Source organism: Prodigiosinella aquatilis (assembly GCA_030388725.1).
Classification (GTDB): Bacteria; Pseudomonadota; Gammaproteobacteria; order Enterobacterales; family Enterobacteriaceae; genus Prodigiosinella; species Prodigiosinella aquatilis.
The window spans coordinates 634388-689321 of sequence record CP128857.1 but is presented as its reverse complement, the minus strand read 5'-3'; the positions used below and the strand labels follow the sequence as shown (position 1 = coordinate 689321).

68 protein-coding genes, 1 tRNA gene and 5 pseudogenes (2 of these 74 cut by a window edge) are annotated in these 54934 nt (G+C 49.3%); 18 read left to right on the top strand and 56 right to left on the bottom strand.

Annotation, left to right across the window (positions count from 1 at the left end; all coding sequences use genetic code 11):
* Positions 1-442 carry the 5' end (the start) of an ATP-dependent zinc metalloprotease FtsH gene (gene ftsH, locus PCO85_03345; GenBank protein ID WJV55981.1) on the bottom strand. It extends 1496 nt beyond the left edge of the window, so the window shows 442 of its 1938 coding nt (coding positions 1-442); it begins with the start codon at positions 440-442; its stop codon lies off the left edge, out of view.
* Positions 443-498: 56 nt separating this feature from the next.
* Positions 499-1128: a 23S rRNA (uridine(2552)-2'-O)-methyltransferase RlmE gene (gene rlmE / locus PCO85_03340; GenBank protein ID WJV54506.1), complete on the bottom strand. Its 630-nt coding sequence runs from the start codon at positions 1126-1128 to the stop codon at positions 499-501.
* 143 nt (positions 1129-1271) lie between these two features.
* On the opposite strand from rlmE, the gene yhbY reads away from it, so the two are divergent.
* Positions 1272-1565, top strand: coding sequence for a ribosome assembly RNA-binding protein YhbY (yhbY, locus tag PCO85_03335; GenBank protein ID WJV55980.1), 294 nt, complete (start codon positions 1272-1274; stop codon positions 1563-1565).
* Between the two features lie 128 nt (positions 1566-1693).
* Here the strand turns inward: yhbY and greA are convergent, their stop codons facing one another.
* Complete coding sequence (greA, locus tag PCO85_03330; GenBank protein ID WJV54505.1) at positions 1694-2173, bottom strand: transcription elongation factor GreA; 480 nt, start codon at positions 2171-2173, stop codon at positions 1694-1696.
* 267 nt (positions 2174-2440) lie between these two features.
* On the opposite strand from greA, the gene dacB reads away from it, so the two are divergent.
* Positions 2441-3874: a serine-type D-Ala-D-Ala carboxypeptidase gene (dacB, locus tag PCO85_03325; GenBank protein WJV54504.1), complete on the top strand. Its 1434-nt coding sequence runs from the start codon at positions 2441-2443 to the stop codon at positions 3872-3874.
* A 99-nt stretch (positions 3875-3973) separates the two neighbouring features.
* Here the strand turns inward: dacB and cgtA are convergent, their stop codons facing one another.
* The 4 genes from cgtA to rplU form a co-directional block, all read right to left on the bottom strand.
* On the bottom strand, positions 3974-5149 hold the full coding sequence (gene cgtA, locus PCO85_03320; protein ID WJV54503.1) for an Obg family GTPase CgtA: 1176 nt from the start codon (positions 5147-5149) through the stop codon (positions 3974-3976).
* 237 nt (positions 5150-5386) lie between these two features.
* Complete coding sequence (locus PCO85_03315) at positions 5387-6337, bottom strand: DMT family transporter (protein WJV54502.1); 951 nt, start codon at positions 6335-6337, stop codon at positions 5387-5389.
* 92 nt (positions 6338-6429) lie between these two features.
* A complete protein-coding gene (rpmA, locus tag PCO85_03310; GenBank protein ID WJV54501.1) occupies positions 6430-6687 on the bottom strand; it encodes a 50S ribosomal protein L27 in 258 nt (85 codons plus the stop codon).
* Positions 6688-6706: 19 nt separating this feature from the next.
* Positions 6707-7018: a 50S ribosomal protein L21 gene (gene rplU / locus PCO85_03305; GenBank protein ID WJV54500.1), complete on the bottom strand. Its 312-nt coding sequence runs from the start codon at positions 7016-7018 to the stop codon at positions 6707-6709.
* 256 nt (positions 7019-7274) lie between these two features.
* Here rplU and ispB point away from each other — a divergent pair, with 256 nt between their 5' ends.
* Positions 7275-8246, top strand: a complete 972-nt coding sequence (gene ispB / locus PCO85_03300) for an octaprenyl diphosphate synthase (protein WJV54499.1) — start codon at positions 7275-7277, stop codon at positions 8244-8246.
* 23 nt (positions 8247-8269) lie between these two features.
* On the opposite strand, the gene PCO85_03295 is transcribed toward ispB, so the two are convergent.
* Both PCO85_03295 and PCO85_03290 read right to left on the bottom strand, forming a co-directional pair.
* The gene (locus PCO85_03295; GenBank protein ID WJV55979.1) at positions 8270-8635 is read right to left on the bottom strand and encodes a DNA-binding protein; all 366 of its coding nucleotides are present in this window, start codon (positions 8633-8635) and stop codon (positions 8270-8272) included.
* Positions 8636-8878: 243 nt separating this feature from the next.
* Positions 8879-9271 carry a DNA-binding protein gene (locus PCO85_03290; GenBank protein WJV54498.1) on the bottom strand — a complete coding sequence of 131 codons (393 nt, stop codon included), beginning with the start codon at positions 9269-9271 and terminating at the stop codon, positions 8879-8881.
* A gap of 185 nt (positions 9272-9456) precedes the next feature.
* On the opposite strand from PCO85_03290, the gene PCO85_03285 reads away from it, so the two are divergent.
* Entirely contained in the window at positions 9457-9720 is a 264-nt protein-coding gene (locus PCO85_03285) for a helix-turn-helix transcriptional regulator (protein WJV54497.1), read from the top strand.
* A gap of 66 nt (positions 9721-9786) precedes the next feature.
* On the opposite strand, the gene mdh is transcribed toward PCO85_03285, so the two are convergent.
* A complete protein-coding gene (mdh, locus tag PCO85_03280) occupies positions 9787-10725 on the bottom strand; it encodes a malate dehydrogenase (protein WJV54496.1) in 939 nt (312 codons plus the stop codon).
* Positions 10726-11194: 469 nt separating this feature from the next.
* Between mdh and argR the strand changes: the two genes are divergently transcribed.
* Positions 11195-11665, top strand: coding sequence for a transcriptional regulator ArgR (gene argR / locus PCO85_03275; GenBank protein ID WJV54495.1), 471 nt, complete (start codon positions 11195-11197; stop codon positions 11663-11665).
* A 57-nt stretch (positions 11666-11722) separates the two neighbouring features.
* On the opposite strand, the gene tsaD is transcribed toward argR, so the two are convergent.
* A complete protein-coding gene (tsaD, locus tag PCO85_03270; GenBank protein ID WJV55978.1) occupies positions 11723-12739 on the bottom strand; it encodes a tRNA (adenosine(37)-N6)-threonylcarbamoyltransferase complex transferase subunit TsaD in 1017 nt (338 codons plus the stop codon).
* Between the two features lie 232 nt (positions 12740-12971).
* Here tsaD and rpsU point away from each other — a divergent pair, with 232 nt between their 5' ends.
* The 3 genes from rpsU (at position 12972) to rpoD (ending at position 17048) form a co-directional block, all read left to right on the top strand.
* Entirely contained in the window at positions 12972-13187 is a 216-nt protein-coding gene (gene rpsU / locus PCO85_03265) for a 30S ribosomal protein S21 (GenBank protein ID WJV54494.1), read from the top strand.
* A gap of 126 nt (positions 13188-13313) precedes the next feature.
* Entirely contained in the window at positions 13314-15065 is a 1752-nt protein-coding gene (gene dnaG / locus PCO85_03260) for a DNA primase (GenBank protein ID WJV54493.1), read from the top strand.
* 156 nt (positions 15066-15221) lie between these two features.
* Positions 15222-17048 (top strand): RNA polymerase sigma factor RpoD, encoded by a 1827-nt coding sequence (gene rpoD / locus PCO85_03255; protein ID WJV54492.1) that lies wholly within the window; start codon positions 15222-15224, stop codon positions 17046-17048.
* Positions 17049-17089: 41 nt separating this feature from the next.
* Here rpoD and mug read toward each other — a convergent pair whose 3' ends face one another.
* Entirely contained in the window at positions 17090-17596 is a 507-nt protein-coding gene (mug, locus tag PCO85_03250; GenBank protein WJV54491.1) for a G/U mismatch-specific DNA glycosylase, read from the bottom strand.
* A gap of 141 nt (positions 17597-17737) precedes the next feature.
* Here mug and PCO85_03245 point away from each other — a divergent pair.
* Both PCO85_03245 and PCO85_03240 read left to right on the top strand, forming a co-directional pair.
* Positions 17738-17813, top strand: a tRNA-Ile gene (locus PCO85_03245).
* A 179-nt stretch (positions 17814-17992) separates the two neighbouring features.
* A complete protein-coding gene (locus tag PCO85_03240) occupies positions 17993-18472 on the top strand; it encodes a hypothetical protein (protein ID WJV54490.1) in 480 nt (159 codons plus the stop codon).
* Positions 18473-18538: 66 nt separating this feature from the next.
* On the opposite strand, the gene PCO85_03235 is transcribed toward PCO85_03240, so the two are convergent.
* The 26 genes and pseudogenes from PCO85_03235 to PCO85_03110 all read right to left on the bottom strand — a co-directional run bounded on the left by PCO85_03235 (position 18539) and on the right by PCO85_03110 (position 35026).
* Entirely contained in the window at positions 18539-18754 is a 216-nt protein-coding gene (locus PCO85_03235; GenBank protein WJV54489.1) for an ogr/Delta-like zinc finger family protein, read from the bottom strand.
* A gap of 81 nt (positions 18755-18835) precedes the next feature.
* Positions 18836-19924 (bottom strand): phage late control D family protein, encoded by a 1089-nt coding sequence (locus tag PCO85_03230; protein WJV54488.1) that lies wholly within the window; start codon positions 19922-19924, stop codon positions 18836-18838.
* Entirely contained in the window at positions 19924-20442 is a 519-nt protein-coding gene (locus PCO85_03225; protein WJV54487.1) for a phage tail protein, read from the bottom strand. The genes PCO85_03230 and PCO85_03225 overlap by 1 nt, the downstream gene beginning before the upstream one ends.
* Entirely contained in the window at positions 20439-23183 is a 2745-nt protein-coding gene (locus tag PCO85_03220; GenBank protein ID WJV54486.1) for a phage tail tape measure protein, read from the bottom strand. Before PCO85_03220 ends, PCO85_03225 begins: the two co-directional genes overlap by 4 nt.
* Positions 23180-23308, bottom strand: coding sequence for a hypothetical protein (locus PCO85_03215; protein ID WJV54485.1), 129 nt, complete (start codon positions 23306-23308; stop codon positions 23180-23182). Before PCO85_03215 ends, PCO85_03220 begins: the two co-directional genes overlap by 4 nt.
* Complete coding sequence (locus tag PCO85_03210) at positions 23301-23420, bottom strand: GpE family phage tail protein (GenBank protein ID WJV55977.1); 120 nt, start codon at positions 23418-23420, stop codon at positions 23301-23303. The genes PCO85_03215 and PCO85_03210 overlap by 8 nt, the downstream gene beginning before the upstream one ends.
* A 14-nt stretch (positions 23421-23434) precedes the next feature.
* On the bottom strand, positions 23435-23746 hold the full coding sequence (locus PCO85_03205; protein WJV54484.1) for a phage tail assembly protein: 312 nt from the start codon (positions 23744-23746) through the stop codon (positions 23435-23437).
* Between the two features lie 64 nt (positions 23747-23810).
* Positions 23811-24326: a phage major tail tube protein gene (locus tag PCO85_03200; GenBank protein WJV54483.1), complete on the bottom strand. Its 516-nt coding sequence runs from the start codon at positions 24324-24326 to the stop codon at positions 23811-23813.
* Positions 24327-24334: 8 nt separating this feature from the next.
* Positions 24335-25507 carry a phage tail sheath protein gene (locus PCO85_03195; GenBank protein ID WJV54482.1) on the bottom strand — a complete coding sequence of 391 codons (1173 nt, stop codon included), beginning with the start codon at positions 25505-25507 and terminating at the stop codon, positions 24335-24337.
* 127 nt (positions 25508-25634) lie between these two features.
* Positions 25635-26057: a tail fiber assembly protein gene (locus tag PCO85_03190; protein ID WJV54481.1), complete on the bottom strand. Its 423-nt coding sequence runs from the start codon at positions 26055-26057 to the stop codon at positions 25635-25637.
* A 329-nt stretch (positions 26058-26386) separates the two neighbouring features.
* Positions 26387-27028, bottom strand: a pseudogene (locus PCO85_03185) (phage tail protein).
* The gene (locus PCO85_03180) at positions 27025-27633 is read right to left on the bottom strand and encodes a phage tail protein I (protein ID WJV54480.1); all 609 of its coding nucleotides are present in this window, start codon (positions 27631-27633) and stop codon (positions 27025-27027) included. Before PCO85_03180 ends, PCO85_03185 begins: the two are co-directional and overlap by 4 nt.
* Positions 27626-28534, bottom strand: coding sequence for a baseplate assembly protein (locus tag PCO85_03175; protein WJV54479.1), 909 nt, complete (start codon positions 28532-28534; stop codon positions 27626-27628). Before PCO85_03175 ends, PCO85_03180 begins: the two co-directional genes overlap by 8 nt.
* Positions 28534-28878 (bottom strand): GPW/gp25 family protein, encoded by a 345-nt coding sequence (locus PCO85_03170; protein WJV54478.1) that lies wholly within the window; start codon positions 28876-28878, stop codon positions 28534-28536. The genes PCO85_03175 and PCO85_03170 overlap by 1 nt, the downstream gene beginning before the upstream one ends.
* On the bottom strand, positions 28878-29411 hold the full coding sequence (locus PCO85_03165; GenBank protein WJV54477.1) for a phage baseplate assembly protein V: 534 nt from the start codon (positions 29409-29411) through the stop codon (positions 28878-28880). The genes PCO85_03170 and PCO85_03165 overlap by 1 nt, the downstream gene beginning before the upstream one ends.
* A 67-nt stretch (positions 29412-29478) precedes the next feature.
* On the bottom strand, positions 29479-29925 hold the full coding sequence (locus PCO85_03160; protein WJV54476.1) for a phage virion morphogenesis protein: 447 nt from the start codon (positions 29923-29925) through the stop codon (positions 29479-29481).
* A complete protein-coding gene (locus tag PCO85_03155; protein WJV54475.1) occupies positions 29918-30349 on the bottom strand; it encodes a phage tail protein in 432 nt (143 codons plus the stop codon). Before PCO85_03155 ends, PCO85_03160 begins: the two co-directional genes overlap by 8 nt.
* The gene (gene lysC / locus PCO85_03150; protein WJV54474.1) at positions 30312-30596 is read right to left on the bottom strand and encodes an Rz1-like lysis system protein LysC; all 285 of its coding nucleotides are present in this window, start codon (positions 30594-30596) and stop codon (positions 30312-30314) included. Before lysC ends, PCO85_03155 begins: the two co-directional genes overlap by 38 nt.
* Positions 30523-30888: pseudogene (gene lysB / locus PCO85_03145) on the bottom strand (Rz-like lysis system protein LysB). Before lysB ends, lysC begins: the two are co-directional and overlap by 74 nt.
* Complete coding sequence (locus PCO85_03140) at positions 30885-31373, bottom strand: glycoside hydrolase family 104 protein (protein WJV54473.1); 489 nt, start codon at positions 31371-31373, stop codon at positions 30885-30887. Before PCO85_03140 ends, lysB begins: the two are co-directional and overlap by 4 nt.
* Positions 31366-31677 (bottom strand): phage holin family protein, encoded by a 312-nt coding sequence (locus PCO85_03135; protein WJV54472.1) that lies wholly within the window; start codon positions 31675-31677, stop codon positions 31366-31368. The genes PCO85_03140 and PCO85_03135 overlap by 8 nt, the downstream gene beginning before the upstream one ends.
* A 3-nt stretch (positions 31678-31680) precedes the next feature.
* On the bottom strand, positions 31681-31884 hold the full coding sequence (locus PCO85_03130) for a tail protein X (GenBank protein ID WJV54471.1): 204 nt from the start codon (positions 31882-31884) through the stop codon (positions 31681-31683).
* A complete protein-coding gene (locus tag PCO85_03125) occupies positions 31884-32348 on the bottom strand; it encodes a head completion/stabilization protein (protein WJV54470.1) in 465 nt (154 codons plus the stop codon). Before PCO85_03125 ends, PCO85_03130 begins: the two co-directional genes overlap by 1 nt.
* Before the next feature lie 93 nt (positions 32349-32441).
* Complete coding sequence (gpM, locus tag PCO85_03120; GenBank protein WJV54469.1) at positions 32442-33101, bottom strand: phage terminase small subunit; 660 nt, start codon at positions 33099-33101, stop codon at positions 32442-32444.
* A 2-nt stretch (positions 33102-33103) separates the two neighbouring features.
* Positions 33104-34180, bottom strand: a complete 1077-nt coding sequence (locus PCO85_03115; protein WJV54468.1) for a phage major capsid protein, P2 family — start codon at positions 34178-34180, stop codon at positions 33104-33106.
* A 15-nt stretch (positions 34181-34195) separates the two neighbouring features.
* Positions 34196-35026 (bottom strand): GPO family capsid scaffolding protein, encoded by an 831-nt coding sequence (locus PCO85_03110; protein ID WJV54467.1) that lies wholly within the window; start codon positions 35024-35026, stop codon positions 34196-34198.
* Positions 35027-35172: 146 nt separating this feature from the next.
* Between PCO85_03110 and PCO85_03105 the strand changes: the two genes are divergently transcribed.
* Both PCO85_03105 and PCO85_03100 read left to right on the top strand, forming a co-directional pair.
* Entirely contained in the window at positions 35173-36939 is a 1767-nt protein-coding gene (locus PCO85_03105; protein ID WJV54466.1) for a terminase ATPase subunit family protein, read from the top strand.
* On the top strand, positions 36939-38003 hold the full coding sequence (locus PCO85_03100) for a phage portal protein (protein WJV54465.1): 1065 nt from the start codon (positions 36939-36941) through the stop codon (positions 38001-38003). The genes PCO85_03105 and PCO85_03100 overlap by 1 nt, the downstream gene beginning before the upstream one ends.
* Before the next feature lie 532 nt (positions 38004-38535).
* On the opposite strand, the gene PCO85_03095 is transcribed toward PCO85_03100, so the two are convergent.
* A complete protein-coding gene (locus tag PCO85_03095) occupies positions 38536-38724 on the bottom strand; it encodes a hypothetical protein (protein ID WJV54464.1) in 189 nt (62 codons plus the stop codon).
* Positions 38725-39032: 308 nt separating this feature from the next.
* On the opposite strand from PCO85_03095, the gene PCO85_03090 reads away from it, so the two are divergent.
* Both PCO85_03090 and PCO85_03085 read left to right on the top strand, forming a co-directional pair.
* Positions 39033-40178, top strand: coding sequence for a DUF262 domain-containing protein (locus PCO85_03090; GenBank protein WJV54463.1), 1146 nt, complete (start codon positions 39033-39035; stop codon positions 40176-40178).
* A gap of 10 nt (positions 40179-40188) precedes the next feature.
* Complete coding sequence (locus PCO85_03085; protein WJV54462.1) at positions 40189-40908, top strand: MAE_28990/MAE_18760 family HEPN-like nuclease; 720 nt, start codon at positions 40189-40191, stop codon at positions 40906-40908.
* Here the strand turns inward: PCO85_03085 and PCO85_03080 are convergent.
* The 13 genes and pseudogenes from PCO85_03080 to PCO85_03020 all read right to left on the bottom strand — a co-directional run bounded on the left by PCO85_03080 (position 40887) and on the right by PCO85_03020 (position 48975).
* Complete coding sequence (locus PCO85_03080) at positions 40887-41933, bottom strand: DNA cytosine methyltransferase (GenBank protein WJV54461.1); 1047 nt, start codon at positions 41931-41933, stop codon at positions 40887-40889. The two genes, PCO85_03085 and PCO85_03080, sit on opposite strands and share 22 nt — an antisense overlap.
* Before the next feature lie 130 nt (positions 41934-42063).
* A pseudogene (locus tag PCO85_03075) lies at positions 42064-42237 on the bottom strand (DinI family protein).
* 145 nt (positions 42238-42382) lie between these two features.
* A complete protein-coding gene (locus tag PCO85_03070; protein WJV54460.1) occupies positions 42383-42793 on the bottom strand; it encodes a type II toxin-antitoxin system HicB family antitoxin in 411 nt (136 codons plus the stop codon).
* 26 nt (positions 42794-42819) lie between these two features.
* The gene (locus PCO85_03065; GenBank protein ID WJV54459.1) at positions 42820-42999 is read right to left on the bottom strand and encodes a type II toxin-antitoxin system HicA family toxin; all 180 of its coding nucleotides are present in this window, start codon (positions 42997-42999) and stop codon (positions 42820-42822) included.
* Between the two features lie 97 nt (positions 43000-43096).
* Entirely contained in the window at positions 43097-45358 is a 2262-nt protein-coding gene (locus tag PCO85_03060; protein ID WJV54458.1) for a replication endonuclease, read from the bottom strand.
* Positions 45359-45458: 100 nt separating this feature from the next.
* Positions 45459-46394, bottom strand: a complete 936-nt coding sequence (locus PCO85_03055) for a Dam family site-specific DNA-(adenine-N6)-methyltransferase (GenBank protein ID WJV54457.1) — start codon at positions 46392-46394, stop codon at positions 45459-45461.
* On the bottom strand, positions 46391-46909 hold the full coding sequence (locus tag PCO85_03050) for a DUF3850 domain-containing protein (GenBank protein ID WJV54456.1): 519 nt from the start codon (positions 46907-46909) through the stop codon (positions 46391-46393). The genes PCO85_03055 and PCO85_03050 overlap by 4 nt, the downstream gene beginning before the upstream one ends.
* Complete coding sequence (locus PCO85_03045) at positions 46906-47130, bottom strand: TraR/DksA family transcriptional regulator (GenBank protein ID WJV54455.1); 225 nt, start codon at positions 47128-47130, stop codon at positions 46906-46908. The genes PCO85_03050 and PCO85_03045 overlap by 4 nt, the downstream gene beginning before the upstream one ends.
* The gene (locus PCO85_03040; GenBank protein ID WJV54454.1) at positions 47130-47372 is read right to left on the bottom strand and encodes a DUF2732 family protein; all 243 of its coding nucleotides are present in this window, start codon (positions 47370-47372) and stop codon (positions 47130-47132) included. The genes PCO85_03045 and PCO85_03040 overlap by 1 nt, the downstream gene beginning before the upstream one ends.
* 68 nt (positions 47373-47440) lie before the next feature.
* Positions 47441-47950 carry a replication protein B gene (locus PCO85_03035; GenBank protein ID WJV54453.1) on the bottom strand — a complete coding sequence of 170 codons (510 nt, stop codon included), beginning with the start codon at positions 47948-47950 and terminating at the stop codon, positions 47441-47443.
* Positions 47947-48120, bottom strand: a complete 174-nt coding sequence (locus tag PCO85_03030; GenBank protein WJV54452.1) for a hypothetical protein — start codon at positions 48118-48120, stop codon at positions 47947-47949. Before PCO85_03030 ends, PCO85_03035 begins: the two co-directional genes overlap by 4 nt.
* Positions 48121-48219: 99 nt before the next feature.
* Positions 48220-48723 (bottom strand): phage regulatory CII family protein, encoded by a 504-nt coding sequence (locus PCO85_03025; GenBank protein WJV54451.1) that lies wholly within the window; start codon positions 48721-48723, stop codon positions 48220-48222.
* 27 nt (positions 48724-48750) lie between these two features.
* A complete protein-coding gene (locus PCO85_03020) occupies positions 48751-48975 on the bottom strand; it encodes a regulator (protein ID WJV54450.1) in 225 nt (74 codons plus the stop codon).
* 131 nt (positions 48976-49106) lie between these two features.
* On the opposite strand from PCO85_03020, the gene PCO85_03015 reads away from it, so the two are divergent.
* Together PCO85_03015 and PCO85_03010 are read left to right on the top strand one after the other, a co-directional pair.
* Positions 49107-49688, top strand: coding sequence for a phage repressor protein CI (locus PCO85_03015; protein WJV54449.1), 582 nt, complete (start codon positions 49107-49109; stop codon positions 49686-49688).
* 1 nt (position 49689) lies between these two features.
* Positions 49690-50729: pseudogene (locus tag PCO85_03010) on the top strand (tyrosine-type recombinase/integrase).
* A gap of 280 nt (positions 50730-51009) precedes the next feature.
* Here the strand turns inward: PCO85_03010 and PCO85_03005 are convergent.
* The gene (locus PCO85_03005) at positions 51010-51699 is read right to left on the bottom strand and encodes a hypothetical protein (GenBank protein ID WJV54448.1); all 690 of its coding nucleotides are present in this window, start codon (positions 51697-51699) and stop codon (positions 51010-51012) included.
* Positions 51700-51987: 288 nt separating this feature from the next.
* Between PCO85_03005 and PCO85_03000 the strand changes: the two genes are divergently transcribed.
* Entirely contained in the window at positions 51988-52227 is a 240-nt protein-coding gene (locus PCO85_03000; GenBank protein ID WJV54447.1) for an excisionase, read from the top strand.
* A 94-nt stretch (positions 52228-52321) separates the two neighbouring features.
* Here the strand turns inward: PCO85_03000 and PCO85_02995 are convergent, their stop codons facing one another.
* The 3 genes from PCO85_02995 to PCO85_02985 all read right to left on the bottom strand — a co-directional run bounded on the left by PCO85_02995 (position 52322) and on the right by PCO85_02985 (position 54270).
* Positions 52322-52630, bottom strand: a complete 309-nt coding sequence (locus tag PCO85_02995) for a DUF3892 domain-containing protein (protein ID WJV54446.1) — start codon at positions 52628-52630, stop codon at positions 52322-52324.
* 226 nt (positions 52631-52856) lie between these two features.
* Complete coding sequence (locus PCO85_02990) at positions 52857-53177, bottom strand: hypothetical protein (protein ID WJV54445.1); 321 nt, start codon at positions 53175-53177, stop codon at positions 52857-52859.
* A protein-coding gene (locus PCO85_02985; GenBank protein WJV54444.1) for an IS3 family transposase occupies positions 53162-54270 on the bottom strand; the annotation gives its coding sequence in 2 pieces (ribosomal slippage) (positions 53162-54018 and positions 54018-54270; 1110 coding nt in all). Before PCO85_02985 ends, PCO85_02990 begins: the two co-directional genes overlap by 16 nt.
* A gap of 221 nt (positions 54271-54491) precedes the next feature.
* Between PCO85_02985 and PCO85_02980 the strand changes: the two are divergent.
* Positions 54492-54934: pseudogene (locus PCO85_02980) on the top strand (transposase) (it continues 695 nt past the right edge of the window).

Genomic DNA, 54934 nt, shown 5'->3' with positions numbered 1-54934 from the left:
TGATCTGATCTTCAGTCAGCATCCGCGCCTTGCTTTTACCAAAGGACATGGCACCTTTGCCACCCCCTCCCTGCATTTGACGCATGAAGAAAATCCAAACGCCAATCAGCAACAGCATCGGGAACCAGGAAATGAAGATAGAAGCCAGCAGGCTCGGTTCTTCAGGTGGCTCACCAACAACTTTCACATTCTTAGTCAGAAGGTTATCCAACAGCTTGGGATCGTTGACAGGGATATAAGTCGTATATTGCGTGCTGTCTTTTTTGACGACACTGATCTTACGTCCATTAATGTGTACTTCACGAACCTGATCCTGATTCACTTCAGTTAAAAAGGTTGAATAATCCACCCTACGGCCATTCGACTCGCTGGGCCCAAAGCTCTGGAATACCGACATCAGCACAACCGCGATGACTAACCAGAGGATCAGGTTTTTCGCCATGTCACTCAAGGGATTAACCTCATATTACAACTGTGTTAAAAAATAACGTTAGGGTACTACACTTTGCGCCCTGTCGCTACGATGTACACCTCACGGGACCGGGCACGCGAGGCATCTGGCTTACGAATCTTTACCGTTGTAAACAGGGAGCGAATTTCTCGCAGATATTCATCAAACCCTTCTCCCTGAAATACTTTCACCAGGAAACTTCCGCCTGGCGCTAATATATCCCGGCACATATCCAATGCTAATTCCACAAGATACATCGCTTTGGGTATATCCACTGCCGGTGTACCACTCATGTTCGGGGCCATGTCAGACATCACCACCTGAACCTTATCACTGCCGACTCTTTCCAAAAGAGCCTTCAGAACTAATTCATCACAAAAATCCCCTTGAAGAAAATCGACTCCGACAATAGGATCCATAGACAGAATATCACAAGCGATAATACGCCCTTTTTCGCCGATTTGGCTGACAACGTACTGTGACCATCCACCAGGCGCTGCCCCTAAATCCACAACAGTCATTCCCTGTCTGAATAGCTTATCGGTATGCTGTATTTCATCAAGTTTAAACCAAGCGCGCGAGCGGAGCCCTTTTTTCTGCGCCTGCAGCACATATTTATCGCTAAAGTGTTCCTGCAACCAGCGGCTGGAACTTGCAGAACGCTTTTTGTTAGCCATCAATTTTCCAACTATTATTAAAAAAGCGCGTTCGGTGAATAAAACGTCTCAATGACAACCAAATGACACAGTCCAATTGGTGATAATCATCAGATGGCGGTAGAATGGCCCGTTTTCAATCCCAACCTAAGCAAAAAAAGACAATGAATCTAAGTAATAAACAAAAACAGCACCTAAAAGGTCTGGCACATCCGTTAAAGCCAGTCGTAATGTTAGGCAATAATGGCCTTACTGAAGGTGTCCTGGCTGAGATCGAACAAGCTTTAGAACACCACGAACTGATCAAAGTAAAAATTGCTACGGAGGATCGTGAAACCAAAGGTTTGATCGTCGATGCCATCCTGAGAGAAACCCGCGCCAGTAATGTACAGGTTATTGGTCACACTTTAGTACTCTATCGTGCTGCAAAAGAACGCAGAATAGTGTTGCCACGATAACACTTTTAGGTTCAGGTCACCTTGTTTTCACAGCAAAGTGCCATGACCATGGGTGCGAGAAAAGGCCGTAAACGGCCTTTTTCTTTTCTTTACAAACTTTGTCGATTTAACCATCAGATCTGCAAGAATTAAATATATTTAACATTCAGAATTTCAAATTCCACATCCCCACCCGGGGTACGGATTGTGACAATATCGTCCTTTTCCTTACCAATGAGGCCTCGAGCAATAGGAGAATTCACAGAAATGAGGTTTTGTCTAAAATCGGCCTCATCATCACCCACAATGCGATAGGTCTGTTCCTCCTCACTGTCCAGGTTCATTACGCTCACTGTTGCACCAAAAATCACACGGCCATTATTGGCAGCCATTTTAGTGATATCAATCACCTGTGCGTTGGAAAGCTTGGCTTCAATTTCCTGAATACGACCTTCACAGAAACCTTGCTGTTCACGTGCCGCATGATATTCAGCGTTTTCCTTCAAATCACCGTGTGCACGAGCTTCCGCAATCGCTGAAATAATTTCAGGACGACGAACACTTTTCAAATATTCCAGTTCTTCGCGTAATTTTTCGGCACCACGCAACGTCATCGGAAATTGTTTCATATTGTCAATACCTCTAAAAAATCCGTACAAATCAAATAGCCATCATCCTGGCGCTATACAATCAACTGCGACGGAGTGTCTGTAGCCAGTGTTCCCTGACAATTAAGGCAAGCAAAAGCGCCCTAGCCCAGAACAAAACTTCCAGGTTAGACACCATGTTGCATTTTGATACGTATTTTACCCTAGAGTTCCACAAGGGTCATCGTTTACTTTAACCCTTATTGCGCCGTAGTATGACCACACGTTACCCTGTTCTTAGCTGAGATTATGCGTTTTTCATCGATTGTTGCTGGACTTACCTGTGCTTTTATTCTGCATGCCAACGCTGCTCCCATAGAGAATCATATACAATATTTGCCTAGTGGCGCCAATCTGGCGCTGATTGTGCAAAAAATCGGGGCATCGACACCAGTGATTAACTACCACAGTCAGCAGATGTCATTACCGGCCAGTACACAAAAAATCATTACCGCACTGGCGGCATTGCTTCAGTTAGGTCCCGATTATCGGTTTATTACCACGATGGAAAGTCACGGCGCAGTAACCAACGGTGTTCTAAGGGGTAATCTGATTATCCGTTTCAGTGGAGATCCTACGTTAACTCGCCAGGAAATACGCGATATGGTGCAAAATCTGAAAAAACGTGGAATCCACGAAATTTCTGGTGATGTGCTGATTGATACTTCCATTTTTGCCAGTCATGACAAAGCACCAGGTTGGCCCTGGAATGATATGACGCAATGCTTCAGTGCACCGCCTGGCGCTGCCATTGTTGATCGTAACTGCTTTTCTGTTTCGCTTTACAGTGCCCCCCGACCAGGTGACAACGCTTTTATTCGCGTAGCCTCATATTATCCGGTACACATATTCAGTGAAGTCAGAACGCTGGCTAAAGGCTCTCCTGATGCGAAATATTGCGAACTGGATGTCGTGCCCGGTGAATTAAATCGTTTTACGCTGACCGGATGTCTGACACAGCGAGCGGAACCGCTACCGCTGGCGTTTGCCATTCAGGATGGCGCAAGCTATGCAGGGGCCATTGTGAAAGATGAGTTGCTGCAGGCAGGCATCCGCATGGACGGTAACCTACGTCGCCAAACTCAACCCAACCCCGCAGGAACCATTCTGGCCCAAACACAATCAGAACCCCTACATGAATTACTGACAACTATGCTCAAGAAGTCAGACAATATGATCGCGGATACTGTCTTTCGGACTATTGGTCATGAGCGTTTTAAAGTACCGGGCACCTGGCGAGCTGGGGCTGATGCAGTACGTCAGATCCTGCTGCAAAAAGCCGGAATCGATTTAAATAACAGTATTATTGTGGATGGTTCCGGATTATCACGACATGACCTAATAGCACCAGTCACGATGATGCAGGTACTGCAATATATCGCTCAGCATGATAGCGAGCTGAATTATATCAAGATGCTGCCACTGGCGGGATACGATGGCACATTACGCTATCGCGCTGGTTTACATGAGGCTGGAGTTGACGGAAAAGTTTCCGCGAAAACCGGGTCATTACAAGGCGTCTATAATCTGGCTGGGTTTATTACTACCGCCAGCGGACAGCACATGGCCTTTGTGCAATACATTTCCGGTTATGCTGTTCCGCCGAAAGATCAGAAATCCCGACGCATTCCTCTCGTTCGTTTTGAAAGCCATCTGTATAAAGATATCTATCAAAACAACTAACCATTTATCTTACTTAAAAAATTCCCTTATCTACCTGCGCAGATAAGGGAAAAATCAACAAATCACAAGCAAATTCATTAACGAGAATGTCGTCGGCAATCATTTGTGATAAATGATTTCAACGCCCTCGTCGTCACCTTCATCCCAATCATCATCCCAATCATCTTCAGCTTCCGCTTTGGCCGCCTCGAGCTGTTCACGATGATAGTCATCCCACATGAACTCTACTTTTTCAGAAGCCGCTTCTTCTGTAGCAGCCAATGCTTTAGGCTGTGTATTGAGAAAATTCATCACATCCCAGCACAGTGCATTAACACCTTCACGGCTAGCTGCAGAAATTAGATAATACTTCCCTTCCCAGCCCATAGATTCAGCAATTTCTTTAGCTAGCCTTTCAGCCTCAACCTTATCCAGAAGATCAACCTTATTGAAAACCAACCAACGCGGTTTTTCTGCCAGTGCAGCACTGTACTGCTGAAGTTCATTCACGATAATCCGGGCATTTTCAATCGGATCAGATTCATCTATCGGTGCCAGATCGATCAAATGCAACAGAACACGGCAACGCTCCAGATGCTTAAGGAAACGGATCCCCAGGCCAGCACCATCCGAAGCGCCTTCGATCAGACCCGGAATGTCCGCCACCACAAAACTTTGTTCGCTATCCATACGCACCACACCCAGGCTCGGGACCAACGTAGTGAATGGATAATCAGCGACTTTAGGTTTTGCTGCAGAAACAGCACGGATAAATGTAGACTTACCGGCATTGGGTAGCCCCAACATACCAACATCCGCCAGCAAAAGTAGTTCCAGCATCAATTCACGTTCTTCACCCAGAGTACCGCTGGTTTTTTGACGGGGCGCCCGATTAACTGATGATTTGAAACGAGTATTACCCAGCCCGTGCCACCCCCCCTTCGCTACCATCAGACGCTGCTGGTGACGGGTCATATCACCCAGCACCTCCCCCGTTCCTTTATCCTGGATACGAGTTCCGACAGGAACTTTCACGGTAATATCTTTGCCACGCTTGCCAGTACAGTCCCGGCTCTGACCATTCTGTCCACGTTCAGCCCGAAATGATTTTTCAAAGCGATAGTCGATCAAGGTATTCAGATTTTCATCTGCAACCAGGTAAACGTCACCGCCGTCACCGCCGTCACCGCCGTCCGGTCCGCCATTAGGAATATATTTTTCTCGACGGAAGCTGACACAACCATTGCCACCATCGCCTGCCACAACCAGAATCGTGGCCTCATCTACAAACTTCATTTACTGTCTCCGCAAAAACCAATAGAAAAACACTCTATCTGTTTCAGCAATTATTGGTTCTATTTGGCGTAACCATCTTATTTATATATGTAAAACATACATCATTAAAAACCGACGCGTTAGAACCATTCCGGTAAAGGGTGCTGATTGTACCCGCTTACTTCAAGGATTTCATCTGTATTAAAAATAAACAGCAAGGATTCAATGTCAATAATAAATACCGACAGCGTCTTCAGATCAGTTGCTGTTAACCGGGCCTGATGGCTTCCTTGATGAAATCATACGATGTCCAATGGCTGAGAACATTGCACCAGATACAACCACAAAAGCACCGATATAACCCAACAAATTAAGCACCGGCACATCAAATGTTGTCGGCCAGACCGATGACAATAGTTCAGAAAATAATAAGGTAAACAAAGGAGTTAATGTAATGATGGCACTCACCCGAGCAGCTTGCCAGCGTGCCATGGCCTCAGCCAACGCACCGTAACCAATCAACGTATTTGCACCACAGAACAACAGACAAATAAGCTGCCATCTACTCAATTGGAAAATCACCTCAGGCTTCGCCAACGGTGTAATAAATAAGACACAAAGTGCATAAAGTAAAAGCAGAATTTGCGGTGATGTCAGACGCTGTAGCAGGACCTTTTGCGCTACACCATAAGAAACCCATGCAGCAGCAGCGCCAACGCCAAGCAAGACACCTAAGGTATAATCAGTCAGGCGGGTAAAAATCTCAGTCAGACTGGTATTAAAAAACATCACCAACCCACAAAGTAAAATCGCTGCCCCAATTGTCTGCGTAAATCTCATTTTTTCTTTTAATATAAGTACGCTGGCAAACATCATGCCTACAGGAGAAAGCTGCCCTATCACCTGAGATGCCGTTGGACTTAAATACTGCAATGACGAACTAAACAAGACAAAATTACCCAGTAATCCACAACTGGCAATAAGTAACAATATCCACCAACGCCGGTGGCGGAAAACTCGTCTCCTGGGTAACATGCCCTTGGAGTAAAGCACAATCCCCAACCCCACCAAGGCAATAACAAACCGGTACCATACAATGGTGTAGGGTTCCATGACCACCAGAACCTGTTTCATCGCAATCGGTAAGGCCCCCCAACATATCGCGGTGGTTAACGCCAAACAAAATCCGATGCCAGCATTCTGTTTCATAATTCAACCCATGCAGTGATACTGCTCTGTCAGAATGTAAAAAGCCCTGCAACGAATTGCAGGGCTTAAGTCAATGGACCTGAACTGTATAATTATTCAGCAACGATGCTTATATATTTACGATTCTTCGGACCTTTAACTTCAAATTTCACTTTGCCAGTAGACTTAGCAAATAGGGTATGGTCTCTGCCGCAACCTACATTACTTCCAGCATGAAATTTGGTACCACGCTGACGAACAATAATGCTGCCAGCCAGGACTGATTCACCACCAAAACGTTTTACGCCAAGACGTTTACTTTCTGAGTCACGGCCGTTACGAGTTGAACCGCCAGCTTTCTTATGTGCCATTAATCCGCTCTCCTAAAACTTAAGCGCTGATGCCGGTGATTTTCACGTCAGTAAACCACTGACGATGGCCCGCTTGCTTACGATAGTGTTTACGGCGACGAAACTTAACAATCTTAACTTTCTCACCACGACCATGAGCAACTACTTCAGCTTTGATCTTACCGCCATCGACAAAAGGAACGCCGATTTTGATTTCTTCACCATTGGCAACCATCAAAACCTGGTCAAACTCAACAGCTTCACCAGTTGCGATGTCCAGCTTTTCCAAGCGAACGGTTTGACCTTCGCTTACTCGGTGTTGTTTACCACCACTTTGGAAAACTGCGTACATATAAAACTCCGCTTCCCGCGCACCCTATATTGATTTATTCAGAGCGCACTATAAATATTCATAATAGGGCGCGAATTCTACGCAAAAAACCCCCTCATGACAAGAGCAGAATCAACCAATATGAAGAAAAAGAATACAACCCACTAACTGCCATTTATCTACGTCATTTTTCAAGTACAATCATTTATACAGTCCCATTTAAATGCCGATAAACAGCAATCTTACGGCGATGTTGAAGAAACCAGCTGGCAGACTAATGAATCTAGAACAAATCACAGCATTAACCGCTCAGGATATGGCCGCCGTCAATAAGACCATACTTGAACAATTGAACTCGGATGTAATCCTTATCAACCAACTGGGTCACTACATTATTAGTGGTGGTGGTAAACGAATCCGGCCAATGATTGCTGTATTGGCTGCCAGGGCACTAAATTATCAAGGTGATAAACATACGACTGTGGCTGCCTTGATTGAGTTCATCCATACCGCGACTTTATTGCATGATGATGTCGTCGATGAATCGGACATGCGCCGAGGCAAAGCTACCGCCAATGCTACATTTGGTAACGCCGCCAGCGTGCTGGTTGGTGACTTCATTTATACTCGCGCTTTCCAGATGATGACAAGCATCAACTCCTGGCGTGTTCTGGGCCTGATGTCAGATGCGGTTAATGTGATTGCTGAAGGTGAAGTCCTGCAACTGATGAACTGTAATGATCCAGATATCACCGAAGAGAGCTATATGCATGTGATTTACAGCAAAACGGCTCGCCTTTTTGAAGCCGCATCTCAATCGGCGGCCATTCTTGCTGACGCTACGGCCGAGCAGGAAAATGCATTACAGGATTATGGTCGCTATCTTGGAACAGCTTTCCAACTGATTGACGATCTACTGGATTACAGCGCCGACGGAAAAACACTGGGAAAAAATACCGGTGACGACTTGAACGAAGGGAAACCCACGCTGCCTTTATTGCATGCCATGTATCATGGTAACCCAGAGCAGAGCGCCATGATTAGACTGGCAATCGAGCAAGGCAATGGACGTCATCTACTGGAAACAGTTCTTACAACCATGCAACAGCATGGTTCTCTCATTTATACACGGCATCGAGCAGAAGAAGAAGCGGACAAGGCCATCAGTGCACTACAATGTCTGCCTGACACGCCTTTTCGCTCTGCACTTGAAGGGTTGGCTCATATTGCCGTTCAACGGGAGTTTTAGTTTTCACAATCCCGGATTCTTAGCTATGTTGACTCATTCTTCGTTTTACCCTCAAGTTGGGACAGCATAGTTAACACCCCTTCACGCAAGATATAATTTATCAAATGCGAACGCTCTGTCTCTGAAAGTTGATGAAAAATTTGCACCCATGCAGCCCATAGTGTTGGTTGTTGTGGTGTCATATAGTCAGGCGGTGTTTCTTGAATCAAGGTCTTTTTCACGTCTTCTGGCAGACTCCAGATCGCATACTCGACCCCTTTTCCCTGAATGCCTATTCGCCGACGTCTCTCCCAACCGTTATCCCTGGCCTTTTTATTAAGCCCTTGACGAGATTTGGGTAATCCTGCGATCCCCAAAAGTTCATTAGTCGAAAACCACTCTTTATCCATCTCCATATTTTTGCCCTGTTCCATTAATTATTTCCTCACATTCCTTGATGATGACCAGTTTCCATATTAAGTTTCCACATAATAGAATAATTTTACCAAAACATCTAACAGTATGACGTTACAGAAATGGTTGAAATATTCGTAATGCAGGAAAAGGTATCGAACTTATTTTTCGATTAGACGGAGAAAATAGATTTGTCATTGATGGATGCCATTCCTTTGGTATAAGGAATGGCGAAAACATTACCCGGAAAAATCTTTTGCTGATATTGATGACTCAGCATCCAACGTATGCAGGCCAAGATGCCTAAGCGTTGCTGAGACACCTTCACGCATAATATAACCAATCAGCTTTTCCCGCTCTGATGCTGAAAGCTGCTGGTATATCTGTATCCAAACAGCCAGCATGTCGGGCTGCTTCACCACGTACTCTTCTGATGACTCCTGTATTAATAATGAATGCTGCACAGGTTGCGGCAGGCTATGAATGGAATATTCCACTCCTCTTCCTTGAACACCTTTGCGGCGACGCTTTTCCCAACCATCTTCTCGGGCTCGTTTATTCAATCCTTGCCGTGATTTAGGGAGTCCGCCAATACCAACCAACTCGCTGGTCGCAAACCACTCTTTTTTCATGTCCTTTCATCCCGATAGTGCTATTCGTTACAAAAGCAGGTTCATTTGGAAATAAATTGGAAATAAATTGGAAATTGATGATATATTATTTCCAAATAATGACTTCTTATTAATGAAGTCATTCACCACGAACTGTTATTTATACCACTAATATGCTGTCGTCTTATAGCGATAAGGGAAGGATTATGAATTCAAGGAAACATGACTGGCATCCGGCTGATATCATAGCGGCGTTGAGAAAGAAGGGGACCACGCTCGCCGCTGTCTCCCGTGCAGCCGGATTAAGTTCATCGACACTCGCCAATGCCTTATCCCGTCCCTGGCCCAAGGGGGAATGGCTGATTGCTGATAAATTGGGTATTCACCCCGCCGAAATTTGGCCGAGTCGCTATTATGATCCTAATACCAATGAATTGCTCGACCGAAAGAAACTTATTCGACCTCGATAATTAGCGAAACAAAAGCCGGAGATAACAACCTCCGGCTTTATTCACATAAATCATTTCAAGAATGAATTATTTATTAACGAAGGATTCACCCAGCGCAATATCATGATTCAGTGTATCCAGCATGCTGCTCATTGATTGCTGTTCAAAAGCGCTCAGGGAACCGATAGCCTTGTATTCGGCAATACCGTCTTTACCCAGCAGTAATGGTTGTGCAAAGAAACGAGCGTATTTACCATCGCTTTCAACATAAGCACATTCAACCACACCGCTTTCCCCCGACATGGCTCGAACCAAAGACAAACCAAAGCGTGCAGCAGCCAGCCCCATCGACAAGGTCGCAGAGCCGCCACCAGCTTTCGCCTCAACAACCTCTGTACCTGCATTCTGAATGCGTTTGGTGAGATCAACAACTTCCTGCTCAGACAAGCTAATACCGGGGATTTGAGACAAAAGAGGAAGGATGGTTACACCAGAGTGGCCACCAATAACAGGTACATTAATCTCCTGTGGCTGCTTTCCTTTTAGTTCAGCTACGAAAGTGCTGGAACGAATAATATCCAGAGTAGTCACGCCAAACAATTTGCGCTTATCGTAAACACCTGCTTTTTTCAATACTTCAGCAGCAATAGCAACGGTCGTATTCACTGGGTTAGTAATAATACCGATACAGGCCTTAGGACAAGTACGTGCAATTTGCTCAACCAGATTACGAACGATACCCGCGTTCACATTAAACAGGTCAGAACGATCCATACCAGGTTTACGTGCGACCCCTGCAGAGACCAAAACAATGTCAGCACCGGCTAAAGCCGGAGTGGCATCTTCACCACTAAACCCCTTGATTTTCACAGCAGTTGGAATATGGCTTAGATCAACAGCGACACCCGGCGTTACGGGGGCAATATCATAAAGGGATAATTCCGAACCTGAAGGAAGCTGGGTTTTGAGGAGAAGAGCAAGGGCTTGACCGATACCACCTGCGGCTCCGAGAACTGCAACTTTCATCCTGAACTCCTTATTATCGTTAAGTAATAAATGCCGTGGATTTGTTTAGTTTTATAAACTTCATGCTCGTGAGAAAAGTTAAAGCAATCAACCTACCATCAGTGGGCAATAACAATCGCTGCAAAAACAGCCATCTATTTAATAATAAATTAAAATCCACCTCGGATCTGAAAGGTAAGTAAAGTTATGGATAATTGCATTGATGACTCAGCATAGGTCCACGACTGATTAACTGGGCAGTTACATTACACCGACCATCAGCCTCCAAACAACATCATTTTGATAACATTTCCTTCACTTTTATGTGATGAGGAGCACATTTTTCTGACTGGCTAGGTAGCTAAAAATTTTTCAATTTTGGAGGGATCGATGCCTGCAGATAATAGCGATTTTATACGCATTCATATTGCATAAAAATTCATTCTTATGCATAATATCGACATGACCAACATGCTTTATCTGGTGCAGAATGCGTAACTCAACAAAACAAGATGATTTGGTTAAAGCGTTCAAAGCGCTGCTGAAAGAAGAGAAATTCAGTTCTCAAAGTGAGATAGTGCAAGCATTGCAGGATGATGGTTTTGAAAACATCAATCAATCTAAAGTATCCCGCATGCTGACTAAATTTGGTGCAGTCCGTACTCGCAATGCAAAAATGGAAATGGTGTATTGCCTGCCCGCCGAACTTGGCGTCCCTACCACAAGCAGCCCCTTGAAAAACCTGGTGCTGGATGTCGATCATAACGACGCGGTAGTTGTCATTCATACCAGTCCTGGTGCCGCTCAGCTTATTGCTCGTCTACTAGATTCATTGGGAAAATCAGAAGGGATTCTAGGCACTATCGCCGGTGATGATACCATTTTTACAACACCGGCCAGAAGCTTCAGCGTTAAACAGCTCTATGAAGCCATTTTAATGCTGTTTGAGCAGGAATTGTAATTCCGTTTTACCTGATAGCCCCTTCTTTTACATAAAGGGGCTAATTACTAACTCGTTTCACTCAATAGTAGGCAATTCTGCCAACGGCCAGCGAGGCCTAACTGACACACCTAACGTTTGTGTTCCTCCACATTTCAAACGTATAGTGCCCACATAGGCAATCATGGCTCCATTATCGGTGCAAAATTCTGGACGTGCATAAAACACCGCACCGCCACGTTTTGCCATAATATCTGATAAGCGCTGCCTTAACGTATTATTGGCGCTGACCCCACCAGCCATGACCAACCGCGTAAACCCAGTTTCATCCAAAGCACGACGACATTTTATTGCCAGAGTATCCACGACGGCATCCTCAAAGGCCCGTGCGATATCTGCTTGAGTCTGAGCATCTTTTCCATACTCACGGATAGTGTTAGCCGCAAACGTTTTTAACCCGGAAAAGCTGAAATCCAATCCTGGGCGATCGGTCATTGGGCGGGGGAATGTGAATCTGCCTGCCTGCCCATGCTGAGCCATTTTTGATAACAATGGTCCACCTGGATAATCCAACCCCAGCAATTTTGCAGTTTTATCAAACGCCTCCCCCGCCGCATCGTCAACGGATTCACCCAACAATCGGTATTCTCCAATACCCGTCACACTGATTAACTGGGTATGTCCACCAGAAACCAGTAAAGCAACAAACGGAAAGTCAGGAGGGCTGGCTTCTAGCATCGGTGCAAGTAAATGCCCTTCCATGTGATGAACAGGAATTGCAGGCACGTTCCATGCAAAAGCCAATGCGCGTCCAACTGTGGCACCGACCAAAAGCGCACCGACCAGCCCAGGACCCGCCGTATAGGCCACACCATCAATGTCACCTTGTTGCAAGCCTGCTTCGTGCAAAGCTGCCTGAATCAAAGGCACCGTTTTACGAACATGATCACGGGACGCCAGTTCTGGGACTACACCACCATAATCGGCATGTAACTTAATCTGGCTATACAACTGGTTAGCAAGCAGCCCTTTTTGCGTGTCATAAATTGCGACACCAGTTTCATCACAGGATGTTTCAATACCCAATACGCGCATTGCTGTTTTCACTCTCTATTACGGTACACGCTGCCTTTAGATGATGCAGCTTGCTTCATGCGGCGGATAGTCTACCATAAGCGTTTCTATTTTAAGCGCATGCATAGCCTGCGTGTTTTATAATCACCACAGCGCTTTACAAAAGCACCATAGTTGCAGTAGAATTCCGCACCATTTTGAAAAGGCTGGCACAAGGCCAGCGGCAAACCGAATTTATTGAGGTGAGAGGCACATGCCGGTAATTAAAGTACGTGAAAACGAGCCGTTCGACGTAGCTCTGCGTCGCTTCAAGCGTTCCTGTGAAAAAGCAGGTGTTTTGGCTGAGGTTCGTCGCCGTGAGTTTTATGAAAAACCGACGACCGAACGTAAGCGCGCTAAAGCTTCTGCTGTGAAACGTCACGCGAAGAAGTTGGCTCGAGAAAACGCACGCCGCACTCGTCTGTATTAATTTTTGGGAGGATATTACCTCCATCGCGTGATTAATCCGCAGACTTAGCAGTTGCATACGGAGGCCGTGCTTTCCGAAAGGAATGCGCGGCTTGTTGTCGTTTATAAGCTTATAGATAAGGGGCTTATGGCTGGACGCATTCCACGCGCATTTATTAATGACCTGCTGGCTCGCACGGATATCATCGACCTGATAGACGCACGCGTAAAACTAAAAAAGCAGGGCAAGAATTACCATGCGTGTTGCCCGTTCCACCATGAGAAGACCCCATCGTTCACAGTTAACGGTGACAAACAGTTCTATCACTGTTTTGGCTGTGGTGCGCATGGGAACGCCATCGATTTTTTAATGAATTATGATCGCCTTGAATTCATTGAATGTATTGAAGAATTGGCGACCATGTACGGTCTGGAAGTCCCTTACGAAACAGGAACTGGTCCTACACAATTTGAGCGCCATCAACGGCAAAGCCTGTATGGGCTGATGGAACAATTAAATACGTTTTACCAACAGAACCTGAATCAACCCGCTGGCGCCTCTGCTATGCAGTATCTGACGAAACGAGGATTGAGTGCTGAGGTCATCCGGCATTTCGCTATTGGTTATGCCCTGCCAGGATGGGATAACGCACTAAAACGCTTTGGGCGTAGCAACGATGACAGAAGTACACTGAACGATGCAGGAATGCTGGTGACTAACGAGCAAGGCCGGACCTATGACCGTTTCCGTGAGCGAGTCATGTTTCCTATCCGCGATAAACGAGGCCGAGTCATTGCTTTCGGTGGTCGAGTTCTCGGCGATGGTCTACCCAAGTACTTGAACTCACCAGAGACAGACATTTTTCATAAAGGTCGGCAGTTGTACGGCCTGTATGAGGCGCAACAGAAATACCCTGAATTGAAACGATTACTGGTGGTTGAAGGGTATATGGATGTTGTCGCTTTGGCGCAATTCGGCATTGATTACACCGTTGCTTCATTAGGAACCGCCACTACAGCAGATCATATTCAGTTACTATTTAGAGCTACTGACCAGGTTATCTGCTGTTATGACGGTGATAGAGCAGGACGAGAAGCTGCCTGGCGAGCGCTGGAAACCGCGCTACCCTATTTAAATGATGGCCGGCAGCTACGCTTCATGTTTTTACCTGATGGTGAAGATCCTGACACACTGGTTCGACAGGAAGGCAAAGATGCCTTTGAATTGCGGATTGAACAGGCAATGCCACTGTCGGTTTTTTTGTTTGAAACTCTGCAGCACCAGGTGGACATGAGTACACCGGATGGACGTACAAAACTAAGTTCGTTGGTACTACCCTTGATTAGTCAAGTGCCTGGTGAAACGTTGCGATTATACTTGCGTCAGCAATTGGGAACCAAACTGGGGATTCTGGATGACAGTCAGCTAGACCGATTGTTACCAAAGATGTCAGAACAGACATCCTACCAACCCCCACAGCTAAAAGTCACAACTATGCGTATACTGATAGGACTTTTAGTTCAGAATCCCGGTCTTTCCGCAGAAGTGCCAACGTTGGCACTGGAAGATATTGAAGAAAGCAAAGTGGCGGGACTGGAGCTATTTCTGGAGTTGGTAAAAACCTGTGATGACAGTCCAGGTCTGAATACCGGCCTACTGTTAGAGAAGTATCGAGAGAGTAAATATCGAAAACAGCTTGAAACCATGGCTGCCTGGAACCATATGATCGTAGAGGAAGAGCTTGAAGAAAAATTCAGAATTAGTTTGGCTGAGCTCTACGACCAACTATTGCAGCTGCGCCTGGATACGCTGATTGCCCGCGACAGAACACATGGGCTCAGTGTAAAAGAACGAAAAGAACTTTGGTCATTGCAACTGGCTTTAACGAGAAAAAACTGATTACTGAGGCTTAATTGCCGATAAATAGTAGGGACTATCCCTACAAAATGCCGTGACAGGGGCTGCGGCGACAAGAAAAAATACCCCTAATGTTATTGTTGGCGATTTCCGCCGACCGACACCAACCCAAATACTCTGAAGTGTGGATACCGTCTTATGGAGCAAAACCCGCAGTCACAGCTCAAGCTACTTGTCACCCGTGGTAAGGAGCAAGGCTACCTGACCTATGCTGAGGTCAATGACCATCTGCCGGAAGATATCATCGACTCCGACCAGATCGAAGACATCATCCAGATGATTAATGACATGGGCATCCAGGTGATGGAAGAAGCACCGGATGCAGATGATCTTATGTTAGCCGAAAACACTGCTGACGAAGATGCAGCGGAGGCTGCAGCACAGGTGTTATCCAGCGTTGAATCCGAGATTGGACGTACTACCGATCCGGTGCGTATGTACATGCGTGAAATGGGTACCGTTGAACTCTTGACACGTGAAGGTGAAATCGATATTGCCAAACGTATTGAAGACGGTATCAATCAGGTACAGTGCTCCGTTGCTGAGTACCCTGAAGCCATCAGCTATTTACTGGAGCAATACGATCGTGTTGAAGCAGGTGAAAGCCGTTTATCAGATTTGATCACTGGCTTTGTCGATCCAAACGCGGAAGAAAACCTGGCACCAACAGCAACACATGTTGGTTCTGAGCTTTCCAGCGATGAGATAGATGACGACGAAGACGAGGATGATGACGAAGAGGAGGACGATAACAGCATTGATCCTGAGCTGGCCCGTCAGAAATTCGCCGAACTGCGTGAGCAGCATGAGACGACCCGGAAGGCAATCAAAGCCCACGGACGCAGTCATCCAAGTGCTGGTGCAGAAATTCTGAATCTGTCTGAAGTTTTCAAACAATTCCGATTGGTACCAAAACAGTTTGACCTGCTGGTCAACAGCATGCGTTCAATGATGGATCGTGTGCGTACGCAAGAACGCTTGATCATGAAGCTGTGCGTTGAGCAGAGCAAAATGCCGAAGAAAAACTTCGTCACACTGTTTTCCGGCAATGAAACCAACAATAAATGGTTTGCAGCCGCGATGGCAATGGGTAAACCCTGGTCCGAAAAACTGCACGACGTAAAAGAAGATGTACAACGTGGCTTGCAGAAACTTCATATGATTGAAGAAGAAACCGGGCTGACCATTGAACAAATGAAAGATATCAACCGCAGGATGTCCATTGGTGAAGCGAAAGCCCGTCGTGCAAAAAAAGAAATGGTGGAGGCAAACTTGCGTCTGGTTATTTCTATCGCCAAGAAATATACCAATCGTGGCCTACAGTTTCTTGACCTGATTCAGGAAGGAAATATCGGTCTGATGAAAGCCGTAGATAAGTTTGAATATCGTCGTGGTTATAAATTTTCAACTTATGCTACCTGGTGGATCCGTCAGGCGATCACTCGTTCTATTGCGGATCAAGCGCGGACTATCCGTATTCCGGTACATATGATTGAAACCATCAATAAACTCAATCGTATTTCACGCCAGATGCTGCAAGAAATGGGTCGAGAACCCACTCCGGAAGAACTGGCTGAACGTATGCTGATGCCGGAAGACAAAATCCGCAAAGTACTGAAAATCGCTAAAGAGCCAATTTCGATGGAAACACCGATTGGTGATGATGAAGATTCACATCTTGGGGATTTCATTGAGGATACCACGCTGGAATTGCCGCTGGATTCCGCAACCTCTGAAAGTCTGCGTTCAGCGACACATGATGTGCTGGCCGGCCTGACAGCCCGAGAAGCGAAAGTATTGCGCATGCGCTTTGGTATTGATATGAACACCGACCACACACTGGAAGAAGTGGGTAAACAGTTTGATGTTACGCGTGAACGTATCCGACAGATTGAAGCGAAAGCACTGCGTAAACTACGTCATCCCAGTCGCTCTGAAGTACTGCGCAGTTTTCTAGATGATTAATCATCTTCTGGTTAAAAAAACCCCGATTCGTCGGGGTTTTTTTATTGCTGATGCAATTGCAACTCACAGTACAATTCACGATAAGCCGCTGTCAGTGATTCCACTGTCGCACGATTGAGGCCACTGGGATTAGGTAACACCCACACATGTGTCTTCCCCAGCGAAAAATCCTGCTTGCCCCATGCCACCTTAGTGCAGTTGAAAGCCTGACTGAATGCCTGTTTTCCCAATACTGCCAACGCACTGGGCTGATAGTGCAATATTTTATCTATCAGGGCCTCTCCACCCTTCTTCAACTCATAACGCCCCAACTCCGACGCCTCAACCGTTGGGCGTTCCACCAACATCGTAATACCACAACCTGTATCCAACAGTTGCGTCTCTTCCTCTGGTCTCAACAAGCATTGAGTAAATCCAGCCTGATAAATGACTCGCCAGAAACGATTACTGGGATTGGCAAAATGATAGCCATGATGTGCACTGGAAAGACCGGGGTTGATACCGCAAAATACAACATGCAGGTTGAAAGCCAGAATATCCGTAATCATTATTAGCCCTTTAACATCGTTTATAAGTGTTATGGCAAATTCTGGCAGCAATAACAATAGGCTAGTCTGGATAGAAAACAGCCATACGGTCTCCCAGCTATAGACCGCCCCTGCCGGATTACCGTATAATTAGCGGCCGTTGGCCCCTTAGCTCAGTGGTTAGAGCAGGCGACTCATAATCGCTTGGTCCCCCGTTCAAGCCGGGGAGGGGCCACCAAATTTTAGCTGTAAAATCAGCACATTAAGCCACTTCTCAGAAAGTGGCTTTTTATTTTCTACATCCGAGTGTCTCAAAAGTGTCGCTCAGGTTTTCAGGCATATCGAATTCGGCCAACAAAAATCCTGCACACGGGACCGCAGATAATCAGCAAAACGTTCAATCAGAAGGTGCTACTCATGGAAGAAATGCATTTCATCTATATAAATGCCAAGGGGTACATTGATGCCTATTCCGTTACAAAAATCAGTTACAGCGATAACCATATTCAGGGTATTTGCAAGGCATCCAACACACTAAAAACTTTCAGAAAAGATCGGGTTATTTGTCAGTTTGAATCTGAAACGTTAGCGATCGAGTCCGTGTGTAAATATTCTCCCGATGACTATGCACACCTCATTACAAAACCACCCAAAAAAGAAACGTTCGATATCTGCTTCACCGGATTTAAGAAAGCTGATAAAGACAGGCTCGCAGGCATCGCAACAGAACATGGACTGATTATCCGAAGCTCAGTAACCCAAAACCTCAACATGCTGTGCTGTGGATACAACGCAGGGCCAACAAAAGTTAGCACCGCACGAATGAAAGGTGTCATCATCATTGATGAATCTCAGTTCATTGATTTTTTAGAAACGGGTCAAATCCCCGATATATGATATTAACCAGACAATTTACTAAAAAGACCCGCATCTGCGGGCCTTCTGTTAATCAGTTTGTATTGGTCAGATGTTCATCACCGCCTGCCGCCCCTGCGGATGAGGTGCAACAGGCTGAACAGTTTCGGGCCGCGAAATCGAGCGGACATAGGTTTCATGGCTGATAAACGTATGACCGCAGTTAATATTAGTACACTGGTTGTAACGTTCCTTTGTTGTGCTCGTCACCTCATAAGATGATCGCGTGTGTGCGGCACTTCCGCACAAAGGACATTTCATCATTTCAATAATCCTCAACAAATAACGCCATTATTTGAATAATGCTAATTATACAGCAGAATAAATTACATAAAATCTAATTTTTTATTCCATTTCAACTTCATCAATTCTTACCTCCAGATCCAGCGATGTGGTGAATCCCCGATCACTGAGTGAGTGCGTAACGGTGCCTATTGTCCAGTCGGCGGCGTCGATTTCTCGCTTGAACCCGGTCACTTTCACCGGAAGTTCCGGGTACAGCTCGGCCCGGCCTTTTGCCAGTTCAATGGAGAATGTCGCAACCCCGCGCTGAATACGTTCCCAATGCATTTTTGCGGCCCGTTCAGCATTTTCCTTGTTAGCATAGGTACGGCTGAGAACCAGCACGTTTTCATCTGTTCCCAGCAGGTACTCTCCCTGTTTTTCTTCCGGCGTTTTCTTTTTTGCCGTCGTGGTTTTGCGACGACGTTTTACCTTCACGCTCTGATTTTTCTTTAGCTCTCGGGTATGCAGCCAGTGAGCCATGACGCCGGTGTAGGCACCACGGTCAGCCAGGGTAAAGCGGTGGCTGTCGCCATCCTTGCGGCTGATGGTGGCAACGGGCAGCGCTTTACCACTGGCGGTTTTTCCCTGACCCTGTCGCAGAAACAGCAGATGGCCATCTTTGACGGCGGCGATGGCGCCATGACATTTCGCCAGGCGCATCAGAAACGAACAGTCTGATTCATTGGTCTGGTCAATATGGTCAACTGCCTGCGCAGCGGTGTCGCTGTCCAGTGCCGGGGTCAGCTTATGCCGGGCGGCAATGTCGTTCACCATGGCCCCGACTGTGGTCTTGTGCCAGGAGCGTTCCCGCTTGAGGTTCAGCGTTTGCCGAAAATCCGCACTGCGGGCGCGTAGCGTCAGCCGGTCAGGTGCACCGCTGTGCTCTATCTCATCCACCACAAAGGTTCCTTTTTTCAGCAGGGGTTCACCCTTCCAGCCAAGAAAGACGGTGATTTCAGCCCCGCGCCGGGGTAAGGCCAATTGCCCGTCGGCGTCGTCCAGTTCAATATCCAACTGATCGGCTTCAAAACCGCGATTGTCGGTGATAGTGAGTGACATCAGACGCTTATCCAGTGTGGCGGTAATGTCATCTTTCCCAATGAGGATGCGATAATCCGGCGTTAATTCCGTACCCGCTAACCAGCCCATCAGGACAGCACCCCATTCACTGCCGACGTCACACTGTCGAGTGCTCCGGTCAGGGTTGTCTGTGCCTGGCCGAGATAGTTTGTTGTCTGGTTTTTCAGTGTGGAAAGCTGTTCCGTCAGGTCGCCCAGCATGGCATTCAGTGATTCATCCACGCGTTTTAACGTCAGGGTAAATTCAATCCGGCGGGCGTTGCCGTCGCTGAAAAACTGGCTACGGGTTTCACTCATACTTTCAATCACGTACATGCCGTAAATGGTGCCGGAACCTTCCAGCAACGCCCAGGCTTTACCGGTTTCGGCCATCTGTTCGAGTACCAGCAGGGAGAGTTTGCCGCCGGTGACCTGGGGCAACAGTACCGCCTGTAATGTAATGGTGTCGTTATCCGGCCCCAAAAACTGTGCCACCGGACGGTAACCAACCCGGTTATTGGTGGGGTGCCGCCATGAGCGTTGCCTTTGTAATTCCTGATAGGGGATGGTCTTTAACGTAAAGACGAACAACCCCAGCACCATCATCATCCGATACCCCCTTGATCGCGGTAGTTGCTGCGTGATTTGGCGCGGGCGCGGTGTTCCCGTTCATCTAATTGACGGGCGACTTCGCGGGCAATGTCAGTGGCATTCTGTCCGGGCTGGGTCACGATAGTGATCGGCGCGTGAATAGATACCGGTGCCAGCGCTGAAGGACGAAGTTCTGGCCGGTTCACCGCGTATTCTTTCGTGGGCAGACTGAACGGATGTAGCGGACGCGCCGTTACCGGTTGCGCGGCTGCGCCTAACATCATGGCGGCAGAGGCAGCCAGCGCGGCCGTTCGGCGACGGCTGGTGATCCTCGCCGGGCCGTTAACGATTTCAGGGCCATTTTCCCCGACAATGCCAATCCGCCCGGACGAGATAACGCCGCCGGTGTCAAACCGGGGGATGTCATTTAATACCGGCGAACCGGCCCCGGCAGCACCCGGTACGGTGGGCAGGGATGGCATCTGCTTGCTATCGGGTTTCATCCAGTCCGGCAAGTAGTCAGTCAATGACGCCAGCTTGGTTTTCAACAATTCCCATTTTTCATTGATACCGGCCATCAGTCCGTCAATCAGTTGGGAACCCGCTTCCTGAAACCGGGCAGGCATGGATTCAGCGGTGCTAACCAGGTCATTCCAGCGATCACTGATGGTTTTCTTGATGCTTTCCCAGGCTTCTGACACGCCGGCCTTGATAGCATCCCAGTTTTTATAAATCAGCCCCGGTAGGGTGTAGTTGAGAAAGTAAGACTTGATACCCTCCCAGGCGGTACTGATGGTTTTCTTGATGTTCTCCCAGGCTTCTGACACGCCAGCCTTGATAGCATCCCAGTTTTTATAAATCAGCCCCGACAGGGTGTAGTTAAGAAAGTAAGACTTGATACCTTCCCAGGCGGTACTGATGGCGTTTTTCACCCATTCCCATGCCGCCGATGTTGCGTTGCAAATAGCATCCCACAGCGCCTTGAATTTGGGGCCGAGCGTGTCCCAGTGTTGCCAGATATAAAGCGCGCCCATGGCAATCAGGCTGATGATCGCCAGAATGGGATTAGCCATCATCAGCCGTCCCAGCCACAAGACGGCTTTTCCCACAATGCCAAGCGCACCACGGATAAGACCAAAAGCACTGACGGCCTTGATCCCCAAGACATTGCAGCTCAGACGCAATAACGCCATCGGGCCTAGTATCGCCACCACACTCAGGATGATGGTTCCCATCATTGTCAGGAAGCTGCCCAGTGCCAACACCGTACCGGTAATGACGCGGGTCAACTGGGGATGTTGAATCAGCCAGCCGCCAACTTTCGACGTTAGCGCGGTGACGCTATGGGTGACGGCACGCAGTGGACTGTCAACACTGTCAAACAGCGTGATGCCAACATCCTCCCAGGCAGATGAAAGGCTTTTCAGATCGCCGCTGAGGTTATCGGTCATCGTACCCGCCACTTTTTCAGCTTCGCCATGCGCGGCGCGCACCTCGGCCACCAGTTTTTGCAACTGTCCTGTCCCGGCCTGCTCAACCAGGACACTCAATCCGGAAAATGCCTCTTCTCCGGCAATGTGTTTAAAGAGGGCTGCCCGCTTGGTGTTGCCCATTCTCTGGGTGCGGGCGTACATTTCCGACAGCAGATCCGTTAACGGGCGCAGGTTACCGCGCGCGTCTTTGGTTTTGATGTTCAGTTCTGCCAGTGCCTCCGCCGCCGCTTTGGGGGGCGAGGCCAGCCGCGCCAGAATAGCGCGGAGTGAGGTTCCTGCCTGGCTGCTCTGAATACCCGCATCACCCAGCTTGCCCGCCGCCGCTGACGCGGTTTCCAGATCCACGCCCAGCGTCGCCGCCACGGGTGCCACATACTTCATGGTTTCACCCAGCATCTGCAAGTTGGTATTGGAGCGGGTAAATGTGGCCACCAGACTGTCGCCCACCCGGCTCATTTGGTTGGCGGGTAGTTTGAAACCGGTCAAGATGTTAGAGCCGATGTTGGCGGTGGTTGCCAGATCGGTATCTCCCGCCAGCGACATGTTCAGTGTGCCGGGCATGGCGCCGCGTATCTGTTCCGGGTTGAAGCCCGCCATGGCGTAGAAACTCTGCCCTTGTGCCACATCATTGGCCGTAAACGCTGTGGATGCGCCCAACTGCCGCGCCTGTTGGCGCAATGCGGCCATTTCCGGTGCGGCTTTTTTCAGGCGGGTCAGCGCTTGCACTTTTGACATCCCTTGATCAAAGTCAAAACCGGGTGCCATCGTGCGCTTGGACGTGTAAAGCATCCCGACACCCGCCCCGGTGATGGCCGCACCCTTTACCGCCAGCTTATTGCGGGTTTCCATCGTTCTGGAATACCGGCTTCTGATGGCATTCAGTTTTTGCTGACGCTCCCCGGCCCGTTGTAACGCCTGCTGCTGGCGTCTCAGCGCATCCGTCACCGATTGTGTATCACGGCGTAATTGCCGTTGGGCGTCGCTCAACTTTTTTGTGTCCAGACCAGACGCGTGCAACGCCTCACGCTGACGCTGAACGGACAGGCGCAGACCGTTGTATTTTCCCTGTAATTCATTTACACGGTTTTTCGCCGCACCCAGTAGCCGGGTTTGCTGTGCGGTGGGCTTTTCTGTCGCGGCAAACTGTCTGGCCAGACGCGCCGCTTCTTCCCGTGCTGCCTTCAGGCTGTGACTGACTACAGCGGCTTGCGCACTGGTTTTACGGAAACCGTCAATCCGCGCCGCCTGGTTATCCAGTTGTTTCAACTGGGCCTGGCTTTTTTGACGGCAGCGGCCAGCTTCTGGGTGCTGGCCTGTGCCTGTTTGAATGGTCTGGTCAGTTTATCGACCGCATTCATGATGACCTGCAAACGCAGGTTATTGTCACTCATCACCGGCTCCGCTGCGGATGATTGCCTTGTGCCGCCATTCCAGTACGTCGGTTAATGGCATGTCCTGTGTGACAGAAGGCGGCCAGTGAAACACGGTGGCAATGTCCGCCACCAAATCATCTACCGTCAGTCCGTCAGGGAATCGGACCGGACCGACTTCGGCAACAAAAAACTGACCACCTCGACTGACAGGCTAATCAAGTCTGCCGGGTCCAGTTCCATCACCTCGGCTGTGGTTAATGCCGGTGTGGTGACACGCGGTAAAATGACAGTCAGTGCGTTGACGTCCATTTCCATCAGCGGCTGTAAGCGCGTACCGCGCAGCGCCCCGGCGCTGGGTTTGCGTACCGTGATGTGAGTCAGTGTGGTATCGCCGCGTTTCAGCGGGGTATCCAGCGTGATGGTTTTTTCAGTGGTCAGGGTGTCGTCGTTTTCCATCGTGTTCTCTCGTTATTCCGGGATATCTGAACGCACAGGCCGTTTCGTCTGTGCGGCGTCGGTATTACAGGCCAATGGCAGCGCGGTGTTCCTCCAGCCGGTCTTCACCGCCAATGTTTTCAATCATGTTCAGCAGGTCGATTTCTACCAGCACCTCACCGTTGACGGTCAGCTTGTAGTAGGTGCAGACGGTTGAAATCTTGGTTGTCGGTTTCTCGCCCTGTTTGTATTCGCCGCTGTCGATTTCTTTGTGACGGCCCCGGAGCGCGATTTCTACTGCCCACACTTCGCCCGTGTCGTCACGCTGGATGGAGGCCGTAAAGCGGAGCGGGACACCGTCGGCTTTCGCGGTTCCCAACTGCTTGTAAATCAGCGGCTCCATTCCACCAATTTGCCACTCAGCCTCGAGTGCGCCATCATCCAGCCCCATGTCGATATCTGCGGCCCCGGACATGCCGCCGCCGCGGTATTTCTCAAACTTGCGGGTCAGCTTGGGCTGGGTGAATGACTCCACAATCCCCAGCCAGTTGTTGCCGTCGTTAAACAGGTTCAGATATTTCAGTACGCGTGGTAATGCCATGTTGCTCCTTAGCTGTTCACCTGGCTGGTAAAGTCGATCAGGTAACTGTCAGTGATGCGTTGGCGCAGCATCAGGTTTTCCAGTGGCGGCACTGGCGTGTAGTCGTAGTCAATAGAGAGCTTGCCCGCTTTCAGGGTGTCCTTATCGTTTACGGTGTCATCAATCCAGCAGTCACCACCCAGCAAATAACCCTGTGCCGTTAGTTCGCGCATCTTGGCGCGGATACCTTCGATAATGTCGCGGGCCAGTGAGGGATTCAGCGGTTTATCCACAGCCCACAAGTGAGCCTCGGCCATGGTGTCAGCCAGTACCTGTGCGGTGCGGGTGTAGTTTTCAAAGGCGAATAGCGGATCGTCTGAACAGGTGCGGGAACCCCAGAAGCGGAAGCCGTCTTTGCGGATCAGCGTGGTGACTTCATTCTGGTTCAGCAGACCGGCGTCGGTGGCCGGGTCTTGCAAATCCCAGAACACATCCGCAGAAATGCCGGTGACGCCGTTCACGCCGACGTTGGACAGGGTTTTGTGCCAGCCAGTTTGTTCGTCCAGTTTGGCACGCAGCCCCAGCGCACGGGCGGTAGCATAAGCGGTGGTGTCGGCATTGGTTGTGGTATCCCAGGCGATAAAATCCGGCCAAATCAGCATCAGTTCACGCTGACTAAAATTGTCGCGGTAGGCGATAGCCTCTTCCACCGTCTTGCAACCGTAGGCGCTGATGTAGGCAAAGGCACGCAGACTCTGCGCGATACTCGCGAGCTCTACGGATACCGCCCGGTTGTCATGCCCCGGTACGCCGAGAATACGCGGTTTTACCCCCAGTTGGGCCTGGGCGGCCAGCAGTGCTTTCATTCCGGTTTTCTTGCCGTCGGACGTCACGCCGCCGATGATGTTCGTGGTGGTTTCGGCTTCGCTCTCTCCCTGGGCGACACGCACCACTACCGTAACGGGCTTTGCCTGGTCGCCGATGGCATCCAGTGAGTGAGCCAGCGTGCCGGATCCACCCGCCTTGCCACTGGCTGTCAAAACATCGGTGATCAATACCGGTTTATTGAGCGGAAAGGTTGCCGCGTCGGCATCGTCGGCGGTACAGACCAGGCCGATAATCGCTGTCGATACGGTGGTAATGGTGCGAGTGCCTTCGTTGACTTCAACGACACGCACACCGTGATGGTAATCAGTTGCCATAAACGGTTCTCCGGTGAGTGAGTAATCGTTATGGTGATGTGACCGGGGCGACTGTGCATTAATCGCCCCTTGTGTGAAGGACAGTACAAGGTTTGTGTTGCGCTCGGCACAAACCACGGCGCTGGGGTTAGTTCTCCGGCACCGTCGGCCAGTCAATATCCGGCGCGGTAGCGGTATTGATGCGACTCAGTAGTACGACGTAGGTTTTCCAGTCGGTCAAGGCCGTTTTTTCTTCGTCGGTTGCCAGAGCCAGATCCACCGCATAGGTGAGTTCCGTGATACGGGTGTTAGCGGTTGCGCGACGGCTCAGTAATTCATTCTCTGCTGTTTTCACTGCCGCTGCGGCAAGTTCTGCAGCTGACAGTTCCGGGGGTTGTACAGCGATGGGCTGCTCAGCCGTGTCATTGAATTGGATGACATTTCCATTAGATTGCTCGTTCAATAATTGTTGATAGTAATCAGCGTTAATTTCAACCACATCAGATGGCATCGCATTACCGTGAATGGCGATGGCATAAAAGCCACCCGTAGATTTTGAATAATATGGCATTATCAGTACCCCACAGCCATCCAGTTTATGGTCGGAAACATGTCGGTTCCAGCAGTAGTGTAATACAACGTAGCCCCCGCATTGGTTGCTTTCTCAAACGAGAAGCTGGTATACGCATCACCCGCCAGCCCTGTCCGGATCGATCCCGATATCGAACACAGTGCAGCAGGGAACGTGATCGGAAACAAAAACGGTAATATTGTGTACGTATTGGCAGACGTTGAGGTCATGGATAGTGTTCCCCATTGCAGAATCAAGCCGCTCGGCAGCACTTGATATCCATTGTCGGCCAGCAAACTTTTAAATGATTCGGAAAAATCCTCGACGACAGACCGAACAAAAGCTGTGGTGGCAATCTGTGTGCTGTTTGTCGCTTGTGCCGGGGTCGGCGCGGTTGGTGTTCCGGTCAATGCCGGACTGTTAATCGGGGCGTATTGCAGATGTGGATTGGCCGCGGCAATATGTGCCGCTAGCTGGCTGTCGGCATAGGTCTTGACTTCAATAACTGCGTTATCAACATATTGACGTGTGGCCAACACCACCGCCGGGTCAATTTTCAGCGTCACCGCCTCGGTGTTGCTGACAATCAAAATCATGCGCACGGTCTGGATACGTCCGGAACCTTCCTGTAACTGCGGTTTGTAGGTTTCCGGGCAGTTGGCGATGGCAATCAGATTGTCGTCAGCGTCATACAGTCCGATTTCCCGGATCCAAAAACCGCCTTCGTTTTCCGGTATCACCTGTTCGGCAATAATCTGGTTGCTGTTATTGGCATCAATGGTCAGCGAATTGAGCGGCGCCCGGCGCTTTTCGCCAATCAGTTCGGTTTGTGCCGGGTCGGGGGTGGGTAATGTTCCGCCGCCATCGCCAACGGCCATCTGGGTAATATTCAGATGACCACCCAGCATGGTGGCGTTTGCCAGTCGTGCCGCACCAATGTGGGTCAACAGTGCAAAATATTTGGTACTCATGCGGTTACGCTCACATTATCAGTCAGATGAAGGGCCACCCCGCGCATATCCGCGCCAGAGACGGTCAGGGTTTCAGGGAAATAGGGGTACACCGTCAGTTCATCGCCGCCGTAACTGCTTGCCGATATTGGCAGTTCTCCGCTGGTATCCAGATTGATGGACAATCCCAACAGGTGACGGCTGAGCGGTTTGGCGTCGGCAATCAATCGCTCCAGCTCAAGAAAGGTTTCCTCGGTAATGCCATTGTCCTGCACGCCAATATCCAGCCGGAAGGTGCCGGGGGCGTCGCCGGTCTGCCACCATTCGGTGATGCGGATCAGGTAGCCGAATGGCTCCACGACGCGCCGTAATGCGCCGAGCGTGCCTTTGTGTTTATGAATAAAAAACGCATTTTTTATCGCCTGGCGCTTTACGCTCTCCGGCCAGTGCTCATCCCAGCGGTCAACAGAAAACGCCCAGGCAAGGTAAGGAAGAAATGAGGTCGGGCAGGTATCCGGGTTCCATAACGGGCGGATTGGAACCGGTAACCCGCTGATGGTGGCGTCCACCTGTGCCAGACGGCGTTCTAATGCGGACGAACCCGGTGGCAACAGAGTGTTATTCATCACTGCCTCCGATGGTTATCTGCCAGCCGGTGCAATATGACGCCTGTGTCTGGTCCAGCACCACATCAACCAGTGGGGCCAGCAGGTTCACACGCTGCACGCCTTCGACATGCAGGGCGGCATAAATAGCTGACAAGCGGATATCACGCCCGAGGCGGCGTTGGGCGGAAATGTAGGTCTGCAAACGTTCTTCCGCCGCAATGCGGACCGGTTCGGCTTCCGGCCCCGGATACAGATATAACTGGGCGTCAATCTCATAGTTCACCGCCGTGGCCGATTGCACCGTTACCCGGTCAGCCACCGGGCGCACTGATTCATCATTCAACGCCGTTTCTACTACGGCCAGCAGGTCGGTATCAGCAGTGCCGTCACCCTCGCGTGACAAGACGGTGACAATCACTTCCGCCGGCGAGGGGCTGATCGCGCTGGCATCTGATACCCGCCCGTCGGCGCTGACGGCGTGGAATTCATAGGCACCGGTCGGCCCGGCAACACTCAGCCCCTCAAACGCCGCCGGGATGCGTTGGCGCAGGTCATCATCGCTTTCCATGACCGCCTCTACTGGCGGGATAGCGGCGGTATCTGCCGGAGTAATGGTCAGGCGCTGCACGTTATGGTTGGCGGCCAACTGATCTAAATCACTGCCGAGGGCATAGGCCACCATCACCGCCTGTGCGGCTTCGTTGATGCGTTGTAGTAACAGGATCTCCCGATAGGCATTTTCCTGTAGCAGTTTGACCACCGGCTCAGATTCCAATGCCAGCGTCGCGGCCACTGCGTCCTGCTCATCTGTCGGGTAGAGGGCAACAAATGCCGCTTTTCGTTTAGCGAATACCGTTTCAAAATCCGGCACCGTGACAATCTCCGGTGCGGACAATTGCGATAAATCAATCACACTCATCAGGTATTCCCCAACGATACGGATAAATTCACCGGCTGGCCGCTGACCAGTTCGGCGGTAACATCAGCGGCCATGCTGCCGTCAAAGGCGCTTTGCAACTGAACCGACGTTAACCGCAGGCGTGGTTCCCAGCGGTTCAGCGCGGTGTAAATAGCGGACATGACTTGTAAGCGCGTGGCGGCGTTTTGTGGCTGGTCCAGCAAGTCAAAGACCAGTGAACCGTATTCCCGCCGGGCCAGCCGGGTGCCCACTGGTGTGATCAGAATGTCGCGGACCGACTGACGGATGTGCGCGGCATCGCTGATGCGTTCACCACTTTGCTGATTCATGCCGAGGTAGCGCATTACACTGGCCCTCCGGTGTTGCTGCCTCCGGTCTGTACACCACGGTGCTGATGGGTATGCACCACGACGCCATTTGACGACATAGCGCCACCCTGCTGGATGACCGGGCCGTTGATGGTCACTGCCGCGTTAAGCGTGAGCGTGTTCGCGTTCAGCACCACGCTTTTTACGCCATCAATCAGCAACTGGCCGGATGCTGGCTCATACTCAAAGCGGGCACCATCGGGGAAGACGGTCACCAGCGCATCATCAGATACGGACGGCGGCGGATTCTCACTGGAGAAAATCGCGGGTAGCACAAAGGCGGTAGTCAGTTCGCCGCCGATGCTCAGTAACAACACTTGTTCCCCCGGTGAGGGTTTCCACCAGGTGCGGGACGTTCCGGCGCGGGTTGTTAGCCAGTTCAGCCAGCCGGTTTGCAATTCGCCGGTTTGTACCCGGCATAACCAGTTATCAGAATCGACGTCGATAACGACGCCAACCCGGATCAGGTTCAGCAACAGGCGCATGATTTCGGTAGTTTCTGCATTCATGGGGATAGCCTGCCAGCGATGAAACGACACATCACGGGCGGGCTATTGTGCGGAGGGTGATACAAAACTACCGATCGAGGTGGGCAATAACCGCATTACGGATAGATGCTGTGATCCTCTCACTGAGTCCCAACAGCTTACGCTCTGGATATTTCACCACAGGCCCGCGTTCCCGCACCTTATCCCGTAACCCATAGTGATGTACGCGGGCAATACGTTGCACCGCACCGGAAAAACCGACTTCGGCCACGTCTGCCGTGGCGGTGGCTTTCAGGTATTTGGCGGTGCGCAGTTTGCTGAACATCTGCCGCCGGATGCGACCGGGTTTAGTGCGAGCGGAAACCCGTCGGGCTTCAAAAGTGGTGCCGTCCGGGTTCTGCTGTAACCGGATGCGGTCTTGCTGTTGTTTGCGTAGGTCGCGGGCAATCTCCCGCATCAGCTTCTTACGTTCGGCCGGGCTCAACTTTGCCAGCAGAGCCGACAGCCAGCCTTCAACCTGGTGCAAGTCATCCATGTTTTAGCGTCCAGTATTCCTCGGGGTCGCCGGGCTCGGGCAACGCCGCGACCACCTGATTGCCGTCCTGCTCCTGAACCTGAATACGTTCGGTGAGTTTCAGGTCAATGCTGATATCACACACCTGATGATTAAGTATGTCCACTTCAAAGGTGAACCCTTTCTCCCGGTTATCCGGGTTCGCCATCATGTCCGGCTGATTCTCTCTCAGCCAGTGCATGATAGGCGCGATAAGCAAATTCTGGTCACCGGCAAAATCAGTCACGACAATGTTCAGAGTGTAACGGTATTCCCATGACAACGAGGGGGCCAGCGTGCTGACTACCGTGCCGTTATCGACAAAAATATGCAGACACTCCGGGTTTTCCCGCAAGTGTTGAACGGCATTAGTCAATGCGTTTCGTAGGGAGTGCGGTTTCTGCATGTGCGCGTTCCTGACAAGCTATCGTGATGTCTACCTGATCGGCGCAATCTGCCAGCGCCGCTTCGGTTTCATCCAGTTGATTATTGAGTTCGCCGTTGGTCTGTGGGCTGGCTGCCGGAAACCGGCACGGCGTTAGACTGGGACAGCCATTCACGGTAAGCGTGACCGCCGGTGAGGACGGGATGCTGGCGCAACCGGACAATATCAGCAGGCAAAGGGGTATCAGCCCAGCGTTTAAGTTCTGCATTCTCACGTTTTAACCTCTCTATGGTTTTCTGCCGGGCAGACAACGCTGCCTGGTTCTCATTAGCCAGCGCCCGTAATCGGGCCTGCTCCTGATTATTGTGTTCGGCCTGTTCAGCGACGCTTTTCAATTGACTGTTTTTCTCAGTCAGCGCCGTCTCTTGTACCGACAGTGTTTTTGCCTGTTGGATCGTCAGTTGTTGGGCATTGTGCAAGCGCCATGACTGCAACCCCAATCCAGCAATCAGCACCGCCGCCACTGCCCCAATAACCAGCCCTGCCCGCGATATACTCATGCCAGCTTTCCTCCCGCCTGCTGATAAAAGGCAACTAGCCGTTCAAAACCATGCTCATGCTGACCATATCCAGCCCCCGGCAAGGATGCCCAGATATTACGGCACTGAGTGATGGCACAAGCGATACGTCCGGCGATCACATCATCCAGTGCCCGCTGTTCGCGGATAAGCTGAACCGCCAGCGCATCTTGTGAGGCCGGGCCAAAATCGGGCAAGGTCAACTGTGCTTTGTAGTGTGGCCAGTAGCGGTATAACTGCTGATAACGCCCGGCGGCACTGGAGCGTTGCCCCTGTTTGTTAAATACTTTGGCCGGACGACCGTTGGCAAACGGGTGATCGCTATAGTCGGTAAAAATCTCCGGTTTGCCATCAATGCCCGTCACTACCACGTCATAGCCCCGATTGCGGGTTAACGGGTGGTTAGCCGTTCCCTCAGAAAAAGCCAGCATGGTCAGAAAGGCGATCACGTTCGGGTGATTACTCATTATCTGGTTTCTCCTGGCTATCCGTTTTGTCACTCATTTGGCGGGCACGACGCTGGATCAACAGCTCGATAGTCTGATAACCAGCAATCCCCAGCGCGGCTCCGATACCATTGATTGCCAGTGGCGACAGGTCGGGGAATTGCACCAGTGCCACTCCAGCAATCATGGAGACAAAGCCGCCCAACAAGATGCGGCCCACAAACAGCCGGAAGGTGATGGACTCACCACCGGCCAGTACCTTGCCGACCGCAATCAGCACGCCAATGATGAACAGGGAAATAAGACTTTTATCGGTTTCGTTCATAGATTAATCCCAGAGTTGAACAGTTTGCTGTGTGGGCGCAGCGACGACCTCCGGCATATCGACTTCCAGACCGTGCGGCAGAATGGGGCCGACATCAGCCAGCCCTGGATTCGCCAGTAAAACCTGTTCGGTCATGCCGTCGGTGCGTCCGTAGTAACGCCAGCACAGCGCATCAACGGTGTCGTATTGCTGCGCCCGGATTTTCATTAAATCAGCTCGACAATCATGTGCGACAGTGCTTGCAGACGGCTTAAGGCCCAGCGAACATCCCGCCATAAATCATCAATGGCCGGATCCAACGCGTCGGCGCGTTTGTTGCCCGACGCGGTGGTGTCATAGTCGCGGTAACGTTCGGTGAGATTGGCCCGCGCCCAGCACCACACCGCGCGGCGGTAGAGCTGAACACGCTCGCTTTCACCATCCAACTGCTCGGCGGGTACGTCAGCCAACGTGGTGTAACCGGCGGTTTGTTGTTGCTGTCGCCATTCGTACAGTTCGGCGTTAACTTCGGAAATGGCGGTCAGCACTGTCGGGCGTAGCCGTTCCGGTGTGACCGTGCCGTCAGTCCGCATTACATTGCGAAAATCGGCCAGATTAAGATCGGGCCAAAAGCTGGTATTTTTGATGACATCCGGCTGGCCCGGCATGGACTCAGGTGCAATAAAATTCATGGCATCCTCTGAATAGGTGGGCGGTGGACGGGGTTTTGATGTGGCTGATAGCCTGTCGCTACCCCGTGCCGCCCTGCGCGTGGGCACGTTCGGTTATCCGGCGCTGCTGGCGTTGCGCAGTTGGCGTTCCAACTGCTCAATGTCTTTTTTCACGCCACTGGTTTGGTTAAGTTGCAAAGCCCGTTTCAAGTGATTGAGCGCCTGCATCGGGGACGCGGCGCGTAACGCATAGCCCAGCGCCTTATGCAGGCGTGCGCGGGATTCATCCGGCATGTCGGCACTGTCGGTTAGCGTCAGCGCCGTCATCAGCACGTCAGCATCAAAATATTTCTGCGCCACAAAGGCTCGCATAGCGGCGTCGGCGAATTCTTCTGCCACGGTACAGGCGGTTTGTCGGGTGTAGGGGCGGGGCATCACCCAGTCATGGGTTAATGCATGACGAGCAAGCGCCAATGCCCCGGTGTAGTCGCCTGCATCAATGCGCCAGACCATGATGTGCATCAGTACGTCATCTTGCCGATGGCTCTTCGCTGCTAGTACGCCCGCCACCCAGGGGGCATACTTCGGTAGTAACTGGCGTTTCAGTTCGGCTTTTTTTTCTTTCGACTGAATGCGTTTCAGGTGATGCTGATCTTCGGTCAGTTGCATCAGCATCTGTTCATAGCCGGAGGCATGTCGGGTAGTGCCGCCTGAACGGGCGGCCTGTTGTGCTTGGATGTAACGCGTATGTCGCTGAAAAGGGTTAAGCGCCATGCTTACTCCTCGGTAGCGGCAGGTGTTACGGTCGCGGACTGGGCTTCAACTTTTCCCAGAGCGATGTTTTCTACCAGACAGGTGCAGTCGTAATCTTCGATAACGTAGGCTTCATTCACTGACTCAAAGTTTTCAATGCGATCACGTTTCGGATTATCAATGATTGCGCGACGGCGGGTGCCGTCCTGCCAATAGATAGACAGATTATCGAGACGGGTAATCAGCAGGGCATTAGCCGGGAAGAACGGTGCGCGTACTGCCTGCAATCCGCCCATGCGTTTCTGGCTGATAATCAGGTCCGCGGCCAGCACTTCACTGTTGGGTTGTTCCTTGTTAACCAGCGGGAAGTATTTGTCAGCCAGCAGGCCACGACCACAAATCACTACCAGTTCGGTATCGTCCTGGTACTGAACGGCGATTTTTTCATCCACGGCGGCCATCACCAGGGCGTCCAGATTATTGAAGTCACCGTTTTCGCCCACGCGGATTGTTTCGGAAATGACGGCCCCGTCTTCATCCACAATATTGCTGATAATGTGGGCCGGGGCTTCCTGTCGGATTTTTTCCAGCCAGCCGATATTGACATCCTGCAATAGTGGATATTGCACACGACTAGAGGTCTTTTCCCGCTTCACGCCATTAAACCCAATCATGATGCGATCCAACGCCTGACGGGTAACAATCGCATTGCGGATACGGGTCTGGAAATCCTGAAATTTGGCCCACAGGTCAAGCTTGGCGTAGGTTAACGCGGTATCAAAGTTGGTCTGAGTACACTTGTAGCCGGTTCCGTCGATATACGTCGGGTCGGTGGGTTCACGCTCTTGCTTGGTGGTATCGGTAGTGCCAGCAATAGTGGAACCTACGCCCAGTCCCAGCACTTCGCCGGACTGTTCATCCACCGGGATGATGTTAACTAGTTGCAGGAAAGCCGAGGATTCCTGAATTTTGTCTTCCAGTGTCTGGCTGACGGACGGTTCAACGTTAAATTTCGTACTGATGTTTTCCAGCGGTACGTTGTTTAACTGCGCCAGTTGTTGCAGGAACGCATTAAATTTAAAGCGGGTTTCATTTTTCATGAGGTCAGAAATTCCTTAGCAATCGGTGAGGATAACGGACGGCGTAGCGCCACCGGTGGCACGTTGACGGAACGACGGATTGCGATCCTGCTGGCTCAGGGTTTCCGTTAACGCCTTGAGGTCATTGGTCTGGGCGTTCAGTTGGGTTTCCAGCGTGTCAATGCGGGTTTTCTGGTCAGAAAAGGTGCTGATTTGTTCCGCCAGTGCCTGCTGTTCCTGTGCGACCAGCTCCACCGCCTGATGAACATCGTTAAATCGCGCATCGTCAGAGGTTTGCTTTTTGGCGAATAGGGTAGAAATTCGGCTGAACAATGACGGTTTTTCATCGTCCAGGTCTTCGAATTCGATCAGCGTTTCTTCAGCGGCTGAAAACAGGTTGTCGGGGGAATTCTTGCGCTTTGCCAGCGGGTTGTGTTTCGCACCTGCACTGAAGGTCAGTAGTTCAGTACCGAGGCTGGCCGGATCATCGGTAACGGCCAGCCCTTCCAGATAGGCTTCTCCGCTGTCAGCAAACTTGGGGTTAATTTCCATAGACGTGAATACCTTCTGCCCCTTCTGGGTCATGGTGATCAAGTCTTCGGTTGGTTCGATATCGGCATACAGCCCCATTTTCCCGGCCAGCTTACCGTCTTTGATTTCCTCTGCTGTCAGGCCAGTAACACGACCATAGCGGCGGAAGGGGCTATCCGGGAGGATACCTTTGATGTGTTCCATATTAATCAGAGCAGTGCTATAGACCGGATCGTAATTCGTGGCCATTTGTTCCAGCCAGGTACGCTCGATGTTGCGCCCGTCAGTCGTGGCACCTTCCACGCCGATACGAAAACGCTTTGCTTTTTTTGCCATGTGACAGGCTCCAGTCGGGGTTTAGTCAAATCAGAGCCTTTATGGTCGCGGGGATGGGGCAGAGGAAACAACGCACGGGCATTGTGCAGCGTGGGACACAATCGGCGAGAGCGGAAAGGCGTTGCGGTGGGCCGTAGTCTGGCGGCATGGAAACGACAGCACAAAACACCGACCTCGATCCCCGCCGTCAGGCCATGTTCCTGTGGTTTCAGGGATTACGCATTGCCCGCATTGCTGAAATGCTGGGTGAGAAACCCGCCACCGTACACAGTTGGAAGAAGCGCGACAAGTGGGGCGATTACGGCCCACTGGATCAGATGCAACTGACCACGGCGGCGCGTTACTGCCAGTTGATTATGAAACCGCAGAAGGAGGGGAAAGATTTTAAGGAAATCGACCTGCTGGCCCGGCAGGCCGAACGACACGCCCGCATCGGTAAATACCAAAACGGCGGCAATGAGGCGGATTTAAACCCTAACATCGCCAGCCGGAACAACGGCCCACGCAAAACACCGGAAAAGAACCTGTTCAGTGACGAGCAGATCGAGAAGCTGCAATCCCTGTTTCACGATCAATTGTTCGACTATCAAAAAGCATGGTGGCATGCCGGTAATCAGCACCGTATCCGTAATGTACTGAAATCCCGTCAGATTGGGGCGACCTACTATTTCGCCCGTGAAGCCCTGATTGATGCGCTGATCACTGGCCGTAATCAAATCTTTCTGTCGGCCAGTAAAGCGCAAGCGCATGTGTTCAAAGGGTACATTCTGGATTTTGCCCGTGAAGTGGATGTTGAACTGCGCGGCGACCCGATGACGCTCAGTAACGGGGCAACACTGTATTTCCTCGGCACCAACGCCAGGACGGCGCAGAGTTATCACGGCAATCTTTATCTGGATGAATATTTCTGGATCCCCAAATTTCAGGAACTGCGCAAAGTCGCATCAGGGATGGCGCTACACAAAAAATGGCGACAGACCTATTTTTCTACGCCATCCAGCCTGACACATAGCGCGTATCCGTTCTGGTCTGGTGCGTTGTTCAATCGTGGCCGCGCCAAGTCGGACCGAATTGATATCGACCTGACCCATTCACACCTTGCAAAAGGTGTGCTCTGTCCGGACGGTCAATATCGCCAGATTGTCACCGTGGAAGATGCGGTGCGCGGTGGCTGCAATCTGTTCGACCTCGACCAGTTGCGGCTGGAATACAGCCCACCGGATTATCAAAACCTGTTGATGTGTGAATTTATCGACGATCTGGCGTCGGTCTTCCAACTGTCCGATTTGCAGGCGTGCATGGTGGATAGCTGGGAGGTGTGGGAGGATTTCCAGCCGCTGATGTTGCGGCCCTTTGGCTGGCGTCCAGTATGGATTGGCTACGACCCGGCAAAAGGTACGCAAAATGGTGACAGCGCCGGGTGCGTGGTGATCGCGCCACCGATAGTACCAGGCGGTAAATTTCGCATTCTGGAGCGCCACCAATGGCGTGGGATGGATTTTCGCGCCCAGGCTGACGCCATCAAGAAACTGACTGAACAGTATAACGTGACCTATATCGGTATCGACTCGACCGGCGTCGGCCTCGGTGTCTACCAGAATGTAAAATCGTTTTTCCCGGCAGTGCGGGAGTTCGTTTACAACCCTAATGTCAAAAACGCCCTGGTGCTGAAAGCCTACGACGTGATCAGCCATCGTCGGCTGGAATTCGACGCCGGTAACACCGATATCGCGCAATCTTTTATGTCCATCCGCAAGGCCGTTACCGCCAGCGGTAACCGTCCGACTTATGAAGCGAGTCGCAGCGAGGAAGCCAGCCATGCGGATCTGGCGTGGGCCACCATGCATGCCCTGTTTAATGAACCGTTGGAAGGTGAAAACGCCAACAGTAATAACATCGTGGAGATTTTCTAATGGCGAAACGCCGCAAGCCCCAACCGCAAAAGACTACCCTGACCGCTCCGGTGACGCCGGGCGTAGAAGCTTTTACCTTTGGTGACCCGATCCCGGTGCTGGACCGGCGGGAATTACTGGATTATGTCGAGTGCGTACAGATGGACCGATGGTATGAACCGCCGATCAGCTTTGATGGACTGGCACGAACGTTCCGGGCAGCGGTACATCACAGTTCGCCGATTTTTGTTAAACGCAACATTCTGACCAGCACTTTTATCCCGCACAAGCTGTTAAGTCAGCAGGCGTTTAGTCGTTTTGTGCAGGATTATCTGGTTTTCGGTAATGCCTATCTGGAGAAACGCACCAACCGTCTGGGCGGTATTCTGGCACTGGAACCGATACTGGCGAAATATACCCGGCGTGGGTTGGATCTGGATACCTATTGGTTTGCCCGCTACGGCTATAACAGCCAGCCTTATGCCTTTGAGGCGGACAGCGTGTTTCACCTGATGGAACCGGATTTGAATCAGGAGATTTACGGCCTGCCGGAATACCTCTCCGCTATTCCCTCTACGTTACTGAATGAGTCGGCAACGCTGTTCCGTCGTAAGTATTACCTTAATGGCAGTCATGCCGGATTTATTCTGTATATGAGCGACGCAGCCCAGACGCAGACCGACGTTGATAATATTCGTCAGGCAATGAAGAATGCCAAAGGGCCGGGCAATTTCCGTAATCTGTTTATGTATGCGCCGAACGGTAAGAAAGACGGCATTCAGGTGATCCCGTTGTCGGAAGTGGCAGCAAAGGATGAGTTTTTGAATATCAAGAACGTATCCCGTGACGATATGCTAGCCGCCCAGCGCGTACCGCCGCAGATGATGGGGATCATGCCGAGTAACGTCGGCGGGTTCGGGGATGTGGAGAAAGCCAGCAAGGTGTTTGTGCGGAATGAGTTGATGCCACTGCAGCGCCAAATGCTTGAGCTAAATACGTGGGTAGGGGAAGAGGTTATAAGATTCGAGGCTTATCAGTTGGACGTCGATGATGGGGGGATCTCTGTCTTACTTCCCTCTTCATAATGTCGCTATGTAACATACTAATTGCAAAAAGCCGCTAAAAGCGGCTTTTTTATATTTTATGCTCCACAACGTTTATCGTTGGGTGAACACCTTAATCGGCGGCAATTACGACAATATGATTGTGGAATCAATCTTTCGCCATCAACAGTACGAAACCCAAATACTTCCTCAATCTTATTCAAATCGCCACTTGCAACCGTCTTACAGCAAGGACAAACGGCTTCAACTTGATACGCCATATACATCTCCGTATAACCATTATTTTAATAAGAATATCTAATGATTAAAAAGTAAAATGGGATGTAGACCTTGAAACAGAATTTCTCCTTAGAATGCCTTGCGCGCAATCATGGCCCCGCCACGCCTGCCCGCTTCGTGTAATGGTTTTCATGCAGGTGCATGATCCAGTTGAAAGCGCGGTGGTACTGGCGGCGAGTATGATTTCTTGCGTAATCTGGATCATGCGGATCCATGCACAGAATTACAATTTTTCGCTACCTGGCCGACGTGGCCAGATAGCAGAGGATACCGGTTAACTTTTCTGGCCCACGTTAGAGCAATTCTCAACCTGACCGCTTTCTATGTATTGTTGTTCGGCCAGATGAGAGATCATTGACAGAGCCATCTGTAAGTCTTTCTTGTCGCAGTCAGCTATTAACGCTATCTCAGCGATAAATTGCACACGGGATAATGCAAGCTGTGCGTTTTCTAAGGAGTCCATACCTTACCTCTCCACTGTACATATAAACAGCATTTTACAAACTGTAATAAACGTCAATAGGTTACTGTGGCATTAGGCTGGGTAAATCTGGCGTTCCGCTTCAAGCTTGCACCTGCGACGCAACTCACGCATTAAAAGTGATAGCGCGCAATCATGGCCCCGCTACGCCTGCCCGCTTTATGGGTCGGTTTTAATGCAGTTGTATTTATAGGCAATGCCTTGCCACTACTGGATTGGCTAGTATAGATTAGCGTCTTGTTTGACATGCAATTTTATGCACTTACACGCACAGTATGGATGAAAATATCATGGCGAGAAAAAAAGCGGAACACACACCAAAAACGAAGGAAGAAAAGGAACTATTAGACCAAAGCATCGTTGAGATGCAAAAAATCACTGACCATGAAATACGAGAGTTCCCTATCAGTGTCATCGTTGACAAGTTCCAGACAGGTCTTGCCGATGATGAAGCAGAGCTGTTCATCCCTGACTATCAGAGGGAGTTTATCTGGAATAATAAACAAAAATCCCGTTTTATTGAGTCCTTGCTTTTGAACCTCCCTATTCCTTATATATTCGTCGCCGATATTGGCTCTGGAGAAAATGAGGGTAGGCTTGAGATAGTTGACGGTAGTCAACGTATAAGAACCCTCCACCAATTCACTAACAACATGTTGACACTGGAAGGGCTTCAAAAGCTAGTAACCGCAAATGGTTTTAAATACTCTGATTTCAGCTCCCCCCGCCGCTTACGTTTCGATAGAAAAACGATTCGAATGATCGAACTTACCGAATATTGTGATGAAGAGACAAGAAGAGAGATTTTTGACCGGCTTAACACTGGAGGCAAGAAATTAACGACAATGGAACAGCGTCAAGGTAGCAACGACGGCCCATTCCTTGCTTTTGTCAATGAAATTTCTGAGGACGCCCTTTTCCAGAGTATCTGTCCTTTGGGTGATGCAAGAAAATGTCGCTCTGAATATCCAGAGTTAGCACTACGCTATTTTGCATATACAGAAGAATATCTTGAATTCAGAAAAAGTGTTGATGAATTTTTGACAACTTATTTGAAGCGTAAAAACGCTGAATACACTGAGAAAGATGCTGAAACGCTGACAACAAAATTCCATCAGATGTGTAAATTTATTGAAACCTATTTCCCTAATGGATTCAGAAAAGTTAAAAATGCCACTACAGTACCGAGAATTCGCTTCGAAGCCCTTGCTGTTGGTGCAACGTTAGCATTAGAAGAAGATCCAAACTTAGTACCACAAAATATTGAAAGTTGGATTAATTCCAAAGAATTCATTACCCACACTCGCTCAGATGCCAGCAACTCAAAACCAAAAGTAAAAGCACGCATTGAATATGTTAAAAACAAGTTACTTGGAAGAGATGTAGTTGAAGAAGCGAATGAAGAAGATGAAGATGAAGCTGATGAAATGGAATGAGGTGAAATAAATGGAGGAAATGACCAGCAAAATTCTTTTCAACGAAAGAATGCAAGATATTAATGAATATTTCTCATTCATTCAATTATTAATAAACAAGAGGCCATCTCTTGTTTATAAAGAAAACCCAGGCGATGAGCCTACAATGCTCACTGTCGATATGGACATGACGCATATTCTCAAGGCAAATGCGTTTATAATTTTATATAACCTGATAGAAGCAACCATTTCTAATGCTATTGAAGATATTCATAACGTGTTCATGTCCAACGAGGCATTATGTATAGACACAATAAATAAAAACCTGACAAAGGTAGCATTTCAAAGCCTGCACTCGCCAAATGGTCAGATAGATTTCTCGCAAGGAAATATAGCGAAAGTCATATTAAAGGAATGGTTAGCCGCTCATAAAAAACTAATTGAAGCAAATAAGAACCCATTATTCTCCGGAAATGTTGACGCAAAGAAAATTAGGGAGGTTGCAGAAAAATATGGTTTTTCCTCAGACACAAATGCAGAAGTCACACGTAACGGCTATAATTTACTTCCAATAAAAAAAGCAAGAAACGACCTTGCTCATGGTTCTGAGTCGTTCAGGAATAAAGGTAGAGACACTTCTATTGATACGTTAGTAAAAATGAAGGATGAAGTTTTCCACTACCTCAACTGTATCCTTGATAACATACAAACCTATCTTGATACGCAGTCCTATTTAAGAGCTGCCGGTTGAAACTCGCTCAGATGCTGAACGATTGAGAGACCAATGGCTTTACCTAAATTAACGGGAACAGCGTTACCTATCATGCGGCCTACGTTCTTCATTTTGATAGATTCGCCCGGTTGCGCAAATGAGTATGTAATAGGAAATGTTTGAAGTAATGCTGCTTCCCTAAGTGAGATTGCCCGATGTTGTTCTGGATGACCGAAACGACCATTCCCGAATCCATAACAAAGAGTTGTTATTGTTGGACTCGGCTTATCCCAAGACATGCGGCCATAAACACTACCGTAACCCTGTCCGCTCTCCTTCGCATGACATGAAGCTATCAATTCAGCAGGCCAATCTCTCCATGTACCTCCAGGCTTAGAATGCAAGATACGTTTGAGATTGATTTCACTCAACTTGCTAGCCTTATGGAGAGGATCTTTTGGGTCTGTTTGACCCGCTTCTAAAGCCGTCAAACCACCGATGCAATCCTTAACAGTCAGCGTAATGTCTGATTGTGGTTTTATTAAAGAAATGGGGGCGAATTTCGAGGCAAGCAATACATGCCTGACCCTGTTCTGAGGAACACCAAAATCTACACACTCAATCCTATCAGCCCAAACATGATAACCCAATGAGCTTAAGCTATTGTAAAAATCATCATAAACGGAATGTTTCGTCACATCAGGAACATTCTCCATAGTGACTATTTCCGGATTAGTTGCCCTTATTAATCTTTCGAATTCATATAGTAACGGCCACTTTTTATCATTTTTTTTATCTTTCCCTTGAGTGTACTTGGAAAAAGGTTGGCATGGTGCACAACCAGCTAACACCCTGACACTAGCCCCCTCAAAAAGGTTCTCAATTTCTTCTTTAGTCACCAGAGATATATCTTTTTCAATGAAAAGTGAGTCGTTATTGCTTTCGTAAGCAACACGACAATCACCTTCCAAATCAATGCCGGCAACAACGTCCAAACCGGCTAAATGTAAGCCATGCGTTAAGCCGCCTGCACCGCAAAAAAGATCAACAACTTTTACCGCCATCTTAGTCTCCGATTTATTTCCAAGCGGAGTATAACTGGGTATCTGTAAAATCTCGAGCATTTTAACAAAACCCTACTCAGTATCCACAGCTTTAAGTCGACTACTCACCCTAATCAATCTCGTATGGTTTTGCAGAGAAAACTACAGAAAATGACTTGCTTCTCAATAAGTTCCCCCTTGCAAGCTCAGCAATTAACTCCAGGGCAATCTCTCGATCTCGTTCCTGACATACACCTGCGGTTGTCAGGCGCGCAATCAGCTCCACACGTTCTAGCATTACACGTTCTTCTAATTCTTTATCCACATTGTCTCCTTCCATGAATACTGTATATAAATACAGTATAAGCATAACATTTCAAATTGTGAATAGTGTAAATATTAATTATCAACGGCCTGACCAAAAACAAAAAAAAAACCGCCGAAGCGGTTTTTTACGGTGAGTGGACAACCTAACGAATCACTGTGATCCGCTCCAGCGCAGCCTGTGCAAGAAAACCAGATCGGCTTTTAAATTCGGGATGGGAAGCAACAACACGATCAATACGGTCAATCAATACCTTTGGCAACGTGACGTTGATTTTTTCTGCGCCTCCCATCAGGCGGGAGACATCAACATCAACTAACGCCCATGTATAACCCGCATACTCCGGATTTTTCGCCAGATCCTGAACAGTGGAAACAGCAGGAATATCGCCCCCCGTCTCAATCAACAACTCAATGTGACCGGTAATAGCTTCTTTCGCGTTGCTCATTGCTTCATCAAGAGCATCACCAGCAGAAAAGCAACCCGGCAGATCGGGAACAGTCACACCATACGCGTGTTTTTCGTCGCCTGGCTCGATAGCAATTGGATACAACATATTTAGCCCCTCTCTGTGAAGCGGGGTTAAATCCCCGCTTGCTTCCTGATGCTTTTGACTGTGCCTATTGGCAAGTCCTTTTTAGGGTGTGGGATTGTCACCAATCCCGGTTTAGTCGGGTGAGTAAAATGGTGATGACTACCGTTAACCCTAACCAGAACCCAACCATCCGTTTTTATTTCTGCTATTAGCGTCTTGCTATCCATCCTTTCACCCGATCACCTTACGATAAAGTTATTATAACCCTAATAACCCCGATAAACAACCAAGATAGAGTTATTGGGGTTATTTTATTCCCATTCCTCACCACCCCCACCCGTCCACGGACTCTGACGGCAACCGAATATCTTCGCCATCCACGCGCAGGGTGGCACCGCGAACCAGCGCTTCACGTTCCTGACGACTGGTTTCTATTCCTCGCCGCTGCAAATCAGCCTGAATCCGGGTTAACTCCAGACGTTGTGCCATGGTTAAACGTGCCGACGGTGATCGCGGCGTGGCCGTTGTTGGGTCAATATTCTGTTGTAGCGTGCGTCGTCGTGTTATTTGCCCTCGGGCTGCGACTACCAACGACAGCACAGCGCCTTCATCATTCCAGTCAATCGGTATCGGGGGCGGCCCGGAAAACGCCGTATTGCCCTGATTTTGTGGGTTAACGTGGCGATTTTCCTCGGTGCTGCCGATGCCCGATCCACAGTTATTGACAGGACTCCGAGACGCGGCAGAGCCGCTTTTTAACGGCAAAACATCAACGTCAACGGCCTTTGGGACGATGCGCCATTCATCGGCTCGGGTGGTAAATACCTGGCCGGCGCCATAACGCGGCGAGAAGATCCCGACCACTTTTTGCACTTCTTCATCGTAGCTGTTGAGGTTGGCGGCCAGGGTACGCGCCACGCGGACAGTTTGCTGGTCACGCGGCACATTCGCGCCGCCCTGGGCTTTCATGTAGGCGGCAAAATCTCCGTCATCGGCGGCAAAACGGACTGCCTCTACTTGTTCGTCAAATTGGTCGGCCAGCGAACAGTCACGGATACGGCGGCACTCGCGATACGCACCCATTGTCGGGATACCAATCGGGTGAAATTGAGGGATACGCCACGTTGCCGCCCAGGCGGTAACGGCGGACGCCGCGTCCTTCAATGGCTTACCGGTTTCACCGTCCAACTCGCCATCTAGCGCGTAGCCGTCAATATTCTTGGCAATGTATTTGGCGATATAGCCTGCGGCTCCGCCTTTGTTCAGGTGCTTGCAGTCAAAGCGGTTTTCTTGTGCGCCGGGTTCGTCGCCATCGTCTTTCAAGGCATAGCGGCGCATGATGTCGATAATCTGCTGACGCTGCCCTTTTTCACAAAACAGCATCATGTGCCAGTGCGGCGTTCCGTCGTGATGTGGTTCAACAACACGCATCCCATACACCTGCAAATCATTATCTTTAAACGCGGTGCGCATTAGCCCCCACACCCGCACCAGGTAGCGCTGTCCGTCTTTCGGCGTGAAAGCTTCCCGGTCCCAATTTCGGTTAAACTGCACGTTCCGGGCTTTGCCGATCACTCGCGTCGGGTGATATTTGGAGGGTGTCGTAAGGGTGATAAACATGCCGACGTCATTCTGTTCGCTGGCGTAACGTTCAATACCGGCGATAGTGCTCATCAGCTCCATACGCCGGATCTCCGGGTTAGAGATACTCGCCATCACCTTGTCTATCAGGTCGAAACGTTCCCCGGTTGCGACGTTCTCCACCTCGCAGCTTTTCAGGAATTCAAGGTTGGCAAGACGGCGAGAATAGACTTCTCGGATCGCTTGTTTGCTGGCGTAGGGTGATGCGTCCTTGTTGACCTGGCCGATAGCTATCAGGAAGGCTTCACGCCAGCGGGTACGCTGTGCTTTCAACTGGCGCTCCCACCACTCCTCGTTACACAAACGAACCAGCGCGGCAAAGGCGCTGCGCATGTCCAGTTTTCCCCGGCAATACTTGCGCCAATGTAACGGCCTGACGTTAAATGCGCGGCACATCCCGGCGATTTTGCCGTACAGGTGGCTTTGCGCTTTGTGGGTAAACAGCACCGCATTATCCGGGCCATGTTCAGCCAGATAGTCATCACTCAGCCATTCGTAGTTTTTGCTGACTTGCCGGGCAATGCGACGGGCAAACTGTTTTAAATCTGGGTCGGTCATGTCTGGCAGATGGCGAAAGCCGTCGGATTCATCCAGCGCCCGGCGCAGATCAACCCCGTGGCGCAGATTGATAGCCTCAATCCGTGGCCACAATCGGCGCTCAACGGTCAGCACCAGATAACGAAAGGCGGCAGCTAATCCCTGGGATTTTTTCAGATACTCGTAACGGCTGCGGAAGCGGGCCGCCAGAAAGCGCGGTAAGGTATGCAGGCGGGATAAAACCGCTTGCCCCTGAAGGATTTCTTCACGGGTAAGCGCTCTTTCATCGGGGCCAATGGCGGGGCGAGGAGCGTTCCACGGGTAGGCGCCGACAAAGTGGCTCGGCTGACTACCCGGATCGGAGGTAGTTGAGGACGGGGCAGCATGGCCCCGGTGGGAGTGGGTCATCTGTTAATATCCTACCGGGAAAGGTGATACAGCATGATCCGGCAGGCAGCGGCCCCGACTAGCAAGCCGCAACCACAGGCGATAAAAGGAAAGGCGTAAATCATATTGCCCCCCGGTAGTGCTTATTTTTTAGTTCCCGGATTTCTTGACAGGTCACGCAGCCGCCGCGCACATAGCATCCGCAGTATTTACAGACAGGTAGAACGCCGATTACCTCTTTGGCCTTCTGGCGGTTGTCTATGTCGGAGCTGACAGAACGTTGCACGCTGATTTCGTGCATTGTGAAAGGCTGGTAAATTTCGCGGGTTAACAGGGTGTCGCTGTTGGAAATAACGCACTGGACGCCGTGTTTTCTGTTTGCTTCAAGCAAGGCGGCGGCTAACGCACGGTGATCGGCAGCAGTGAATGCAGAGGCATGGTATTGCGTAAAATTAGCTGTTTCACTGATGGGCAGGTACGGCGGATCGCAGTAAACGAGAACGTCGCCACCAGTGACGACCTGTAGGGAACGCTGGAATGGCGCGCAAAGAAATATCGCCTTAGTATCATTGGCTTTTTCGGCAAACAGGCGAATTTCATTTTCAGGAAAGTAGACGCTTTTATACTTGCCAAACGGCACATTAAAGCCAGTCTTACGGCTGTAACGGCAAACGCCGTTATAACAATGGCGGTTCAGATAGAGGAATTGCGCAGCGCGTCCAATATTCTCCAGCGTATGCGCACACATACGCGCGGATCGCCTCTGAGTGTTGAAAGCAGTGCGAATTTTGCCGTAGCCCTCGGCATCATTGAACTTTTCAAAGATTCCTTGCGCGGCTTCGATAACCAGATCCGTATAGCTGGTTACACAGCGATACAGGTTAATAAGATCCGGGTTGATATCGGCCAGCACATAGCGGCGGTAATCCGTATTCAGGAACACCGACGCACCGCCGACAAACGGTTCAATCAGGCAATCAGCGGCGGGAAGGTGTGACAGCAAATCGGGTAGGACGCGGGTTTTACCCCCCGCCCATTTGATGAACGGACGGATCATGATTTATCCCCTGACTCATCGCCATAGATCCAGACCCCATCATTGGCGATCATTGCACCGGGAGATGCCCCAGATTCAGTATCCCTGAACATCGCAAACCCAAGCGGGTGCAGAATTTCACGATTGATACGTTTAATTAGCCCCAGCGCACTCAATTGATTCCAGTCTAGCCATTCACAACCGCCTATTTGCATGCGGTCTGCCGGTGAGTCTGGTATTTTGCTGAGATCCAGGAGTAGTGGAGAATTATCCGACTCAATACGCGTATTATCGACCGACAGAATTGCAGAACCATTAGAGCCGTGAAGAGCGTCACCAACAATGCGAACATTATTTATCGTTGTCCTGATGCAATTGCCTGTATATTTCTCTTCTACTGATATCCATTCGCGCAATACTAGATAATCACCAGGCGTATAAACCCGATCATTAACGCGACAAATAATATTGTTCCTCCCAGAACACAATTTCTGAAACAGGTCAGTAGTAATCTTCAACTCATGCGCATTACTCATAAAGCACCTCGATAGTGTTTGTTTTTTAGTTCCTGGATTTCTTGACAGGTTACGCAGCAGCACACGCCGGGAACGGCGGCCCGGCGTTCTTCTGGGATTGGGGCGTTGCACTCTTCACAGAAAAAGGCAGACGCCCGAAAGGGTAACGCTCGGGCCTTTGCTACTTGGGCGGCTAGCAGCATGTTCTGCTGTTCCTGGGAAATATCCATGCTGTCCGCCATTAGTGATGCTCCTTCGCTTGCTGATGGACTTTTTCTGCTTCCTGGCGTAGCAATTCGATAATTTCGGCACCGCTTAATTGTTCCTGTTCTGCGTATACGGCCAGCCGGTCAAGATGGCTGGAAAACAGGACGGCGGCGTGTGCCTTTTCTTCTTTTCTAGCAGCACTTAATGCCTGTGCTAAACTCCACTGATTTGCTTCACGAGCTAATTTCTCTTGATGTGCTTGTGCAATAGTTTGCATAGTGTTTTCTCGTTTTCAGGTAAAAGAATGCCCGACGCGGTGAAGCGTCTGATTTTTCCGGGCGTTAATTAACAGGTATAAATTTCGGGTTTAATACTGGTCAAAATAGCGGGTGAATCTTCGAACGCGCTTAACAGCTCCTGCAATGAGCGAATTAACGCGGGTTTCCATTCACAGCTATCGCTTTCAATACGCCAGATTGGTTGATTAAATTCCTCGGCAGATAATCCGGCATGGAAAAATAACGATTTTCTTTCGCTAATAGATAAACGCTGAATAAACGTAGTATTGCTAATTTCGTGTTTACGGTATTTAGCAAAGGCGCGGCGTAATTCATCCAGTGCGCCGATCACTCGTTCGCAAACGCTGGTTTCCATTTCTTCAAGGTGATAAACCGCAACGCTCTGATTAAGCCCGGCATGGAAAACAACCGTTGCCCGGTAACGTTCAGGCAGGTGATTGTAAAAATCACAAGATTGCTGCCAGCGGCTACCGGCAAAGTGCTTGCCAATCAGGGCGCGTAAGTTGCCTGGCATGGTGTTCAGGTGCCCGGCAGTAAATGCGTAATGCTGGTTCATGAATGCCTCCTGAATAAGTCTTTGAACGTGCCGCTGGGTGGTGCCCAGCGACGGCCATCGGGCCGGATAATGATCCCCTGTTTACCTTTCCCGTGACGGATCTCTGCGGGGAGTGGTTTCTCTACCTGATGACGCCAGAGAAAAGGTGCAATAGATATCGGTTTTTGCATTGTTCCCTCCTGTTGGTAACTGCCCACAAATAGGCAGTTGCGAGTAGGTGCCGGGATGTTTCACCACGCCCGGCGCGTGGTTTCCCCTGGTGTTGTTATTCAGCTCAAACTTGCGCCTATCCCGCTGATAGCGTCTACGGTGGACGCCAGCGCCGGGTTTGCCTGGATGCGTGTTTGCAGCGACAAGCCAACTAACGACAGATATTTGATACCGGAGTTAATACTGCTGATAAATGCGTGGCGTCGTGTCTGGCTCATGCGTTCGGTAGAGACGCTTTCCGCCGCTACGGCACCCATCGCGGCGGTGGCCTGCAACACGTAAGTGGTGATGCGTTCGGCGTTCGCTTCGTTCATGGGAACGGCGGGCATACATTTGAGCTGTGCCAGTAGGCCATCAATCAGTGTGGCGTCTTCGGTCACATCAGTGATGGTCAGCAATTCTTCACATGTCAGTTTATGAGGCTGTTCCGGGTTTAATTTGTTGCGCAGCATTTGAGGCCGTATGTTGACGGCGTTTGCCACATCGACCAGATTCTGCTGACTGGCAAATTTTCGGCAGGCATCATCAAAAAGTGGCTGTTTGGCGATCTGGTAATCAAACATGGTTATCGTCGTCCTAAATCGCAATGATTAGTTCGCGTTAAGCGAAATGTCACACTGACTCAAGGCTTGGATCGTCAAGGCAGCCATATTCACTTCGACCAGCCCTTTCTTTTGCTGACCTTTCGGTTTGATAGGCAATTTCCCGTATTCAATCAGGTTTCTGGCTGTTTCTTTATTGGTGCCAGTGCGACGGCAATACTCGTCTAAGGGGAGGTATGGTTCAGGGATGATAATTGTAATGTTGGGACGCATAAGGCAAACTCCTGATTAGATTGATACGGCAATATCAGTCAATGACAGTTAAAAACTAACTACAAGATGGAGATTAGCTAGATATTTTCTACATGTCAATATTTGTAGATTTAATCTAGCTTTAAAATTTTATGGCTAGATTCCGTATAAACCCCGATGCAGGTAGTGGCCCAATTTTGGACCGAGTGATTGAAGCCTATGGATTTACTCAGAAAGCTCACCTTGCTGACCATCTAGACATAGCATCTAGCTCATTAGCGGCGCGCTACAAACGTGGCGGTTTGCCCAGTGACATTATGGTGCAATGCATGATGGAAACAGGAGTAACGCTTGAATGGTTATTGACAGGATCTGGTGAAAAACATCAAGATAATGGCACTACCTCTACAAGTGTTGTTAGAAAAAGTCTAATTAGAGGTGAGCTTATTGATGCAGGCTATGTCTTGCTCGATAAATCGCTATTCATTGAGCCACGCACGTTCCCCAATAAACCTCAGTTAGTGGTTGACTCAGACACGCAATACATAGTTGATTTACATTTAGAATTAGTCAGCGATGGGCTATGGCTAGTCAATATTGAAGGAAAAATAAGTGTGAGGTCTCTAACACGTATCCCTGTCAAACGATTGAAAGTTGAAGGTGCGGGCGTGGCCTTTGACTGCAATATTGATGACATTACAGTATTAGGTAGAGTCGTTCTCACTATTCAATAATATGAGTGTACGTAAGTTAAAAAGCGGTGATTGGCTCGCGGATTTTTATACTATTAATCGCAGCGACGGCAAGCAAGGTAAGCGTGTCCGTAAAAAATTTGCGACTAAAGGCGAGGCTCTGGCCTTTGAAAACTATACCCTACAAAAAATTGAAAATGCACCCTGGCTAGGCGATGGAAAAGATCGCCGCAGCCTAACAGACTTGGTTCATCTTTGGTTCGAGCGACACGGCATTACTCTTCGTGATGGGGAAAAAAAGAAAATCATCCATGCTTTGGGCGGCTGATTGCATGGGTTCCCCTCTCGCTGAAGAATTTAGCGCACAGCTTTTTACTGCTTATAGGGCTAAACGACTAGATGGGCAATTCGCACGAACTAAACGCATTAGCAAAGTTTCCCCTCGCACGATGAACCTTGAGCACGCCTATTTTTTGGCGGTGTTTAATGAATTAAAACGTCTGGGGGAATGGAGCGCACCTAACCCACTTGAGAATGTTCGCCAGTTTCGCACCGATGAAAGCGAAATGGCCTATCTCACCGGCGAAGATATCGACCGCCTTTTGCTTGAATGCCGCCAAAGCTCAGCTAAAGACCTTGAGATGATCGTCAAAATTTGCCTAGCTACTGGCGCGCGTTGGAGTGAGTCAGAAAGCCTTAAACGCTCACAAATATCGGCAGGCAAGGTGACATTCATAAAAACCAAAGGTAAAAAAAAACCGGACGATTCCATTAGACCCGGAATTAATAGCTGAACTGCCAAAAAAGAGCGGCACCATATTCACGCCATGTTATTACGCATTTAGAAATGCTATCGAGCGAGCAGGGATTGCCCTTCCTCCCGGACAGCTCACTCACGTTCTACGTCACACTTTTGCATCCCACTTTATGATGAACGGCGGGAACATCTTGGTACTGCAAAAAATACTTGGTCACACTGATATTAAAATGACAATGCGCTATGCTCACTTTGCCCCAAATCATCTGGAGGAGGCAGCTAAGCTCAATCCTCTAAAATGTCGCAAAAGTGTCGCGCCAGCTTAGGATTACTGCCCTTTATTGTCTTGTATATATTTATCAACTCACTGTTTTATAACTAAGTTATTGTTTTTCAGTTGGTTTAAATGGTTCTCATAATCGCTTGGTCCCCCGTTCAAGCCGGGGAGGGGCCACCAAATAAAACAAGGAGTTACGTTAATAGCGTAACTCCTTTGTTGTTTCTGGGATACTTATGGGATACCTCAGAACGGTAATAACCGGTATTAAAAATACTTTTATCATCAAAAAAGGTACCTAAGCGACCTAATTTGACCTCCAAAAGAATTTAGAGATCCAAACTTCTTTTAACAAGTTCACCAACTATAGGCCACATAACCGGCTGCACAGACTCCCATACAGGCCCACAAACTTTAGCGAGCAAAGATTTGGCTCCTTTACCATTCCCCTCATTTGCTGCTGCAACAGCAGCTGTGATATCAGCCAGCTGATCGCTATTAACAGACTGCCCTTGTTGTTCAAGGATAGAAATCAACTTTGCCACAATTTCTGAGTCAGAACTGGCGGCGGTAATACCCATAGATTGGCTAACGCTCTCACCTTGTCCCAATTGCATGTTACTGAATTGTCCACCAGTAATAGTAAGATTATTGACTATACGCTGAACCCTCTGTGGACGATTGGGTGCTTTTCTTGATTCCTTGTAGCCCGCCTCTGTTAAATACACGTATTCACGCTTGCTGTATGACCCGATGAAGATAACAGAACTATTTCTATCGTTATCGTACATAGCCATAGGACCAGTTTTGATCAATTTGTCTTTCTCAAGATCTGAGAATGCCACTTCAAAATCTATAGTTGTAATATCTGCAACATTGCATATCGCCGTTGCCAATGCCTCGGGTTTTGGGCCTTCATAACCCGACTTCAAATCTTTAGCAGTTAACTCTCTATCGCTAAAATCCGCTAATAACGTCCCAAGAATTTGCTTTGCTGCTTCGTCTAATTGTCCAGCCATTTACGTAATCCTTATGTTTTTAGTTCCAAATTATATGGGACAGTAACTTTTTTTTTCAAAAAACTGCAAAACTGTAATTTGAGTGTATTTATTTTTTAGCCGGAAAAATAGTTCCCATATACTTACACCAGACATTAAAAATACGGCATGAACTGATACTAGTCAGTTAAGTTGTTGTTTAAAAGGAAACCTTCCTTAATTGGTTAGTGCCTTTTTTATTGAAATGACTACACCAATGACTACACGGAATAATGAACGGCATTAAACAAACCATGAAAAGGATTCAAAATGGCAAGATTAATAACACTGTATGAATGGGCTATTGAAGAGTTTGGTGATGCTGCGCCCGGCAAGGCGACACTCTGTAACTATGCAAAGCAAGGAATGATTTATCCGCCAGCCCTAAAAGTTGGTAGATCGTGGATGGTTGAGAAAGACACCCGATTTGTCGGTTCAGATAAGCCTCTGATAAGGCATACAGATCACTCATTGCTCAAAAAAATCTTGATGGATGGATATAGCGACTAAGTCTTTTTACTGGAAGAAAAACATTTTATTCATCGCAGAAATAAAAAAGCACCAGAACAAATCTGATGCTTTGGCGTTTTGATAAATCACAATTCTAATACTCTGGGAGATTTTCTAAATTGTCTTTGGATGTTCCATTTGGCCGCGTGGTTAAGTAGTTAGTACCGTTAACACGGTCTTTAACAACTTTTTGCCCCTTTTTCCACTTACCGTCATCACCTTTATAAATGGTGTAGAACGTGTAGCTACCGTCGATTTTATTAACTACCCATTGTCGGGTTTCTGATGTCCCGTCTCCTACAGTATCTCCCTTGTCTACATGCACATATACGTGGGTAATGTGCGTATGCTCGTCGTTATATCGAACTTTGGAAATCAAGTAGTCAGCCCATTTTTCAGCCATGTTTCACCAGAAGTTTGAGCAGGAAAATTCCTGCAATACTTTTTATAAGTCGCAAGACGGAATTTTCCTATTCCATTAATACAATCCATTGACCATGGTCAAAAAAGATTGCCTCAGTTTTCCACGCTTTAGGTATTCTGACGCATCGAAATTGAAGTAAAAAAAGCCAACACTGAGGCTGGCAAAGGTTGGAGATTGCAGGTCTATAGCCCACTAGGTAAGTAATTTATTCATCATTTCCTAGGGCATAGAGCAACGAGGGGATAACCTCACGCATCGCTGTTTCCTCTATTTCGTCGCTCATCAGCGTAAGCGTGTAGTCCAGACACTCAAACACCACATCCACCGCAGACAGCCCAAAAGCCCCACCCGCGATAATTTGCCCGGTTTCACATTCTGGCGTTTCAACAATAGACAGGCGGTAGCCGCCAAACGTTACAGGTGGGTTGTCAGGGCCTTCACTCAGATAGAGGTCCACAGCCTTAGCCGCCATTGCTGCGCGCTCGTCTGCGTCTGTAGTCCCTCCGGTTTTTAGTACCACCGCCAATGAGGATCTCCGGCCAGTTTTTGCCTCGCATAGATAACGGGTGGCATATCACCCAGTGAGCTATGCGGACGTTCTTCGTTATATTCTGCGCGCCAGTCTTCTGTTAGCACACGGACTTCTGACAGTGTTCTGAACAGATACATATCGAGTATTTCTGTTCGTAGCGTTTTGTTAAATCGCTCAATAAATCCGTTCTGCATTGGCCTGCCTGGCTGAATAAAATCGAGTATCACGCCGTGCAACTCTGCCCATTCAGCTAAAGCAGCGGCTGTAAGTTCTGGCCCGTTATCGCTGCGTATAAATGCCGGATAGCCTCTTTCAGCACTTAACCGCTCCAGGATGCGTACAACGCGATGAGCTGGTATATTCAAATCAACCTCGATTGCCAGCGCTTCCCGATTAAAATCATCGACGACGTTAAATAACCTGAATCGCCGCCCGTCGATCAAGGCATCACTCATAAAATCAACTGACCAACAGTGGTTCATTTTATGCGGAATAACCAACGGCTGTGGATGCCTGTTAGGTAAGCGTTTTTTTCCTTTACACCGAAGGTTCAGTTTTAATAATCGGTAGATCCGGTAAACCCGTTTTGCATTCCACGATAATCCTGCTTGACGTAACTTATTGAACATAAGGCCAAAACCATAGGCCGGATGCTGATGTGCAAGTTTTTGTAATGCCTCGACCACGGGCAGATCCCGCGCCGTGTTCGGGCAATAATGCAACAGGCTTCGACTAATACCGATAATCCGGCACCCGCGTCGTTCGCTGGCCTGATGTTCCGTCATGACGTAACGCACCAGCTCACGCTTCTCAGGCACCGTTAAAGTTTTTTTGATACAACATCCTTAAGAATTTCATGATCTAAACTAAGGGATGCGTACATTTGCTTTAACCGGCGATTTTCCTCTTCCAGCTCTTTCATTCGTTTGATATCAGAGGATTCCATGCCACCATATTTGGCTTTCCAATTGTAATAGCTGGCTTCCGACACACCGTTTTCTCGGCACACATCCTTCACATGCCGACCACCTTCAACCTCTTTCAGAACACGTAGGATCTGAGTTTCAGTGAAACGCGCTTTCTTCATGATGAGCCTCCGTTGGTTGTATTTTAACCAGAGAACTCCATTGTGCGGTAAGACTAAATTCAGGGGGGACTACACGTCCATTTCAGCAGCCTTACCAATACAACCGTCCAGATGCTGCCTGATTTCAGCCACACTCATTTCTACCAGCTTGGTACCCGCCCCCTCTGGCAGGATAGTTGACACCCCAGACTGAAAATCTCTATGGGGCAACGGAGCCTGTTATGAAACTTTATTCACCAGAGCGTAAGGCCGCTGTATTGGCTAAATTACTTCCTCCTTACAACATGACCGTCACCGCACTTGCACAACAGGAAGGGATATCGGAAGCTACCCTTTATCATTGGCGGGTCCAAGCCAAATTGGAGGGAAAACCAGTGCCCGGTGCCAACAAAACCACAGACCTTTGGTCGACAGAAGCCCGTTTTGCCGTCATCGTTGAAACCGCCACACTCAGTGAAGCCGAACTGAGCGAATACTGCCGTCGCAAAGGGCTTTATCCTGAACAAATAGCGCAGTGGAAACAGGATTTTCTCCAGACGCCACAAGTCGATACCCGGCAGTCGCAAAAACAGGCCCAAAAGAAAATCAAAGGGCTGGAGCGTGAATTGGCGCGCAAAGAAAAGGCCCTGGCGGAGGCGGCAGCCCTGCTGGTCCTGAGAAAAAA

Excerpts from the sequence above, each read along its gene's own strand:
- rlmE (WJV54506.1), bottom strand. The coding sequence starts at position 1,128 with ATGGCTAACAAAAAGCGTTCTGCAAGTTCCAGCCGCTGGTTGCAGGAA.
- yhbY (WJV55980.1), top strand. The coding sequence starts at position 1,272 with ATGAATCTAAGTAATAAACAAAAACAGCACCTAAAAGGTCTGGCACAT.
- greA (WJV54505.1), bottom strand. The coding sequence starts at position 2,173 with ATGAAACAATTTCCGATGACGTTGCGTGGTGCCGAAAAATTACGCGAA.
- dacB (WJV54504.1), top strand. The coding sequence starts at position 2,441 with ATGCGTTTTTCATCGATTGTTGCTGGACTTACCTGTGCTTTTATTCTG.
- cgtA (WJV54503.1), bottom strand. The coding sequence starts at position 5,149 with ATGAAGTTTGTAGATGAGGCCACGATTCTGGTTGTGGCAGGCGATGGT.
- PCO85_03315 (WJV54502.1), bottom strand. The coding sequence starts at position 6,337 with ATGAAACAGAATGCTGGCATCGGATTTTGTTTGGCGTTAACCACCGCG.
- rpmA (WJV54501.1), bottom strand. The coding sequence starts at position 6,687 with ATGGCACATAAGAAAGCTGGCGGTTCAACTCGTAACGGCCGTGACTCA.
- rplU (WJV54500.1), bottom strand. The coding sequence starts at position 7,018 with ATGTACGCAGTTTTCCAAAGTGGTGGTAAACAACACCGAGTAAGCGAA.
- ispB (WJV54499.1), top strand. The coding sequence starts at position 7,275 with ATGAATCTAGAACAAATCACAGCATTAACCGCTCAGGATATGGCCGCC.
- PCO85_03295 (WJV55979.1), bottom strand. The coding sequence starts at position 8,635 with ATGGATAAAGAGTGGTTTTCGACTAATGAACTTTTGGGGATCGCAGGA.
- PCO85_03290 (WJV54498.1), bottom strand. The coding sequence starts at position 9,271 with ATGAAAAAAGAGTGGTTTGCGACCAGCGAGTTGGTTGGTATTGGCGGA.
- PCO85_03285 (WJV54497.1), top strand. The coding sequence starts at position 9,457 with ATGAATTCAAGGAAACATGACTGGCATCCGGCTGATATCATAGCGGCG.
- mdh (WJV54496.1), bottom strand. The coding sequence starts at position 10,725 with ATGAAAGTTGCAGTTCTCGGAGCCGCAGGTGGTATCGGTCAAGCCCTT.
- argR (WJV54495.1), top strand. The coding sequence starts at position 11,195 with ATGCGTAACTCAACAAAACAAGATGATTTGGTTAAAGCGTTCAAAGCG.
- tsaD (WJV55978.1), bottom strand. The coding sequence starts at position 12,739 with ATGCGCGTATTGGGTATTGAAACATCCTGTGATGAAACTGGTGTCGCA.
- rpsU (WJV54494.1), top strand. The coding sequence starts at position 12,972 with ATGCCGGTAATTAAAGTACGTGAAAACGAGCCGTTCGACGTAGCTCTG.
- dnaG (WJV54493.1), top strand. The coding sequence starts at position 13,314 with ATGGCTGGACGCATTCCACGCGCATTTATTAATGACCTGCTGGCTCGC.
- rpoD (WJV54492.1), top strand. The coding sequence starts at position 15,222 with ATGGAGCAAAACCCGCAGTCACAGCTCAAGCTACTTGTCACCCGTGGT.
- mug (WJV54491.1), bottom strand. The coding sequence starts at position 17,596 with ATGATTACGGATATTCTGGCTTTCAACCTGCATGTTGTATTTTGCGGT.
- PCO85_03240 (WJV54490.1), top strand. The coding sequence starts at position 17,993 with ATGGAAGAAATGCATTTCATCTATATAAATGCCAAGGGGTACATTGAT.
- PCO85_03235 (WJV54489.1), bottom strand. The coding sequence starts at position 18,754 with ATGATGAAATGTCCTTTGTGCGGAAGTGCCGCACACACGCGATCATCT.
- PCO85_03230 (WJV54488.1), bottom strand. The coding sequence starts at position 19,924 with ATGGGCTGGTTAGCGGGTACGGAATTAACGCCGGATTATCGCATCCTC.
- PCO85_03225 (WJV54487.1), bottom strand. The coding sequence starts at position 20,442 with ATGATGATGGTGCTGGGGTTGTTCGTCTTTACGTTAAAGACCATCCCC.
- PCO85_03215 (WJV54485.1), bottom strand. The coding sequence starts at position 23,308 with ATGAGTGACAATAACCTGCGTTTGCAGGTCATCATGAATGCGGTCGAT.
- PCO85_03205 (WJV54484.1), bottom strand. The coding sequence starts at position 23,746 with ATGGAAAACGACGACACCCTGACCACTGAAAAAACCATCACGCTGGAT.
- PCO85_03200 (WJV54483.1), bottom strand. The coding sequence starts at position 24,326 with ATGGCATTACCACGCGTACTGAAATATCTGAACCTGTTTAACGACGGC.
- PCO85_03195 (WJV54482.1), bottom strand. The coding sequence starts at position 25,507 with ATGGCAACTGATTACCATCACGGTGTGCGTGTCGTTGAAGTCAACGAA.
- PCO85_03190 (WJV54481.1), bottom strand. The coding sequence starts at position 26,057 with ATGCCATATTATTCAAAATCTACGGGTGGCTTTTATGCCATCGCCATT.
- PCO85_03180 (WJV54480.1), bottom strand. The coding sequence starts at position 27,633 with ATGAATAACACTCTGTTGCCACCGGGTTCGTCCGCATTAGAACGCCGT.
- PCO85_03175 (WJV54479.1), bottom strand. The coding sequence starts at position 28,534 with ATGAGTGTGATTGATTTATCGCAATTGTCCGCACCGGAGATTGTCACG.
- PCO85_03170 (WJV54478.1), bottom strand. The coding sequence starts at position 28,878 with ATGCGCTACCTCGGCATGAATCAGCAAAGTGGTGAACGCATCAGCGAT.
- PCO85_03165 (WJV54477.1), bottom strand. The coding sequence starts at position 29,411 with ATGAATGCAGAAACTACCGAAATCATGCGCCTGTTGCTGAACCTGATC.
- PCO85_03160 (WJV54476.1), bottom strand. The coding sequence starts at position 29,925 with ATGGATGACTTGCACCAGGTTGAAGGCTGGCTGTCGGCTCTGCTGGCA.
- PCO85_03155 (WJV54475.1), bottom strand. The coding sequence starts at position 30,349 with ATGCAGAAACCGCACTCCCTACGAAACGCATTGACTAATGCCGTTCAA.
- lysC (WJV54474.1), bottom strand. The coding sequence starts at position 30,596 with ATGCAGAACTTAAACGCTGGGCTGATACCCCTTTGCCTGCTGATATTG.
- PCO85_03140 (WJV54473.1), bottom strand. The coding sequence starts at position 31,373 with ATGAGTAATCACCCGAACGTGATCGCCTTTCTGACCATGCTGGCTTTT.
- PCO85_03135 (WJV54472.1), bottom strand. The coding sequence starts at position 31,677 with ATGAACGAAACCGATAAAAGTCTTATTTCCCTGTTCATCATTGGCGTG.
- PCO85_03130 (WJV54471.1), bottom strand. The coding sequence starts at position 31,884 with ATGAAAATCCGGGCGCAGCAATACGACACCGTTGATGCGCTGTGCTGG.
- PCO85_03125 (WJV54470.1), bottom strand. The coding sequence starts at position 32,348 with ATGAATTTTATTGCACCTGAGTCCATGCCGGGCCAGCCGGATGTCATC.
- gpM (WJV54469.1), bottom strand. The coding sequence starts at position 33,101 with ATGGCGCTTAACCCTTTTCAGCGACATACGCGTTACATCCAAGCACAA.
- PCO85_03115 (WJV54468.1), bottom strand. The coding sequence starts at position 34,180 with ATGAAAAATGAAACCCGCTTTAAATTTAATGCGTTCCTGCAACAACTG.
- PCO85_03110 (WJV54467.1), bottom strand. The coding sequence starts at position 35,026 with ATGGCAAAAAAAGCAAAGCGTTTTCGTATCGGCGTGGAAGGTGCCACG.
- PCO85_03105 (WJV54466.1), top strand. The coding sequence starts at position 35,173 with ATGGAAACGACAGCACAAAACACCGACCTCGATCCCCGCCGTCAGGCC.
- PCO85_03100 (WJV54465.1), top strand. The coding sequence starts at position 36,939 with ATGGCGAAACGCCGCAAGCCCCAACCGCAAAAGACTACCCTGACCGCT.
- PCO85_03095 (WJV54464.1), bottom strand. The coding sequence starts at position 38,724 with ATGGACTCCTTAGAAAACGCACAGCTTGCATTATCCCGTGTGCAATTT.
- PCO85_03090 (WJV54463.1), top strand. The coding sequence starts at position 39,033 with ATGGCGAGAAAAAAAGCGGAACACACACCAAAAACGAAGGAAGAAAAG.
- PCO85_03085 (WJV54462.1), top strand. The coding sequence starts at position 40,189 with ATGGAGGAAATGACCAGCAAAATTCTTTTCAACGAAAGAATGCAAGAT.
- PCO85_03080 (WJV54461.1), bottom strand. The coding sequence starts at position 41,933 with ATGGCGGTAAAAGTTGTTGATCTTTTTTGCGGTGCAGGCGGCTTAACG.
- PCO85_03070 (WJV54460.1), bottom strand. The coding sequence starts at position 42,793 with ATGTTGTATCCAATTGCTATCGAGCCAGGCGACGAAAAACACGCGTAT.
- PCO85_03065 (WJV54459.1), bottom strand. The coding sequence starts at position 42,999 with ATGGATAGCAAGACGCTAATAGCAGAAATAAAAACGGATGGTTGGGTT.
- PCO85_03060 (WJV54458.1), bottom strand. The coding sequence starts at position 45,358 with ATGACCCACTCCCACCGGGGCCATGCTGCCCCGTCCTCAACTACCTCC.
- PCO85_03055 (WJV54457.1), bottom strand. The coding sequence starts at position 46,394 with ATGATCCGTCCGTTCATCAAATGGGCGGGGGGTAAAACCCGCGTCCTA.
- PCO85_03050 (WJV54456.1), bottom strand. The coding sequence starts at position 46,909 with ATGAGTAATGCGCATGAGTTGAAGATTACTACTGACCTGTTTCAGAAA.
- PCO85_03045 (WJV54455.1), bottom strand. The coding sequence starts at position 47,130 with ATGGCGGACAGCATGGATATTTCCCAGGAACAGCAGAACATGCTGCTA.
- PCO85_03040 (WJV54454.1), bottom strand. The coding sequence starts at position 47,372 with ATGCAAACTATTGCACAAGCACATCAAGAGAAATTAGCTCGTGAAGCA.
- PCO85_03035 (WJV54453.1), bottom strand. The coding sequence starts at position 47,950 with ATGAACCAGCATTACGCATTTACTGCCGGGCACCTGAACACCATGCCA.
- PCO85_03030 (WJV54452.1), bottom strand. The coding sequence starts at position 48,120 with ATGCAAAAACCGATATCTATTGCACCTTTTCTCTGGCGTCATCAGGTA.
- PCO85_03025 (WJV54451.1), bottom strand. The coding sequence starts at position 48,723 with ATGTTTGATTACCAGATCGCCAAACAGCCACTTTTTGATGATGCCTGC.
- PCO85_03020 (WJV54450.1), bottom strand. The coding sequence starts at position 48,975 with ATGCGTCCCAACATTACAATTATCATCCCTGAACCATACCTCCCCTTA.
- PCO85_03015 (WJV54449.1), top strand. The coding sequence starts at position 49,107 with ATGGCTAGATTCCGTATAAACCCCGATGCAGGTAGTGGCCCAATTTTG.
- PCO85_03005 (WJV54448.1), bottom strand. The coding sequence starts at position 51,699 with ATGGCTGGACAATTAGACGAAGCAGCAAAGCAAATTCTTGGGACGTTA.
- PCO85_03000 (WJV54447.1), top strand. The coding sequence starts at position 51,988 with ATGGCAAGATTAATAACACTGTATGAATGGGCTATTGAAGAGTTTGGT.
- PCO85_02995 (WJV54446.1), bottom strand. The coding sequence starts at position 52,630 with ATGGCTGAAAAATGGGCTGACTACTTGATTTCCAAAGTTCGATATAAC.